61 protein-coding genes and 1 tRNA gene (2 of these 62 running past the window's edge) are annotated in these 57671 nt (G+C 37.1%); 39 read left to right on the top strand and 23 right to left on the bottom strand.

Going from position 1 to position 57671, the window contains the following annotated elements:
• Positions 1-1763, top strand: partial view of a hypothetical protein gene (locus AAHH40_RS07465; RefSeq protein ID WP_342220043.1) — the 3' portion only. Its footprint begins 307 nt before the window's first position; only the last 1763 of its 2070 coding nucleotides appear in the window; its start codon lies off the left edge, out of view; it ends in the stop codon at positions 1761-1763.
• A gap of 4 nt (positions 1764-1767) precedes the next feature.
• Here the strand turns inward: AAHH40_RS07465 and AAHH40_RS07460 are convergent, their stop codons facing one another.
• Positions 1768-2319, bottom strand: coding sequence for a thioredoxin family protein (locus tag AAHH40_RS07460; protein ID WP_342220042.1), 552 nt, complete (start codon positions 2317-2319; stop codon positions 1768-1770).
• A 66-nt stretch (positions 2320-2385) separates the two neighbouring features.
• On the opposite strand from AAHH40_RS07460, the gene AAHH40_RS07455 reads away from it, so the two are divergent.
• The 6 genes from AAHH40_RS07455 to ahcY all read left to right on the top strand — a co-directional run bounded on the left by AAHH40_RS07455 (position 2386) and on the right by ahcY (position 9239).
• Positions 2386-2970, top strand: coding sequence for a thymidine kinase (locus AAHH40_RS07455; RefSeq protein ID WP_342220041.1), 585 nt, complete (start codon positions 2386-2388; stop codon positions 2968-2970).
• A 243-nt stretch (positions 2971-3213) separates the two neighbouring features.
• Positions 3214-3687: a hypothetical protein gene (locus AAHH40_RS07450; RefSeq protein WP_342220040.1), complete on the top strand. Its 474-nt coding sequence runs from the start codon at positions 3214-3216 to the stop codon at positions 3685-3687.
• Positions 3688-3935: 248 nt separating this feature from the next.
• Positions 3936-5144 (top strand): MFS transporter, encoded by a 1209-nt coding sequence (locus AAHH40_RS07445; protein ID WP_342220038.1) that lies wholly within the window; start codon positions 3936-3938, stop codon positions 5142-5144.
• Positions 5138-6421 carry an MFS transporter gene (locus AAHH40_RS07440; protein ID WP_342220037.1) on the top strand — a complete coding sequence of 428 codons (1284 nt, stop codon included), beginning with the start codon at positions 5138-5140 and terminating at the stop codon, positions 6419-6421. The genes AAHH40_RS07445 and AAHH40_RS07440 overlap by 7 nt, the downstream gene beginning before the upstream one ends.
• Before the next feature lie 135 nt (positions 6422-6556).
• Positions 6557-7744 carry a methionine adenosyltransferase gene (metK, locus tag AAHH40_RS07435; RefSeq protein WP_342220036.1) on the top strand — a complete coding sequence of 396 codons (1188 nt, stop codon included), beginning with the start codon at positions 6557-6559 and terminating at the stop codon, positions 7742-7744.
• A gap of 178 nt (positions 7745-7922) precedes the next feature.
• On the top strand, positions 7923-9239 hold the full coding sequence (gene ahcY, locus AAHH40_RS07430; protein ID WP_342220035.1) for an adenosylhomocysteinase: 1317 nt from the start codon (positions 7923-7925) through the stop codon (positions 9237-9239).
• A gap of 6 nt (positions 9240-9245) precedes the next feature.
• Here ahcY and rpiA read toward each other — a convergent pair whose 3' ends face one another.
• Both rpiA and AAHH40_RS07420 read right to left on the bottom strand, forming a co-directional pair.
• Positions 9246-9914, bottom strand: a complete 669-nt coding sequence (gene rpiA, locus AAHH40_RS07425; RefSeq protein ID WP_342220034.1) for a ribose-5-phosphate isomerase RpiA — start codon at positions 9912-9914, stop codon at positions 9246-9248.
• A gap of 89 nt (positions 9915-10003) precedes the next feature.
• Positions 10004-10210, bottom strand: coding sequence for a hypothetical protein (locus AAHH40_RS07420; RefSeq protein WP_342220033.1), 207 nt, complete (start codon positions 10208-10210; stop codon positions 10004-10006).
• Positions 10211-10615: 405 nt separating this feature from the next.
• On the opposite strand from AAHH40_RS07420, the gene AAHH40_RS07415 reads away from it, so the two are divergent.
• The 8 genes from AAHH40_RS07415 (at position 10616) to murA (ending at position 15918) form a co-directional block, all read left to right on the top strand.
• A complete protein-coding gene (locus AAHH40_RS07415; protein ID WP_342220032.1) occupies positions 10616-10762 on the top strand; it encodes a hypothetical protein in 147 nt (48 codons plus the stop codon).
• Positions 10763-10835: 73 nt separating this feature from the next.
• On the top strand, positions 10836-11516 hold the full coding sequence (locus AAHH40_RS07410; RefSeq protein WP_342220031.1) for a thiol:disulfide interchange protein DsbA/DsbL: 681 nt from the start codon (positions 10836-10838) through the stop codon (positions 11514-11516).
• Between the two features lies 1 nt (position 11517).
• Positions 11518-12309 carry an ATP-binding cassette domain-containing protein gene (locus tag AAHH40_RS07405; protein ID WP_342220030.1) on the top strand — a complete coding sequence of 264 codons (792 nt, stop codon included), beginning with the start codon at positions 11518-11520 and terminating at the stop codon, positions 12307-12309.
• A 4-nt stretch (positions 12310-12313) separates the two neighbouring features.
• Positions 12314-13102 carry a lipid asymmetry maintenance ABC transporter permease subunit MlaE gene (gene mlaE, locus AAHH40_RS07400; protein ID WP_425287961.1) on the top strand — a complete coding sequence of 263 codons (789 nt, stop codon included), beginning with the start codon at positions 12314-12316 and terminating at the stop codon, positions 13100-13102.
• On the top strand, positions 13103-13573 hold the full coding sequence (gene mlaD / locus AAHH40_RS07395; protein ID WP_342220029.1) for an outer membrane lipid asymmetry maintenance protein MlaD: 471 nt from the start codon (positions 13103-13105) through the stop codon (positions 13571-13573). It abuts the gene before it with no gap.
• Positions 13570-14172, top strand: a complete 603-nt coding sequence (locus AAHH40_RS07390) for an ABC transporter substrate-binding protein (protein ID WP_342220028.1) — start codon at positions 13570-13572, stop codon at positions 14170-14172. The genes mlaD and AAHH40_RS07390 overlap by 4 nt, the downstream gene beginning before the upstream one ends.
• 5 nt (positions 14173-14177) lie before the next feature.
• Positions 14178-14486, top strand: coding sequence for an STAS domain-containing protein (locus tag AAHH40_RS07385; RefSeq protein WP_342220027.1), 309 nt, complete (start codon positions 14178-14180; stop codon positions 14484-14486).
• 157 nt (positions 14487-14643) lie between these two features.
• A complete protein-coding gene (gene murA, locus AAHH40_RS07380) occupies positions 14644-15918 on the top strand; it encodes a UDP-N-acetylglucosamine 1-carboxyvinyltransferase (RefSeq protein WP_342220818.1) in 1275 nt (424 codons plus the stop codon).
• Positions 15919-16053: 135 nt separating this feature from the next.
• On the opposite strand, the gene AAHH40_RS07375 is transcribed toward murA, so the two are convergent.
• Complete coding sequence (locus AAHH40_RS07375; protein WP_342220026.1) at positions 16054-16785, bottom strand: CADD family putative folate metabolism protein; 732 nt, start codon at positions 16783-16785, stop codon at positions 16054-16056.
• A gap of 432 nt (positions 16786-17217) precedes the next feature.
• Between AAHH40_RS07375 and AAHH40_RS07370 the strand changes: the two genes are divergently transcribed.
• Positions 17218-17685, top strand: a complete 468-nt coding sequence (locus AAHH40_RS07370; RefSeq protein ID WP_342220025.1) for a hypothetical protein — start codon at positions 17218-17220, stop codon at positions 17683-17685.
• Positions 17686-17790: 105 nt separating this feature from the next.
• On the opposite strand, the gene AAHH40_RS07365 is transcribed toward AAHH40_RS07370, so the two are convergent.
• Positions 17791-19560, bottom strand: coding sequence for a ShlB/FhaC/HecB family hemolysin secretion/activation protein (locus AAHH40_RS07365; protein ID WP_342220024.1), 1770 nt, complete (start codon positions 19558-19560; stop codon positions 17791-17793).
• 79 nt (positions 19561-19639) lie between these two features.
• Positions 19640-20275, bottom strand: a complete 636-nt coding sequence (eda, locus tag AAHH40_RS07360; RefSeq protein WP_342220023.1) for a bifunctional 4-hydroxy-2-oxoglutarate aldolase/2-dehydro-3-deoxy-phosphogluconate aldolase — start codon at positions 20273-20275, stop codon at positions 19640-19642.
• A 72-nt stretch (positions 20276-20347) separates the two neighbouring features.
• On the opposite strand from eda, the gene AAHH40_RS07355 reads away from it, so the two are divergent.
• The 7 genes from AAHH40_RS07355 to manD all read left to right on the top strand — a co-directional run bounded on the left by AAHH40_RS07355 (position 20348) and on the right by manD (position 26824).
• Positions 20348-21283, top strand: a complete 936-nt coding sequence (locus tag AAHH40_RS07355; protein ID WP_342220022.1) for a sugar kinase — start codon at positions 20348-20350, stop codon at positions 21281-21283.
• 7 nt (positions 21284-21290) lie between these two features.
• On the top strand, positions 21291-22343 hold the full coding sequence (locus AAHH40_RS07350) for an aldose epimerase family protein (RefSeq protein ID WP_342220021.1): 1053 nt from the start codon (positions 21291-21293) through the stop codon (positions 22341-22343).
• A gap of 5 nt (positions 22344-22348) precedes the next feature.
• Positions 22349-22645, top strand: coding sequence for an SMP-30/gluconolactonase/LRE family protein (locus AAHH40_RS07345; protein ID WP_342220020.1), 297 nt, complete (start codon positions 22349-22351; stop codon positions 22643-22645).
• The gene (locus AAHH40_RS07340; RefSeq protein ID WP_342220019.1) at positions 22638-23213 is read left to right on the top strand and encodes an SMP-30/gluconolactonase/LRE family protein; all 576 of its coding nucleotides are present in this window, start codon (positions 22638-22640) and stop codon (positions 23211-23213) included. The genes AAHH40_RS07345 and AAHH40_RS07340 overlap by 8 nt, the downstream gene beginning before the upstream one ends.
• A gap of 143 nt (positions 23214-23356) precedes the next feature.
• On the top strand, positions 23357-24784 hold the full coding sequence (locus AAHH40_RS07335; RefSeq protein ID WP_342220018.1) for a sugar porter family MFS transporter: 1428 nt from the start codon (positions 23357-23359) through the stop codon (positions 24782-24784).
• 25 nt (positions 24785-24809) lie between these two features.
• Positions 24810-25598 (top strand): SDR family oxidoreductase, encoded by a 789-nt coding sequence (locus tag AAHH40_RS07330; protein ID WP_342220017.1) that lies wholly within the window; start codon positions 24810-24812, stop codon positions 25596-25598.
• A gap of 20 nt (positions 25599-25618) precedes the next feature.
• Positions 25619-26824 carry a D-mannonate dehydratase ManD gene (gene manD, locus AAHH40_RS07325; protein ID WP_342220016.1) on the top strand — a complete coding sequence of 402 codons (1206 nt, stop codon included), beginning with the start codon at positions 25619-25621 and terminating at the stop codon, positions 26822-26824.
• A gap of 152 nt (positions 26825-26976) precedes the next feature.
• Here manD and AAHH40_RS07675 read toward each other — a convergent pair whose 3' ends face one another.
• From AAHH40_RS07675 to AAHH40_RS07300, 6 genes are all read right to left on the bottom strand, one after another.
• A complete protein-coding gene (locus AAHH40_RS07675) occupies positions 26977-27132 on the bottom strand; it encodes a hypothetical protein (protein ID WP_425287983.1) in 156 nt (51 codons plus the stop codon).
• A gap of 242 nt (positions 27133-27374) precedes the next feature.
• Positions 27375-29321: a molecular chaperone HtpG gene (gene htpG / locus AAHH40_RS07320; RefSeq protein WP_342220015.1), complete on the bottom strand. Its 1947-nt coding sequence runs from the start codon at positions 29319-29321 to the stop codon at positions 27375-27377.
• A gap of 142 nt (positions 29322-29463) precedes the next feature.
• Positions 29464-30003, bottom strand: a complete 540-nt coding sequence (locus AAHH40_RS07315) for a hypothetical protein (RefSeq protein ID WP_342220014.1) — start codon at positions 30001-30003, stop codon at positions 29464-29466.
• Positions 30004-30033: 30 nt separating this feature from the next.
• Positions 30034-30759 (bottom strand): cupin domain-containing protein, encoded by a 726-nt coding sequence (locus tag AAHH40_RS07310; protein ID WP_342220013.1) that lies wholly within the window; start codon positions 30757-30759, stop codon positions 30034-30036.
• A 28-nt stretch (positions 30760-30787) separates the two neighbouring features.
• Positions 30788-31471 carry a queuosine precursor transporter gene (locus AAHH40_RS07305; RefSeq protein WP_342220012.1) on the bottom strand — a complete coding sequence of 228 codons (684 nt, stop codon included), beginning with the start codon at positions 31469-31471 and terminating at the stop codon, positions 30788-30790.
• Positions 31440-32117, bottom strand: a complete 678-nt coding sequence (locus AAHH40_RS07300) for a helix-turn-helix transcriptional regulator (protein WP_342220011.1) — start codon at positions 32115-32117, stop codon at positions 31440-31442. Before AAHH40_RS07300 ends, AAHH40_RS07305 begins: the two co-directional genes overlap by 32 nt.
• A 350-nt stretch (positions 32118-32467) precedes the next feature.
• On the opposite strand from AAHH40_RS07300, the gene AAHH40_RS07295 reads away from it, so the two are divergent.
• Positions 32468-32797 (top strand): response regulator, encoded by a 330-nt coding sequence (locus AAHH40_RS07295; protein ID WP_342220010.1) that lies wholly within the window; start codon positions 32468-32470, stop codon positions 32795-32797.
• 116 nt (positions 32798-32913) lie between these two features.
• Here AAHH40_RS07295 and AAHH40_RS07290 read toward each other — a convergent pair whose 3' ends face one another.
• Both AAHH40_RS07290 and AAHH40_RS07285 read right to left on the bottom strand, forming a co-directional pair.
• Positions 32914-33084 carry a hypothetical protein gene (locus tag AAHH40_RS07290; protein WP_342220009.1) on the bottom strand — a complete coding sequence of 57 codons (171 nt, stop codon included), beginning with the start codon at positions 33082-33084 and terminating at the stop codon, positions 32914-32916.
• A 278-nt stretch (positions 33085-33362) separates the two neighbouring features.
• The gene (locus AAHH40_RS07285) at positions 33363-34574 is read right to left on the bottom strand and encodes an amino acid permease (RefSeq protein ID WP_342220008.1); all 1212 of its coding nucleotides are present in this window, start codon (positions 34572-34574) and stop codon (positions 33363-33365) included.
• A gap of 504 nt (positions 34575-35078) precedes the next feature.
• Here AAHH40_RS07285 and AAHH40_RS07280 point away from each other — a divergent pair.
• From AAHH40_RS07280 to AAHH40_RS07270, 3 genes are all read left to right on the top strand, one after another.
• Positions 35079-35468: an iron-sulfur cluster assembly accessory protein gene (locus AAHH40_RS07280; RefSeq protein WP_342220007.1), complete on the top strand. Its 390-nt coding sequence runs from the start codon at positions 35079-35081 to the stop codon at positions 35466-35468.
• 77 nt (positions 35469-35545) lie between these two features.
• The gene (locus AAHH40_RS07275; RefSeq protein ID WP_245756787.1) at positions 35546-35758 is read left to right on the top strand and encodes an HPr family phosphocarrier protein; all 213 of its coding nucleotides are present in this window, start codon (positions 35546-35548) and stop codon (positions 35756-35758) included.
• 85 nt (positions 35759-35843) lie between these two features.
• A complete protein-coding gene (locus tag AAHH40_RS07270; RefSeq protein ID WP_342220006.1) occupies positions 35844-36794 on the top strand; it encodes an N-acetylmuramoyl-L-alanine amidase-like domain-containing protein in 951 nt (316 codons plus the stop codon).
• Position 36795: 1 nt separating this feature from the next.
• Here the strand turns inward: AAHH40_RS07270 and pmbA are convergent, their stop codons facing one another.
• Positions 36796-38160, bottom strand: a complete 1365-nt coding sequence (gene pmbA / locus AAHH40_RS07265; RefSeq protein WP_342220005.1) for a metalloprotease PmbA — start codon at positions 38158-38160, stop codon at positions 36796-36798.
• A gap of 110 nt (positions 38161-38270) precedes the next feature.
• On the opposite strand from pmbA, the gene AAHH40_RS07260 reads away from it, so the two are divergent.
• The 5 genes from AAHH40_RS07260 (at position 38271) to AAHH40_RS07240 (ending at position 42474) form a co-directional block, all read left to right on the top strand.
• Positions 38271-38696, top strand: a complete 426-nt coding sequence (locus AAHH40_RS07260; protein ID WP_342220004.1) for a rhodanese-like domain-containing protein — start codon at positions 38271-38273, stop codon at positions 38694-38696.
• Between the two features lie 30 nt (positions 38697-38726).
• Positions 38727-38984 (top strand): glutaredoxin 3, encoded by a 258-nt coding sequence (gene grxC, locus AAHH40_RS07255; protein ID WP_342220003.1) that lies wholly within the window; start codon positions 38727-38729, stop codon positions 38982-38984.
• A gap of 3 nt (positions 38985-38987) precedes the next feature.
• Entirely contained in the window at positions 38988-39485 is a 498-nt protein-coding gene (gene secB / locus AAHH40_RS07250; RefSeq protein WP_342220002.1) for a protein-export chaperone SecB, read from the top strand.
• A gap of 9 nt (positions 39486-39494) precedes the next feature.
• A complete protein-coding gene (gene coaE, locus AAHH40_RS07245; RefSeq protein ID WP_342220001.1) occupies positions 39495-40181 on the top strand; it encodes a dephospho-CoA kinase in 687 nt (228 codons plus the stop codon).
• A 145-nt stretch (positions 40182-40326) separates the two neighbouring features.
• A complete protein-coding gene (locus tag AAHH40_RS07240) occupies positions 40327-42474 on the top strand; it encodes a hypothetical protein (RefSeq protein ID WP_342220000.1) in 2148 nt (715 codons plus the stop codon).
• On the opposite strand, the gene AAHH40_RS07235 is transcribed toward AAHH40_RS07240, so the two are convergent.
• Positions 42471-43838, bottom strand: a complete 1368-nt coding sequence (locus AAHH40_RS07235; protein WP_342219999.1) for a TolC family outer membrane protein — start codon at positions 43836-43838, stop codon at positions 42471-42473. The two genes, AAHH40_RS07240 and AAHH40_RS07235, sit on opposite strands and share 4 nt — an antisense overlap.
• 90 nt (positions 43839-43928) lie before the next feature.
• Here AAHH40_RS07235 and AAHH40_RS07230 point away from each other — a divergent pair, with 90 nt between their 5' ends.
• A complete protein-coding gene (locus AAHH40_RS07230; RefSeq protein WP_342219998.1) occupies positions 43929-44552 on the top strand; it encodes an NUDIX domain-containing protein in 624 nt (207 codons plus the stop codon).
• Positions 44553-44562: 10 nt separating this feature from the next.
• The gene (gene parE, locus AAHH40_RS07225; RefSeq protein WP_342219997.1) at positions 44563-46467 is read left to right on the top strand and encodes a DNA topoisomerase IV subunit B; all 1905 of its coding nucleotides are present in this window, start codon (positions 44563-44565) and stop codon (positions 46465-46467) included.
• 20 nt (positions 46468-46487) lie between these two features.
• On the opposite strand, the gene AAHH40_RS07220 is transcribed toward parE, so the two are convergent.
• Positions 46488-47150 carry a class I SAM-dependent methyltransferase gene (locus tag AAHH40_RS07220; protein WP_342219996.1) on the bottom strand — a complete coding sequence of 221 codons (663 nt, stop codon included), beginning with the start codon at positions 47148-47150 and terminating at the stop codon, positions 46488-46490.
• A 263-nt stretch (positions 47151-47413) separates the two neighbouring features.
• Between AAHH40_RS07220 and AAHH40_RS07215 the strand changes: the two genes are divergently transcribed.
• Positions 47414-47489: transfer RNA gene (locus AAHH40_RS07215), tRNA-Glu, on the top strand.
• Between the two features lie 218 nt (positions 47490-47707).
• The gene (locus tag AAHH40_RS07210; RefSeq protein ID WP_342219995.1) at positions 47708-48316 is read left to right on the top strand and encodes a carbonic anhydrase; all 609 of its coding nucleotides are present in this window, start codon (positions 47708-47710) and stop codon (positions 48314-48316) included.
• Positions 48317-48331: 15 nt separating this feature from the next.
• Here the strand turns inward: AAHH40_RS07210 and AAHH40_RS07205 are convergent, their stop codons facing one another.
• Entirely contained in the window at positions 48332-48919 is a 588-nt protein-coding gene (locus AAHH40_RS07205) for an RnfABCDGE type electron transport complex subunit B (RefSeq protein ID WP_342219993.1), read from the bottom strand.
• A 93-nt stretch (positions 48920-49012) separates the two neighbouring features.
• Complete coding sequence (metG, locus tag AAHH40_RS07200) at positions 49013-50680, bottom strand: methionine--tRNA ligase (protein WP_342219992.1); 1668 nt, start codon at positions 50678-50680, stop codon at positions 49013-49015.
• 79 nt (positions 50681-50759) lie between these two features.
• Between metG and apbC the strand changes: the two genes are divergently transcribed.
• Both apbC and dcd read left to right on the top strand, forming a co-directional pair.
• Positions 50760-51581, top strand: a complete 822-nt coding sequence (gene apbC, locus AAHH40_RS07195) for an iron-sulfur cluster carrier protein ApbC (protein WP_342219991.1) — start codon at positions 50760-50762, stop codon at positions 51579-51581.
• Between the two features lie 20 nt (positions 51582-51601).
• Complete coding sequence (gene dcd / locus AAHH40_RS07190) at positions 51602-52168, top strand: dCTP deaminase (protein ID WP_342219990.1); 567 nt, start codon at positions 51602-51604, stop codon at positions 52166-52168.
• Positions 52169-52177: 9 nt separating this feature from the next.
• Here dcd and trpS read toward each other — a convergent pair whose 3' ends face one another.
• The gene (gene trpS / locus AAHH40_RS07185) at positions 52178-53272 is read right to left on the bottom strand and encodes a tryptophan--tRNA ligase (RefSeq protein ID WP_342219989.1); all 1095 of its coding nucleotides are present in this window, start codon (positions 53270-53272) and stop codon (positions 52178-52180) included.
• A 202-nt stretch (positions 53273-53474) separates the two neighbouring features.
• Here trpS and AAHH40_RS07180 point away from each other — a divergent pair, with 202 nt between their 5' ends.
• Positions 53475-55049 carry a phosphoenolpyruvate carboxykinase gene (locus AAHH40_RS07180; protein WP_342219988.1) on the top strand — a complete coding sequence of 525 codons (1575 nt, stop codon included), beginning with the start codon at positions 53475-53477 and terminating at the stop codon, positions 55047-55049.
• On the opposite strand, the gene AAHH40_RS07175 is transcribed toward AAHH40_RS07180, so the two are convergent.
• From AAHH40_RS07175 to murU, 3 genes are all read right to left on the bottom strand, one after another.
• Positions 55033-56094, bottom strand: a complete 1062-nt coding sequence (locus AAHH40_RS07175; RefSeq protein ID WP_342219987.1) for a protein kinase domain-containing protein — start codon at positions 56092-56094, stop codon at positions 55033-55035. The two genes, AAHH40_RS07180 and AAHH40_RS07175, sit on opposite strands and share 17 nt — an antisense overlap.
• Before the next feature lie 55 nt (positions 56095-56149).
• Positions 56150-56971, bottom strand: a complete 822-nt coding sequence (gene proC / locus AAHH40_RS07170) for a pyrroline-5-carboxylate reductase (protein WP_342219986.1) — start codon at positions 56969-56971, stop codon at positions 56150-56152.
• 123 nt (positions 56972-57094) lie between these two features.
• Positions 57095-57671 carry the 3' portion of an N-acetylmuramate alpha-1-phosphate uridylyltransferase MurU gene (murU, locus tag AAHH40_RS07165; RefSeq protein WP_342219985.1) on the bottom strand. The gene runs 101 nt beyond the window's last position, so the window shows 577 of its 678 coding nt (coding positions 102-678); its start codon lies off the right edge, out of view — the gene reads right to left on this strand; it ends in the stop codon at positions 57095-57097.

The following is a 57671-nucleotide window of genomic DNA, read 5'->3' as shown; positions in this document are numbered from 1 at the left end:
TAATACTTATCACTTCTCTTAATAAGTATATTCATGCTGATGATGTTGCTGAGTTAGAAAGACTTAATAGTGAGTTAACTCCATTTACAAATAAGTTTTCTTTAGAGCTTAAGTTGCGTAAAAAAATTAAACCAAGAATAATTGATTTTGATAATGAGGGAAAAGGTTTTGTTGTTGAGAAAACCAGAAAATTAGTCAAAGAAATTTGTACTAATGAAACTGTTAACCAAACAAATCCAGATATCAATCTTAATCAAATGCATTATAAAATATTTTCTTGTTATGAAAATGAGTCTCAACTAAGTAAGGACATACGTGAAGCGGTATTGCTCAGAAGTTTCTTGTCGAAGGAGAAAATTGGAATTAAATATGAGCGAAGCATAGAAATTATTTTTCAATCTATTGAATTAGAAGAGTTTAAAGAAATAATTCGTAAAAGGATTTATGAATTTAAGACTCAAGATCCTAATATAATTCTTTCTGAATATAAGAAGCCTAAAACTTTTCAACTTCCAAAGTTTTTGGATATACAAAATAAGTATTTAGACAATTTTTTACTGCTTATTAATTTCTCGAATTTGGAAAAGTTAATTAAAGAAGTTCAGATTATCTCAGATAATATTTACACGTTAATGCCCGTACTTGATGATATCAAAAATTTTTATTGTGAATGGGGTATAAATTATGATTTATTTAAAAATTTTTATGTAGAGGTAGAAAATTTTAATAGGACTTTTAATCAGAAATTCATTTCTAATTATGTTGAGATGATGATGCGATTAATTGAAGAAAAAAAATTGAAATTGGATGAAAATAATCTTGATGAATTTTATCAAATTTCAGATATCTGCTTAAAAAAATTATCTGAAAATTCTCTAATAGAAGAAATTAATAGTCTGAAGTTAACTTTGTCTATTGAAAATTTCTTAAACAATCAAAAAAAAGAAATAAAAAATTATTTTGATAAGCAGTTTCATGCACGTTTAGATGTATATTCCAATAAGCTAACTAATATTTCTTTATTTAAATCATTTTTAATTAAGATGAAGGAACTGATCTTAAATTTTTTTAGCGTTAGTTTTTTTATTAACAATATAAATAATTTAGGTCTTTTAGCACCAAAATTTGATATATCCAACCTAAATAATTTTTTCTTTGAAAGAATTCATAACGAATTTAATTTAAAAATAAAGTGGTGGCACTTCCTTGGCTATAGAATGAATCCTTTATTTTTACTTTCTTTATCATTTAAAAAAAATTTATCCGAACAACTTTTTTTATATATAGTAAATTATAAATTTACACAAATTATTGAATTTTTTGAGTTTTCCACTGCAAATAGAATGTCAACAGATACAAAAAAAAATATTGAATGTGTAGATACCTTATTTTTGATCCAATCTATATTGGAGAAAGCGGAAATCGGGAATACAAAAGGGTTGACTAATTTTTATGGAAATAAAACTAATATTTCTTCGCCAAAATCTAGAAAACAAGTAATTGAACTATTAGAGAAAGCTGAGACATTCATAGCTTTATCGAAAATGATATCCACATTAAATCAAAACATTAGATCCGTAGCGCAAAAACTTTCCAAGTTATTTAACATAACCCTGGAAAACATGAAGAAATTAGAAGAAAATCAAGAGAAAGATAATCTTTTACTAAGTCATGTTACTAATGGTAAATGCATATTTCAGCTATCAAAAAATACTAGGGTAGAAGAAGACATAGCGTCAAACACAATAACACTCAAAGCTTAAGTCTTTATTTCCATTTAATATTGCACCCCATACTAGGTATTTGCTGCGGATTAACTGGTTTTTCTCGGAGAATATTATCTAAAGCTGAACGAATATCTTTGCCCGTTACTAAAATTTTATTGCCTGGTCTTGATCCGTCTAATTGACCTCGATATACACACAGAAGATCTGTATCGAAAATAAAAAAATCAGGTGTACAAGTGGCTTGATAGGCCTTAGCAATCGATTGGGTTTCATCATAGAGATAGGGGAAGCTAAAGCCAAATTGTTTAGCCAGTTTTGTCATTTTCTCAGGCGCATCTTCTGGGTAGCCTGCTGGGTCATTCGCGCTGATAGCTATAAATGTGATGTCTTTAGCTTGATAATCCTTGGCGAGCTGAACGAGTTCTTGTATGACATGCTTGACGTAGGGACAATGATTGCAAATAAACATAATGACCGTAGCTTTCGACTTTTTGGCATTTAAACTATACGATTCTTTGGTAACTGTATCCATTAGCTTAAAATTAGTTGCTTTGGTGCCCAGAGCAAGCATGCTAGAAGACATTAGCGCCATAAAGATTCTCCATATTTGTATTAGTTACGGTATTATAACCCAAACCTTTATTCTTTAATTTCGATTATGGCCAAGCTTTATTTTTACTACTCCGCTATGAACGCAGGCAAAAGTACTGCTTTATTGCAGGCTAGTTATAATTATCAAGAACGTGGTATGCAAACATTATTGTTTGCACCAGCTATCGATGATCGTCATAAATTGGGTTGTATTAGCTCGCGGATAGGTTTAAACGCAAAGGCAAATTTATTTACCCCAAAAGACAATTTGTTGGAGCAAGTAGAAATCTTTCTAAAGCAAAAAAAAGAATTAAAATGTGTATTAATCGATGAAGCCCAATTTTTGACAAAAAACCAAGTATTACAATTGACAATGGTTGTTGATCGTTTAAATATTCCGGTTCTATGTTATGGGTTGCGTAGTGATTTTCGCGCTGACCCTTTCGAAGGTAGTTTATATTTATTGATATGGGCAGATGAGATCAACGAGATAAAGACCGTCTGTTATTGTGGCCGTAAGGCGATTATGAATATCAGATTCGATTCCGAGAATCACAAAGTCACAGAAGGTAAACAAATAGAAATTGGCGGGAACGAACGTTATATCTCAGTTTGTAGACAACACTTTAATCTTGTTGATTCAACTTCATAATATATTAATAGAAGTTTCACCAAAAACTCAATGCTTCCTAATCTGCCTTAGCAGGGATTTTAATGGTTGGCTTAGGGGTAGCGCTTAGTATTCTTATGTTTAAAGGCTTTGTTTGGTTATTACACAACTCTTTATTTGAATTAGCCAAACAAGCTTTTGAATATATGAGAAAATTATCTTTTGTCGGTTGGTTAGGTCTCGGCATTAAATTACTGATTTTTGGTCTTTCTGTAGTTGGCATATATGCATTATATTTTGCAGGGATTTCCAATTTTAATACCTTTTTTCGGATCCGTTGCTGTTCTTATAGGTTGGGCTTCGTTTATAGGAGAAATTCCTTTTACCATCATGATGGTAAACGAGCTTTGTGATCTAGCAGGTAACTTTTTAGCTAATATCGTAATAAAAGCATTTAATTTTTGTTTTGCTAGAAAAGCGGCTGGGGAAATGATCGGCGACATTTCGCCCCAAGAAAAAATTAGCTTTAAATTAGTTATAGGACTTATTTTCGTTACTATAGATGCGCTTCTAAACGCGCTATTAGTTATAGGTACATCGACCATTTCTTTGGTCGCTACCGGTGCATGCTTTATTAATTCTTCGTCTTTATTTACTCTCCCCAAGAATGAAGCGCAAGAAATGAACGACTATCATGCTAACAATAAGGCAACTCCCCAAGCGATTGGTTTCTATTCGCCTCGCTATACTGGTTTATAAAAATTTCAGCAAAACCATTTCAGCGCTACCGATTTCGTTTGGACAATAGACTTGGCTTGCTATACACTACGCTTCCCAAATAGTCCCTAAAAATAAAAGACGGAAGTTTATAAGTCTACTCTCTATTTGAGGCATTAATGGCCATAACTAGCTTAAAACGAACATGTGACTATCTAAGTTTTTCTAAAATGCAACCCTGGTTGGTTTGTCTTTCGGCCGCGCTCTTCTTCTTTTACGAATTCATCCAAATGGGTATGTTTAACTCGATTAGTCAAGAGTTAATGCATGATTTTTCCATCAATGCGGGCCAACTGGGCTTCTTATCTGCGACCTATTTCTATGCAGATGTCATCTTTTTATTATTCGCTGGAATCCTAGTCGATCGTTTTTCTATACGTATTATTATACTCAGTGCGATGGTTATGGTCGTCTTCTCCACTATTCTGTTTGCTTTCAGCCGATCCTTTGAAATAGCGGCTTTTAGTCATTTCGTAGCCGGTATCGGTAATGCTTTTTGTTTTTTGAGTTGTATTAAATTGGCAACGCGTTGGTTCCCCACACAGCGTTTAGCTTTGGTCATCGGTATTATCATTACCATTGCCATGGCTGGGGGCATAGTGGCGCAGACTCCTTTTGCACTGGTAGTCCATGCGCTAGGATGGCGAAGCGCCGTGATGATAAATGCAGTATTGGGGATGTTCATCACCGGATTGATTTACTGCTTTGTCCATGATTATCCGAAGCATCAGCTATCTCAAAAGAGGGAAGATTTAGTGGCTGCTAAGCCTATTTCAGTGATGAAAAGTATAAGTTTATCTTTGCGAAATAAGCAGAACGGCTTAGCTGGGGTTTATACTTGTCTTTTAAATTTACCGATTATTTTATTGGGTGCACTATGGGGTACCTTGTATTTAACCCAAGTACATCATCTTGAGAAAACTCAAGCTTCATTGGTCGCTACGATGATTTTTTTAGGGACTATTATAGGCTCACCTTTAGTAGGTTGGCTCTCTGACTTTATTAGCAGACGAAGATTATTGATGATTATTGGCGCAATGCTTTCTTTGCTGGTTTTACTGGCTATCATGTTTATACCCGTATTACATTTCTATACCCTGCTCACCTTATTTTTATTATTAGGCTTTTTTACGAGTACACAAATTATTAGTTATCCGTTGATTGCCGAAAGTAACCCTAGGCATTTGACTGGGACATCGACCAGTTTGGCTTCCATTTTAATTATGGGTGGTGGAGCTGTGTTCCAACCTTTATTTGGATGGTTAATTGATTTGCATTGGGATCAAACTTTCTTACAAGGCGTACCTTACTATTCAGCCAGTAATTATCGTTATGGCATGGCTATTATGCCAATAGCTTTTATAGTGAGTTTAATCGCTGCATGTTGCTTACGTGAAACCTATTGCCAACCTTTTATTCGCGAGAATAATCCATGCTGACTTCAGTTGTTCATGAGAATGTTTCTATAACAGATAAAAAATTGCCGTGGATAGTTTGCTTTTCTGCAGCACTGTTTTTTTTCTATGAATTTATTCAAATGAATATGTTCAATGCTATCAGTTCAGATCTGATGCATGCCTTTTCTCTTAATGCAACTGGGTTGGGTAAACTATCTGCTTATTACTTTTATGCCAATTTACTATTTTTACCAATTGCGGGGGCTTTGTTAGACCGGTTTTCGACACGTAAAATTATTCTTTCCTCCTTGTTTCTTTGCATTGTGGGCATTGCTGCTTTCGCCATGACAAGTTCATTTCTATGGGCATCTGTATTTCGTTTTATGAGTGGTATTGGCAGCGCTTTTTGTTTCCTAAGTAGTATTCGACTTGCATCGCGTTGGTTTCCCGCAAAAAATATGGCATTAGTCAGTGGCTTAATCGTCACGATGGCCATGATGGGCGGTATGGTAGCGCAAACGCCGCTGACTTTGTTGGTGGAACTAGTAAATTGGCGCCATGCTTTATTCTTTGATGCAAGTTTAGGCGTCATTATTTTCTTAATAATTTTTAGTTTTGTTCAAGATTACCCAGCTAATTTGCATCAGGAGCAAAAAAATTCGCATCAAGAACTCTCTAAACTAGGGCTTTTAAAAAGTTGGCGACTCGCTTATTTAAATCCCCAAAATAGTTTATGTGGGCTTTATGTCTCTTTGCTCAATTTACCCGTTGCCCTTTTAGGCGCCATTTGGGGAAGCTTATTTTTGCAGCAGGCGGATCATTTTTCTGCAACAGAAGCTTCATTTGCACCCAGTCTGCTTTTTATAGGGACGATCATTGGTGGCCCAATTGTGGGATGGGCTTCTGATAAAATTCAAAAGCGCGTACCACTCATGATGTTAGGCGTCATTATTTCCCAGTTATTAGTCATTACAATTATCTGTATACCAGGGTTTTCTATAGTAACCATCGCTTTATTGTTTTTTGCTTTAGGGTTTTTTACCAGTAGTCAGGTTTTGAGCTACCCCTTAGTTGCAGCCAGTAATCCAAAGAGCCTGACTGCAACTTCAGTAAGTGTCGTATCTTTTATGGCGATAGGGGGTTATGCGGTATTTCAACCTTTATTTGGCTGGCTGATGGATGCTAATTTTCAAGGGACGGTATTAAATCAAATTAGAATCTACTCTCCGAGTGATTATCATCGTGCCTTACTTATTATACCGGTAGGATTTTGTGTTGCTTTTATCGCTACATTTCTAATGCGGGAGCCACGTTCTTAGTGTTGAGCGGTGCTAAATTCATGCCATCGATATCTTAATTGGCTATTTTAAAAAAGATTCGCTAGTATATACTTCTTTTTAGCTTTAAAGCTCAGTTTTTAATCATATTTCTCTTTTTAAATTTGAGAATAAAAAATGGATAATTACACGACATTTACTTCGGAATCAGTATCAGAAGGACACCCAGATAAGATTGCCGATCAAATTTCAGACGCAGTTTTAGATGCAATTTTACTTCAGGATAAAAATGCTCGAGTTGCCTGTGAAACGCTAGTTAAGACTGGCATGGTGTTGGTAGCAGGTGAGGTAACAACCACAGCTTGGGTTGATGTAGAGCAAATTGTCAGAGAAACCGTAAAAGAGATTGGCTACAATGGCTCTTCGATGGGATTCGACTGGGAATCCTGTGCTGTTATGACCGCTATCGGTAAACAATCACCTGATATTGCTCAGGGAGTAGATAAGCTCAATAAACTTGAACAAGGTGCAGGCGATCAGGGTTTAATGTTTGGCTATGCTAGTAATGAAACCGAAGTGCTGATGCCCGCAGCAATTACTTATGCACATCGTTTGATGGAGCGCCAGGCGAAGCTACGTAAAAATAACAGTCTGAATTGGTTACGCCCTGACGCCAAAAGTCAAGTAAGCTTACGTTATCAAAATGATAAACCTGTCGCTGTGGAAGCGGTAGTGCTTTCTACTCAACATGCCCCTGATATTGCTTATGACGATCTTAAAGAAGCCGTCATGGAAGAAATTATCAAGCCTACTTTTCCAGCAGCATGGTTAACAAAAACCACAAAATATTATGTAAATCCCACCGGTCGTTTTGTCATTGGCGGACCTTTAGGTGATACCGGATTAACAGGACGTAAAATTATCGTGGATACTTATGGCGGTATGGCACGTCATGGCGGAGGTTGTTTTTCCGGCAAGGATCCCAGCAAAGTTGATCGTTCAGCTGCGTATGCTGCGCGTTATGTTGCAAAAAATATTGTTGCTGCAGGTTTAGCTGAGCGCTGCGAAATACAAGTCTCTTATGCTATCGGTATTGCAGAGCCCACGTCTATAAATATCAATACATTTGGCACAGCTAAATTACCTGACCAGCGTATCATTGAGTTAATACAACAGCATTTTGATTTAAGACCGCGAGGTTTAATTGAAATGCTTGATTTATTAAGACCTATTTATAAACCCACTGCAGCCTATGGCCATTTTGGCCGTGAAAACGAAGATTTTCCCTGGGAGAAAACCGATAAAAAGGAATTATTACGTGCAGACTTATTGAACCATGAAATCAAACAAGTAACGGAATTCTAAATATACTCTTCGCACTTGAATTTTTGACTGTGTTGCCGCTCAATTCGCAATCCTTATGTATCTTCAATACATTCCGGTTGCTTCATTCTCGCGGCGCCTTGCCTAAAATCCAATTGCTGTGAGTGTAAGAACAGTATTAAAAAGTTGCTATTTATATAAGTTATTGAGAAAGGTATTTATGATCATAGAAAAGTTAAAGGCTAATGTTGCTGACTATAAAGTTGCTGATTTGAGTTTAGCAGAATGGGGACGACGAGAAATCACCATTGCTGAGACAGAAATGCCTGGTTTAATGGCTTTACGCAAAAAATACGGTCACGAAAAACCTTTAAAGGGTGCGCGCATTGCCGGTTGTTTACATATGACCATACAAACAGCCGTGTTAATTGAAACTCTGCTTGATTTGGGCGCAGAAGTGCGTTGGTCGTCTTGTAATATTTTTTCCACTCAAGACCACGCGGCAGCGGCTATGGCGGCTCGAAATATTCCAGTTTTTGCTTGGAAAGGAGAAACCGAAGAAGAATTTTGGTGGTGTATTGAGCAAACTTTAACAGGGCCCGATGGTTGGACACCAAATTTATTATTAGATGACGGTGGCGACCTTACTTTATTACTGCATGAAAAACATCCTAAACTTTTGCAAGCTATTAAAGGCGTATCCGAAGAAACTACGACCGGTGTGCATAGGCTTTATCAAATGCAGAAAGAAAAAACATTATTAGTTCCAGCGATAAATGTAAATGATTCGGTAACGAAATCTAAATTTGATAATCTCTATGGCTGCAGAGAATCTTTAATTGATGCATTGAAGCGCGCGACCGACGTTATGATCGCAGGGAAAATTGCTGTGGTGTGTGGTTATGGTGATGTAGGAAAAGGATGTGCTCAGAGTCTGCGCTCCTATGGCGCGACTGTTTGGATTACCGAAATCGATCCTATTTGTGCTTTACAAGCTGCCATGGAAGGTTATCGTGTCGTAACCATGGATGATGTAGCAAATCTAGGGGACATATTTGTAACTGCCACCGGAAACAAAGATGTTATTACCTTATCTCATATGCAACAGATGAAAGATCTGGCTATTGTTTGTAATATAGGTCATTTTGATTCTGAGATAGATGTGGCCGGATTACGTCAATTCAATTGGTTAAATATTAAGCCACAAGTTGATCAGATAAATTTTCCCAATAAAAAACGTTTACTACTATTAGCTGAGGGTCGTTTAGTTAATCTAGGTTGTGCGACAGGACATCCAAGTTTTGTGATGTCTAATTCATTTACCAATCAAGTTTTAGCGCAGATTGAATTATGGCGATATAATGATCGTTATGAAAAAGGTAAAGTTTATATGCTGCCTAAAGCGTTGGATGAGCAAGTGGCTCGTTTACATTTAGAGAAAGTGGGCGCTAAATTAACAGAACTGACTTCCGAACAAGCCGATTACATTGGCGTAAAACCTCAAGGCCCCTTTAAATCTGATTATTACCGTTATTGATGCGAATTATTTTTCAATGATTTTAATTCCATCTTTGCTACCCATAAGTAATACATTTGCAGGACGCTGAGCGAATAACCCATTACAAACGACCCCAGGAATATTATTAAGTAATCGCTCGAGCTTAATGGGGTCAGTAAAATCCCAATGCTGAGTATCTAATATAATATTACCGTTGTCGGTAATAAATTTTTCTCTATAGATAGGGAAGCCTCCCAATTTTACCAATTCTCTAGCAACATAACTGCGCCCCATTGGAATGACTTCCACTGGCAGGCTTTTTTGTCCTAATACACCCACATATTTGCTTTCATCAACGATACAAATAAAATTTTTGCTTGCAGCAGCAATAATTTTCTCACGTGTTAGCGCTCCCCCGCCCCCTTTTATAAGTTGCAGTTGGGGATTGACTTCATCGGCTCCGTCTATATAGAGTGCTAACTCTCCTGCGCTGTTAAGATCTAATACGGGGATATTAAATTGCTTTAAACGTTTTTCAGTTTCGACAGAAGCTGCCACTACCCCCTCAATTTTATGTTTAATATCAGCTAATGCGGTAATAAGATAATTGATAGTGCTACCGCTTCCTATACCCAGAACAGATCCAGCTTTTATATAATCTAATGCGGCCTGAGCTACTTTACTTTTTAGTAGTTCCTGATTTTGCGTTATCACTATGAGTTCCTCTGGTCTAAGTTCGTAGAGCTACTTTGACATAAGGTAAAACAGCATGCAATTTCTACTTCGAAAGCAACTGACATCCTTTAGACTTTATTATTTTCTGAACCTACTATATAGCCTATTAACGCCGCCTCTTCTTGTGAGAATCCATTTATAAGAGTAGGGACAGTAAAAATTTGATGGGCGGTGCGCATAAAATATAAGCCCTGCCCAAGAATATTGACCAAGATGGTATTATCTCGATATTGGGCAATTATTTGGTAACGTATTTGTTCGGATATATTCCACATAGCGTATCTCCATAAAAAAATAGTTACATAAGAACCATTTTTGTTGTTTAAAATCCTTATCGTATTCTATGAAGAAAATATTTGTCATCGGACTTTTTGATTCGACTGATTATCTAAAAAATGACAAAATACTATCTTTTTAAGACTATACTATGTGTCTACCTTCTAATTCAATGTGCAAAAAACTTTAAAATTGATTAGAAAAGCGAGTTTTTTACCTATCAGGTAAACTGAGTTAAATTTTAACCCCCAAAACTGGACATTCTTTTACTAAGTGCTGGTTTTTCCTGCTTAACGTTTTTTGATAAGCTGTGTTATGCTTGGCCAATTTCGTAAGACCTACTACAAAATCTACGCAGTTTGTTTAGTTACCGTCTAGATGGCCCTTAAGAAAAAGGAATTTGCATGCTATACCTTAAAGGCCGCTTAACTGGAAAAAGACAAAATGATAGTTTTGGAAGAGGTTACGTTGCTTTAGTATACTCACAGCAATCGGATTTTTGGCAAGGCGCCGCGAGAATGAAGCAACCGGAGTGTATTCAAGATACATGAGGATTGCGAGTTGAGCGGCAACGCAGACAAAAATTCAAGTGCGAAGAGTATATTTTATTAAAAGAGGGGCTGTATGTTTAGATTGGTATTACGTAGCCTATTGTTTTTAGCTTTATCTATTATTTTAACCTCTTGTGGAAAAATGAACAATAATTCTAAAACTTCCCAGCCGATGAGTTTTAAAGCCGGGAAAGATTATGAAGTTATTTCTACTTCGGAGATTATTCCTAAAGCAACCCCAAAAGCACAAGTGCGTGTGGTTGAGTTTTTTAGTTATGCTTGCCCTGCTTGCTATCATTTTGAGCCAACATTGGACAAATGGCTTGCAACACAGCCAAATTATGTAAAATTTGAGCGGGTACCGATAGTATTTCAGCCAAGTTGGCGCAGCTTGGCTCGAGCCTATTATATTGCGCAGATGTTGGGAGTCGAAAAGGAATTGACGCCTGCTATATTTAAAGCTATCCATGTTGAAGGACAAGACTTATCAAATCCTAAGCTTCAAGAAGAGTTCTTTATAAAGCACGGCGTTAAACAGCATGAGTTTGAAAGTATTGCTAGTTTTTCGCCAGGTATTGATGCGCAGCTATTGAGAAGTGATACGTTGATGCAAGAAGATAAAATTCTTGCCGCACCTACATTAGTTATTGATAATCGATATAAAGTTGATCCTAGCATGATAGGTGGAGATCCCGCGCGCTTTCTACAAGTTACTGATTATCTGATAGAAAAAGTGAGAAAAGGGGACGAATAACTTGAGTGATTTCGTCAGCATCCGAGGCTTATATTTTAATCGTAACGGACGTACGGTTTTTTCCGATATTGAGCTAAATATCCCGCGGGGTAAAATAACCGCCATCATGGGTCCTAGTGGGTGTGGGAAGACTACGTTATTGCGTTTAATAGGCGGTCAATTAAAACCGGAACGTGGCAATATCCATGTAGATGGTAAGTTAATAAATAAACTATCTCGGGCTCAACTTTATGAATTACGTCGTAAGATGGGTATTTTATTTCAGAGTGGAGCGTTATTTACTAATCTAAATGTTTTCGAAAATGTTGCTTTTCCCTTAAGAGAACACACCGAGCTACCTGCTTTTATGATTCGTGATATTGTATTGATGAAATTACAATCCGTCGGCTTACGGGGCGCTAAAAATCTTATGCCCAATCAACTTTCAGGTGGCATGGCACGGCGTGTTGCTTTAGCGCGTGCAATTGCTTTAGACCCGGAACTCATTATGTATGATGAACCTTTTACGGGTTTGGATCCCATCGCTCTTGGCGTGATCGTTAAACTTATTTCGGATCTAAATAAAGCCTTAGGTATCACTACAATTCTGGTTTCTCATGATGTAGAAGAAGCGTTGAGTATAGCGGACTATATTTATGTGATTGCTAGTGGGAAAATTATTGGTCATGGTACTCCCGAAAAAGTACATATTGATAAAGATCCAGAGGTTCAACAATTTTTACAAGGTTTACCTGATGGTGTGGTCCCGTTTCATTATCCGGCCATCGATTATAACCAAGATTTGATGCATTAATGCTATGTTGATATTAGAGAAATTACGATTATTGGGCCATTTTGGTTTACAGCTATTAATGAGCTTTGGCCGTTCGGGGATTTTTTTAGCGCATTTATTAATACGCAAACCACGCTTTAAAAAAAGTTTTCCTTTATTGATCGAACAACTATATTTTATTGGCGTACTATCTTTAGTTATTATTGTCTTGTCAGGGTTATTCATTGGTTTGGTAGTGGGATTACAAGGTTATAATACTTTAAATAAATTTGGTGCGAGTCAACAATTAGGTCAATTAGTTGCTTTAAGTGTAGTGCGAGAATTAGGACCAGTGGTTACGGCATTATTGTTTGCAGGACGAGCTGGTTCGGCATTGACCGCAGAGATTGGTTTAATGAAATCAACGGAACAACTTGCTAGCATGGAAATGATGGGAGTCGATCCATTATGGCGTGTAATTTCACCGCGTTTTTGGGGCGGTTTCATCAGTATGCCGATATTAATGATCATTTTTAGTGCGGTTGCAGTTTGGGGGGGATATTTAGTTGGTGTCGTTTGGTTAGGCGTTGATAGTGGAACGTTCTGGAGCGCAATGCAATCGGCTGTTAATTTTCATGATGATATTGTGAATGGAATTATAAAAAGTATTGTTTTTGGCGGTGTTGTTACATGGATAGCTGTGTATCAGGGATATGATACGGTTCCTACTGCTCAAGGAATTGGACGAGCGACAACGCGTACCGTTGTGTATTCTTCCCTGGCTGTACTAGGCCTGGATTTTGTATTAACCGCAATGATGATGGGAGGTTGGTAAGTGCGTGAGAGAATAATAGAAATTTGGGTTGGCTTTTTTATGTTATTTGGGATACTTGCCTTATTAGTGTTGGCTTTTAAGGTAAGCGGATTAAGTAGCTCCATAGGCGAAAATGGATATAACATAACGGCTGCTTTTGATAATGTGGGTGGATTAAAAGTGCGCTCACCAGTGTCTTTAGCAGGTGTTCATATTGGGGAAGTAATCGCAATAAAGCTTGATAACGTTCAATTTAAAGCTATCGTGACGATGAAAATTGATCCCAAATACAAACAATTGCCAGTAGATACTTCAGCAAGTATTCTAACTCAAGGCTTATTAGGGGCAAATTATATTAGTTTAACACCGGGTTTTGCTCAGACGTTTTTAAATAATAATGCTATCGTACAAGATACGCATCCGGCATTAATTTTAGAAGATCTTATCGGCCAATTAATATTTAGCTTAAAGAATTCAGGGGGAAAGAAGTGAAAAAAGTTATAGTCGCATTGTTTGGGTTATTAATATGTACAATGGCATGGGCGATTTCTTCGCCTGTAGATATACTACAAAATACTTCCAATCAATTAATTTCAGCGCTGCAACGAAATCAAGCCACACTTAAAACAAAACCTCAGATTGTTTATGGAATAGTCAATCAAATTTTGTTGCCACATGTCGATGTTGTGAGTATGTCGAGTAAAGCTTTAGGCCGTGAGGCTTGGTTAAGGGCCACACCGACGCAAAGACAAGCTTTTTCTCAGCAATTTGTTACCTTGCTTATCCGCACTTATTCGAGTGCATTGGCACAATATACCAATGAAAGAGTAAATTTTTTACCGCTGCGAGGCGATTATAATAGTCAATCGCGCGTACAGGTTAATAGTGTCATTGTGCGAGAATCCGGTCCCTCCATTAACCTTAGTTATCGCATGATGCGAGTAGGCGGGCAATGGATGCTTTATGATTTTAGCGTGGATGGTGTGAGTATCATAGAAAGCTTTCGTTCGCAATTTGTTGAAGAGTTGCAACACAACGGTATCGATGGCCTTATTAGTAAACTGGCTGAACATAATAACCAAAGTTATTAACCCAGATGAATAAGCCATCCTTGCAGTTTAAGAAAGACCATTATGTGTTATCGGGCTCTTTAAATACCTATACCGTCCCGGGGCTATGGGAGCTCAGTCAGGATATCTTAAAAAAGGATAAAGCTTTGATACTCACTTTTAATTTAGAGTATGTCACTCAAAGTGATAGTAGCGGTGTGGCATTATTGATTGCTTGGATGCGACTGTTAAAACAACGTGATCAAAAAATTCGTTTTGTAGCTTTACCTATACAAATGCTGGCCATTATTCGAGTATCAGATTTAGAAAAAATATTGCCTATAAATCGCTCCTAATGATGGGCAGCCTAAAGCAAAGAAAGCTTAGATTTTAGCACCCAAGATAAGTTTCTTACTTATCTTGGAAATTTCTACTGCAAATGCAAAAAATTATATATTTAAAGAATTGCTGGTAGCAATAACTGTAATTGGCATAAAAATAGAGAGATAAATGGTGGATAAACTAATTATTAGAGGCGGCATCCCGTTACAGGGCGAAGTTCGAATTTCTGGTGCAAAGAATGCAACCTTGCCTATTTTAGCGGCCTGCCTTTTATCTGAGGAGCCTATTACCTTATTTAATGTTCCTCACTTACAAGACGTTACCACCATGGTTGAGCTTTTAAGTGGCATGGGTGCACAATTTACCATAGGCGAGCGCATGAGTTTAGAAGTGCGTTCACGTGAGCTGATTGATTCTTATGCGCCTTATTCATTAGTACGAAAAATGCGGGCTTCTATTTTAGTTCTTGGCGCATTACTTGCTCGTTGTGGTGAAGCGATAGTCTCGCTTCCTGGTGGGTGCGCGATTGGTACACGTCCAGTCAATTTACACATCCAAGGACTTGAGGCCATGGGCGCAAAAATTGAAATAGAAAATGGCTATATCAAAGCTAAAACTAAAGGTCGTTTGCAGGGTGCATTTATTGAATTAGATACTATCACTGTCACCGGGACTGAAAATTTAATGATGGCCGCGACATTAGCTAAGGGCAAAACCATTATAAAAAATGCCGCGCGTGAGCCTGAAGTGGTTGATTTAGCTAATTTTTTAAACAGCATTGGCGCGAACATTAGTGACGCGGGAACAGATACCATTACCATCGAAGGCGTTGACCAATTAACAGGCGGATATTATCGAATTTTACCGGATCGAATTGAAGCGGCGACTTATTTAATTGCAGTCGCATGTACGCGAGGTTTTATTCGCCTAAAAGATATTCAGGCAAACACTTTGGATGCGGTTATTTATACATTGCGTCAAGCAGGTGCAGAAATTGCTATCGGTGATCACTGGATCGAACTAGATATGCGGAATAAACGCGCAAAAGCAGTTACTGTCAGCACGGCGCCCTATCCTGCTTTTCCCACCGATGCACAAGCACAAATTATGGCGCTTAATATTACCGCTGAAGGAACCGGAATTATTACCGAAACGGTGTTTGAAAACCGTTTTATGCATGTCCAAGAAATGCGTCGGATGGGTGCCGACATTACCTTGAAAGGTAATGTTGCTATCTGCAAAGGCGTTGATAAGTTAACAGGCGCAGAAGTGATGGCCACCGATTTACGCGCTTCGGCGAGCTTGGTATTAGCAGGGTTAACTGCTGAAGGTGAAACGACCGTGAATAGAATTTATCACATCGATCGCGGTTATGAATGCATAGAAGAAAAACTATCGCAATTGGGAGGAAAAATTCGCCGTGTGTCGGTATCAGATGCGGCTTAGATAATTAAAAAAAAGCCGTCATGGCGAGGCCGAAACGTCAGTGAGGCCGTGGCCATCCATGGATTGCCACGCACCTACGGTGCTCGCAATGACGAAAAATGCTTTACTACTAATTAAATTTTATACCATTGATTATTAAACTAAAATAGCTTCGCAAACATTAGTCATCGTTCGTGCTTGTATCCCGCTTAGCATGTCCCAAATGGATTTGGCTATTTTTTTAGCGGCTTTTTCTGCAGCTATTTTTTCTTCCATGGGTAAATTTTTTATTAGTGTTTTAGTGGCCTCGGCATGTTCTACATCTGCTTCTAGATGGACTAAGAAAAATTTTAAAGTAGTTTCATCGACAATATCATAAAATTGTTTTAATCCGGTGATTTTACTGGCGGCGGTTTGCGGAATCTGACGTTCGTAAGCATATAAGGCACCCAAACCTTCTGCATAAGATGAACGTGATAAAGCCAAAAATTCATCAATAAATTGTTTAGTTTCTGGAAAAAGCTCACAGCTCATGACAGTTGCATCTGATAAACCGAGACCTTTAGTGAATTGTAACCATAAAACCGGATGACTATCCAGACCGTTCATTCCTTCTTCGTCATTTAAGTTGTCTAATAATACTTTCCGTGCCTCAGAGTCCTGACAATTACTATGTGTAGCACTGACATAGCGTGGGAAAGCATCCACATGGTGATAATACTGGCAAGCATAATCTCGAAGATTATCGATTGACAACTTCCCAGCAGACCAGGCTTGATAAAGCGGATGTTTCAATAAATGGTTTTCATTAAGCTGTCTATCAAGTTGCTGCATATAATTACTCTGCAAAATATCATTGAGCGTATTATCCACGGTTTGCATAGTCATAGTGCCTTTCTCCTTATTTGGTTTAGAGTGAAACATTATACCGAATTTAGTCTCAGATCTAAAACCAAGAATATGCCTTCAATATTACCAACTTTTAAACACTTATTGTTTTAAAGCTTAATTTAATAGAATGTATTCTTCAAAAACGCAAATTTTATTTAAAAGTGTCTTCAATTGCACGATGCTGGCCAAAAATCACTGTTTATTTGCGTTTCGTTACTCACATACTACGTGTATGCTCCGTTACGATACTCAATAAACAGTGATTTTTGTCTCAGCCTAGCACAATTGAAAACACTTTCTAAACCTAATAATTCTTATTTATTTTTGAATATAAAATTTACAACATTACCTTAATTTGACACTATTCTGTTTAACTTCTACGATAAAGTGCATTATTTTAATCTTTAATAGCTATTAAAGGGAGATATTATGAAGAAATCAGAAACAACTGTTTACTTAATTGCCGGGGTGTTGGCTACCTCTATTTTATTAACGGGTTGTGGCGGTGGTAGTGGCGGCGGCATGAGTGGTCTCGGCGCTACCGGAGCTGCAGGAGCTGGAGGGGCTGGGGGTGGCGCAGGAACGCCCGGAGGTTTAAATCTACTCGACCTTTTGGGTAGTGGTGGAGGGCTTACTTTCGGTGCAAATGCGTTTGGGGCAGAAGGCATAGTTGGTCGAGCCTTGAATTCTCAAGAATTAGCCGCGTTAGATGCTGCCGGAATATTGGGAACCCAAGGTGTTCAAGTCTTGGAAAGAGGTGGTCAGATCATAGGACTTGAGTCTCCAACAGGATCGGTATTTGGTGTGCCTGGTGTTGGTGGAGTATTACCTTCAATAGGAGGTATACAACTACCCGCTTTACCTGCCGGTATCCCTCTGAATATCCTTGGGCTTTAATAAAAATAGAATATATTATTTACTTACGTCACGAGTTTTATGCGATAAATAATAATTTTAAATTTTTCGACATTAAACTCGTGTTTTTTTATTTATAACATTAAGCTAAAAAGGCGTGTAGCTAAAAGTGAAAAAGAAACGCAAGCTTTTACCATTATGGCCACTTTCTACTTGCGCCTGAACCGGATTGGTCATCGGCCTTGCGACACTCAACTGTAGACGAAAATCTTTATTTAAAAGTAATCTGAGGCCAGCCGATAAAGAAGCATCGCTATAAGCGCTGTTTAAAAAGAAAGTCGGCGCGACATTTTTATTCCAGACTTTACCAATGTCATAACGCGTAAAGTATTGTATCGCACTAATCGATTTGGGAAAGCTATTATAGCGTAATTCTATGCCGCCCATGAGTCCTTGGTCGCCAATAATTTCACCGGGATCATAGGCCGTCCCATAGGGCTGACCACCACCATAAGGTATCTTTTCCACTGAGGCTAAAGGATTAAAAGCATACTGCCCCATAGAATCTAACAGCACCGAAAAGGATTTGGTTATGTTTTGCACATGCGTGACATAATAATAAAATTTGGTATAGCCAACATAAGGATTAGGAATGCCAGGGGGTGGGGGCGGTGCGGTATTAGCGCCGAATACATGTATCCCTTGGCTTAGTTCAGCTTCTATTTTGTCAAAATATTTGGTTCTGGTACGCTCATAGATTGCTTTAGCGCGCAATGAAGGAAGTCGTACGATAGCATCAGGACTGTTAACCACACCAGTATAAGAAGAGGTTTTGCTTCGATAATATCCGAATGCTAAACGACCATCTAATTTATCATTGGTCTGTAAAATAAATGGATGGTAAAAATAAGCGCCTAAATCTCCCGCTTTACCTGAAACACTAGAAGGTGGAAGATTGATACTAGGTTTGATTTGCGTGTAATCCGCGTAAATATCCAGGTGGTTTCCATTAACTCCAATCGGGAAGTTATGTAGTAAGTAATAATATTGTAAAACCTTGGGATCAAACGGGGCAGTCGCTGCAGTGACTATGGTCGAATCTCCCCCTTGCAATAGCGAGTACATATTCGCCGTCAGAAACAAATTTTGACCACCCAAATAGCGGTTTTGATTGTTATTGAGTAGAGCATTGGGGACAAAACGACGTTGCTTAACAACAAAAGTAAGTGTTTGTGCGCCCGAATTAACCAAGCCCGGATTCCTTTTTAAACTAGCTGTAACACCAGGTAATCGATTTAATAATAAAATATAATGTTGTAAGACTTTTAATCGTAATGGACGCGATCTTTTTAATTGTTGAGCATAAGCATCGATGTAGTTTTCTAAACCGTGTGTTTTGCCGAGAACGTTAACCTTAACGACATAAGCTTCTAATATTTCAATGCGGACATAGCCCGAAGATAGATTTTGTACCGGCAAATAGGCCTTAGTAAGAACATAACCATCCTTTAAATATTTAAAAGCGATTTGTTCATTTGCTTTTTCTAATTCTTTATAAGTAATCCGTTTATTCAAGTAAGGCTGAAAAAAAGCTAATAAACTTTCTTGAGAATAAACAGTTGATCCAGTAATGCATACAGAACGCAACACAAAAGGTCTACGCATGCTTGGTGGTACTGAAATGACTGGACGAATGGGTGCTGCTGCTAAGGGGGATATTATTGGTCCACGGGCACTGATTGCTTGCTGAATATTGACCGTATTTCTTAATTGTCGTTCTACTTGTCCTGGGGATAAGGAACTAATTACATCTGTTAGTGCGCAAGTTGGAAAAATAAACAGTAGAAAATAAGCACAATAGCTAAGAAGTTTTGCATACTGTGTTTTTACTGGTTTGAATCGTTTGAGGTCCGTCATCGATTTGCTTATCCATAAGAAAAATCTAAGAAAAGTTTAGTAGACCTTACTGATTAATCAAGCTATGAAATTTTATTTTTTAATCGGAAATTGTTTTTAAAATTTTCTGAGCTTGATTGACAAGGGATGTTATTTCAGCAAACGAACCTTTGGCAATTAATTTACGCGGTGCAATCCAGCTTCCACCTACACACGACACATAAGGCAAGCTAAAATAGCTAAGCAAATTATCCGCATTAATGCCGCCCGTCGGACAAAAATGTAACGGCAAAACCTCTGACAATGCTCGTAGTGTTTTAATGCCACCCATACTCTCGGCTGGGTAAAATTTAAGAGTTTTTAATTTGAGTTGATGAGCGAGCAATGCTTCGCTAGGCGTAGCAATACCTGGTAAATAAGGAATATTGTGTTTTTCAGCTTCAAGCACTAAAGTCTTATTTAAGCCGGGACTAACAGCAAATTTAGCTCCTGCGGATTTTATCTGAGAAAATTGTTTAGTATCAACAACGGTACCCGCGCCGACTAGTGCTTCTGGAAATACGGTATTTATTTTCTCGATGGCGGCTAAAGCACAAGCAGTGCGTAAGGTAATTTCTAAAACCTTAAAGCCAGATTTTAGCAGTATTTCAGCTAAAGGAATTGCATGTTCTAGTTTATCGATTACAATAATCGGTATAACGCGAGCTTGGCCTAAGATATCAATTAACGTAAGCATCGATGTCCTATAAAGTTATAATACATGATACGCTCGTCTTTTTTGCTAGGCAAATGTTAGCGAAACTTGCTTATGTCTAAAATTAAGCAAATTGGTGTGATTGGTGAAGCGATGTTGGAATTATCACATCAAACTCCTACGTCACTCTCCCTTTCCTTTGCAGGCGATACCTTAAATTTCGCGATTTATTTGCGTCGATTGTTGCAAAATCAAGCTTTTGATATTCATTATGTCACCGCCCTAGGCCAAGATGCTTATAGCGATCAGATGTTATTGAATTGGCAAACTGAAGGTATTAAAACTGATTTAGTTCATCGCTTAGAGAATAAATTGCCCGGTCTTTATTTAATTCGGACTGATGATAAAGGAGAAAGAACCTTCTATTTCTATCGATCCGATTCTGCCGCGCGAGAATTATTTAAAGGAGATAATCGAATTGATTTATCTCAGCAATTAACAGAGATGGATTATCTCTATTTCTCAGGCATTAGTTTAGCGATACTCGATGTAGCGAGTCGAGAATATTTTGCAGATATTTTGAAAAAAGCTAAGCAAGCAGGCGCACAAATTATTTTTGACACTAACTATCGAGCTTCATTATGGCCTAATGCTGATTCTGCAAGAGAGGTTATACAAGCATTTTTAAAATATGTGGATATTGCTTTACCTACTTTTATAGACGATCAATTAGTCTTTGGCGATGCTACGCCAGAAGCTACTGCACAACGATTATTAGAAAATGGAGTCACCGAAATAGTGGTTAAATGTGGTGCCGAGCCAGCTTTAGTCGCCACGCTTAATCATCAACAGCGAGTTCCTAGCTGTTTGGTTGATAAAGTTATTGATACCACTGCGGCTGGAGATTCATTTAATAGTGCCTATTTAGCAGCGCGCTTATTAGGTTTTGATCCTGTAAAGGCATGCCTGTGTGGTCATGAGCTGGCTGCAAAGGTTATTACACAATCAGGTGCTATTATTCCCCGAACAATAATGCCAAATTTATTTTGAGGGCAATATGTCGAAAATTATTTGTCAGTCATCTGAGTTTGGTGAATTAGCTGATGGCCAACTCATCACGAAATATACATTAAGCAATCCAAATGGGATGTCTATTGGCATCATTAATTATGGTGCCACATTAACCTCAGTACAAGTTCCCGATTTAGACGGTACATTGCGAGAACTTACGCTAGGATTTGATCATCTTGATGAATATTTAGCACATGATTTTTATTTTGGCGCCACGATAGGACGTGTCGCCAATCGTATTGCTAACGCACATTTTAATTATCAAAAAAAAGATTATTTTTTAAGTAAAAATAAAAATTTTGCTCATCATTTACACGGCGGAGAAAAAGGCTTGGATAAAGCGGTTTGGCAAGCTGAAGTTTCAATTCAGCAAGATCAGGCAAGCGTAAGTTTTTTTTATACTAGCCCTGATGGTGATCAAGGTTATCCTGGAAATCTCGCAATAAAAACCGTTTATACTTTAACTTTAGCCAATGAATTAAAGATTAGCTTTCAGGCTAAAACTGATAAAGCTACACCGGTGGATTTAACTAACCATGCCTACTGGAATTTAGCAGGAGTAGGAAATGGGACCGTCTTGGATCATATATTGCAAATTTTTTCCGATCGCTATGTTGTCACTGATAAAGACCTACTGCCTACCGGTAAAATAGCGGAAATTAAAGGGACCCCATTCGATTTCCGGGAAGCTCATCCTATTGGCGAGCGAATAAACGAAATCGATACAGGTGGTTATGATCTTTGTTATATATTACCCCCGATAATAAATCATCAGCCGCAACTCGCTGCAAAAATTAAAGAACCTATCAGTGGACGCGCATTAGAAGTGTGTACTACACAACCAGGTTTACAATTTTACATAGGCAATAGTTTGAGGGATTATCCGATTAGTTCCGGTTTACACACAAAACGGCATGGTGCTTTTTGTATGGAAACACAAAATCTTCCAGGTGCGGTTAAATTTCCACAGTTTCCATCGCCTTTTTTATTACCGGGTGATAAATATCAACACGAAACTATCTATCGATTAACTTGGTAAAAATTATGCAGCCTGAAGTAATATGCAAACAGATTATGGTATTAGGCGAAGGGCCACTTTGGCATCCTATGGAAAAATGTTTGTACTGGGTGGATATCGTAGCGGCAACCTTGTATCGTTTAAATAATGATGGAAAAATCGATAAATTTACCATGCCGAATGAGATTTGCTCAATCGCTAGCAGCGCTAAAGGAGGTTTAATAGCCGCACTAAGTGATCGCTTTGTTACTATCGATACAATAACCGGTACAACACAAAACATTGCTTTCCCGCTACAAGGAGAAAAAAAATGTCATGTTTAATGATGGTAAATGTGATAGGCAGGGCCGATTTTGGGCAGGAACAAAAGATAGAGCAGAACAAAATCCTATTGGCGCTTTATATTGTTTGAATAAGGAAAATGTGTCAAAGATGCTCAATGGTTTTACCGTGAGCAATGGTATTGCTTGGAGTTTAGACAATAGTTTAATGTATATCTGCGATTCTCCTGCTCGGCAAATTTATCAATATGAATTTGACTCCCAACACGGAACTTTGGGTCAAATGCGCGTCTTTGCACAAATTTCTAAAGAAGAAGGTTTTCCTGACGGGCTTACCGTCGATAGCCAAGGTTATATTTGGAGCTGTCATTGGGATGGTTGGCAAATTACGCGCTATACTCCTAGCGGCGAGATCGATAGCGTCATTCCTATGCCCATACCCAGACCAACAAGCTGTTGTTTTGGTGGTCCCGATTTAACAACTTTATATATTACATCTGCTTCGATAGGTTTAAGCGCAGCTCAGCTAGTTGACGCTCCTCAATCAGGAATGCTTTTTGCCATGGAAACAAATATTAAAGGATTGTCTGAGCCCGCTTATTTAGCCTAATTAGATAAATACACTGAAAAAAACTGCCATAAAAGCACTGACAATTTCTCTGGTTAATGGTTGGTTTTTTAGCTTTGACTTGCTTTTAGTGGTGATAGAGGTAAAGTAATGATTAATAAATGCCATAAAAGAGATTATTTTTTATGATAAAAGTATCAAACCCAAATTGGTTGGTTTATACCATTTCGGGATTTGCAGCTTTAGCAGGATTGTTGTTTGGTTATGATACAGGGATTATTTCTGGCGCTATTTTATACATTGAAAAAGACTTTGCTTTAACTAATTTTCAAATTGAAATGGTTGTCAGTGCCGTTTTATTGGGCGCATTGATAGGCTCAGGTTTAAGTGGCAGAGTCAGTGATATATTTGGGCGACGTAAGGTACTGGTTTTTACTGCACTTACCTTTATTGTCGGTTCTTTAGCTACCGCATTTTCACCTAATTTATTCTTCTTAATTGTAGGTCGAATAATACTGGGTGTGGCGATAGGTATTGGTTCTTTTACTGCACCACTCTATCTTGCAGAGATTGCCCCAAAGCGTATTCGGGGTATGCTGGTTTCCCTGAATCAACTAGCGATTACGATAGGTATCGTTATTTCTTATTTAATTAATTATTACTTCTCTGTCACTGGACAATGGCCTTGGATGCTAGGTTTGGGCGTTGTTCCAGCGATTATTTTATTGATAGGGACCATTTATTTGCCAGAAAGTCCTCGATGGATGATTTTAAAAGGCTGGGATCAAAAGGCCCGCGCAGTTTTACAGCGTATACGTCATGGTGAAAACATCAATAATGAATTTGACGAAATTCGTCAAACAGTAGCAATTGAAAAAGGAACGCATCGTCTATTGTTAGCGAAATGGTTGCGTCCTATTCTCTTTATTAGTTTAGGTTTAAGTTTTTTCCAGCAAGTAACCGGAATCAATGCCATTATTTATTATGCACCGACCATTTTACAATTGGCTGGCTTTAAATATGCTAGTAACGCTATTTTAGCAACCCTAGGTATCGGAATTATAAATGTATTATTTACTATTATTGCTTTACCGCTTATTGATCGTTGGGGTCGCCGGCCTTTATTACTTTTTGGTCTTTTTGGTATGTTCATTAGCCTAGTAATTTTGGGGACCGCTTTTTATTTTCCCGCATTTTCCGCATTACGTTGGGTAGCAGTAGCAAGTATGGTTATTTACATTGCTAGTTTTGCAATGAGCTTAGGTCCTATAATGTGGTTAATTATTTCGGAAATTTTTCCATTAAATATTCGAGGTGTAGGTGCCAGCTTAGCAATTTCTGCGAGTTGGGGTTTTAATATGATGGTGTCATTGACATTTTTGACCTTAATCCAGTTTATAGGTACAAGTCACACATTTTGGCTCTATGCTGCTTTATGTGTGTTAGGTTGGATTTTTGTTTACTTTATCGTTCCAGAAACAAAAAATTGCTCCTTGGAACACATTGAAAGTAATTTGCGCTTGGGTCGACCAAGTCGTGAACTGGGCGCGACTCTCCGTATTTCTAGTGTATTTGCATGGCTAAAAAGACCTTTTGTTTTTTTTCTTAATTAAAATAAAGTACAGGCAGAGAATTTAAATGATGTTAAAAGATAAAGTGATTTTGATTACGGGATCAACTAATGGTATTGGCGCTGCAACCGCTCGGCGGTGTGTTGCGCAAGGTGCTAAAGTGATGATCCATGGTCGTAAGGAAGATTGCGCCAAAAAAATAGTCCAGGAATTAGGTGAAGCAAGCAGTTATTTACTGGCTGATTTGATGGATGAAAAATCCTATAGTTATTTAATAACCGAAACAGTAAAAAAATTTGGCCGCTTAGACGGCTTAGTCAATAATGCCGGTATTTATCCACGAAACAATATTGATTCGGCCAGTTTGGAAGCCTGTGAAAAGATTATGCGAGTTAATTTCTATGCTCCTTTATTGTTATGTAAAGCATCAGTAGAAATCTTTCGAAAGCAGAAAGCGGGTGGTTCTATTGTTAATATCGGTTCTATGAATGCTTACACAGGCCAACCCGATCTCTTGATTTATTCTGCTTCAAAAGGCGCATTGATGACGATGACACGCAATTTGGCAGATAGCTTAGGTTCAGAACTTATTCGAGTTAACCAATTAAATGTTGGATGGACACCTACTGAGAATGAGATTTGTTTAAAATTATCCGAAGGTCTTCCAGAAAATTGGCAAGAAAGAATTCCCAAAAAGTATGCTCCCAGCGGTCGTTTACTATCGCCAGAGAATGTGGCGGCACATGTGGTATTTTGGCTTGCTGATCAATCCGCCCCCGTCAGTGGTGCTGTGTATGAAGTCGAACAATATCCAATTATTGGACGTAATCGTTTGAATGAATTAGTCATTCAATAATTTTAAAATTTGAACTACTTATGAAAATCCAAGATGCGAAAGTGTTTGTGACTTGCCCTGATCGTAATTTTGTCACGCTAAAAATAATTACCGATGAGGGTTTGTATGGTTTAGGTGACGCCACCTTAAATGGACGAGAATTGGCGGTTAAAGCATATTTAGAAGATCTTATTCCCTGTTTGATTGGCCGAGATCCGGCACAAATCGAAGATATTTGGCAGTTTTTTTATCGCGGTGCCTATTGGCGTCGTGGACCGGTGACCATGGCAGCGATTGCTGCGATTGATATGGCTTTATGGGATATCAAAGGAAAAGTTTTAAATACACCCGTTTATAATTTGTTGGGTGGTAAAAGTCGCAAAGGCGTTATGGTGTATGGACATGCCAATGGCAAAGATATTCCTGATACCATCGATCAAGTTGGAAAATATATCGATATGGGTTATTTAGCGATACGTGCCCAGACTGGTGTGCCAGGCTTACCCAATAGTTACGGCGTTTCTAGCGATAAAATGTATTACGAACCCGCTACTAAAGGTTTACCGCAAGAGTGTGTTTGGTCTACCGAAAAATATCTTAATTACGTTCCTAAATTATTTAAAGAATTACGTAAAACTTATGGTGACGATCATCATTTTCTGCATGATGCTCACCACCGTTTAACACCCATCGAAGCAGCTCGTTTAGGCAAAGAATTAGAACCCTATCATTTGTTTTGGTTAGAAGATACCGTGCCTGCAGAGCTACAAGAAGGTTTTCGAATTATACGTCAACATACAACGACTCCTCTCGCCGTAGGAGAAGTGTTTAACACAATATGGGATACACACATTTTATTTACTGAACAGTTGATTGATTATATCCGCATGTCCGTTGTGCATGGCGGAGGAATATCACACATGAAAAAAATCGCAGCGATGGCAGAAGTTTATCATGTGAAAACAGGATGCCATGGCCCAACCGACGTATCTCCTATCACTATGGCCGCTGCTTTGCATTTTGATATTTCTATCAATAATTTTGGGATACAGGAATATATGCATCATACCCAGAAGACTAACGAAGTATTTCCACATCACTATACTTTTGATAAGGGTTATTTATACCCTAGTGAACAGCCAGGTTTAGGTGTAGATTTTAATGAGAAGCTGGCGGAAAAGTACCCTTATGAACGCGCTTATCTTCCCATTAATAGGAAAATAGATGGCACCCTATTTAATTGGTAAGCAATACTCTTCGCATTTGAATTTTTGACTGTGTTGCCGTTCAATTCGCAATCCTCATGTATATTACATACACTCCGGTTGCTCATTTTCTCGGCGCCTTGTCAAAAATCCGATTGCTTTGAGTATACTCTTCGCACTTGAATTTTTGTCAGTTACTTAAAACTTTTGTAAAGCCTTATTATGCTGATAAAAGTCCATAGCGTAGCAAAAATGAAAAGATCGATTTGCATAGGCTGAAAGCTAATATAAACAAGTAATCCAGCTCCCAGCATATTGCTAAAATTGTAAAGAAAACCCTTTATTTTCATCCAGTTAGTTTGTTGAAAAAGGAAGGCGACTAGAATAAGTGATAAACCAGTGATGAAGAAAAGATGCTTAGATAAAACAATAGAAGTCATAAAGAGCCTAAATGTTGTTATTTTTATATGCGAGAAAACGCGCATATTCTATGATAGTTTAGGATAAAGTGTCTATGGGTTATTGAATGTCCAGTTTAGATAAGCATAAGTCTCTCATATAAGAGAGACTTATCTTATTTTCAAAGTTAATTTTACTGTTTACTTGCCAAGAGATTAGTTAATGTTTTTACAAATCCAGCAGGATCATCTAGTTGTTCACCCTCAGCAAGTATGGATTGCCCTAGGAGTAAATGTGACCATTCCGCTAGACGAATATCATCTTGTTCAGCTTTCAAATCTTGTATAAATTTATGCTTGGTGTTTAGTTCAAGTATCGGCTTACTTTCCGGTATTTTTTGTCCAGTAGCTTCCAGCATACGTTTTATTTGACTATTTAAAGCATTTTGTTCTTTTACTATACAGGCAGGAGAACTGGTTAAACGTTGCGAAATGCGAACTTCTTTAACTTTGTCCTTAAGTATTTCATGGATCTGCTTTAATAAAGGACCAAATTCATCTTCGTTTTGTTTTAATAACTCTTCACTTTTTTCTTCTGCTATGCCGGAAATATCCGAGTCCTTGGCAACTGACTGTAAGGTTTTTCCGTCGAATTCAGTTAAATGAGCGACCAACCATTCGTCGATACGATCATGCAGGAGTAATACCTCTATTTCTTTTTCGCGAAAAATTTCTAAATTAGGACTGTTACTTGCCGCTGCAAAATTTTCTGCGGTGATATAGTATATTTTGTCTTGTTGAGGCTTCATGCGTGCCACATAATCTTCTAAGCTTACTGTTTGCTCGCTATTATTTAATTGAGTGGAACTAAATCTTATAAGTTTAGCGAGCGCATCGCGATTTGAAAAATCTTCTGCTAAACCTTCTTTTAAAATATTGCCAAATTCTTTCCAAAATTGTGAATATTTTTCAGTTTGTTCTTTAGAAAGATAATTTAATGTTTCAAGCGTACGTTTGGTTATAGCCGAGCGTATTGTATCAATTTGCTTATTATTTTGTAAAACCTCTCGAGAAATATTTAATGGAAGATCATTACTATCCACAATTCCTTTTACAAAACGTAAATAACGCGGCAAAAACTGCTCGGCATCATCCATAATGAAAACACGTTTAACATAAAGCTTTAAACCGCGAGGTTTTTCGTGGTTCCAGAAATCAAATGGGCCTGCCTGTAAAGGTATATAGAGTAAAGTCGTATATTCCTGACTTCCTTCAATTCTATTATGAATCCACGTAAAAGGATCATTTTGGTCATGTGTAAGATGTTTGTAAAACTTTTTATATTCCTCATCATTAATTTGGTCTTTAGATAACGTCCATAACGCCGTGGCATTATTTACAGTTTCCCAAGTAGCTTCAGTTTCCTTTTCAACAACTTGCTTCTCTGTTGTAGTCGTTGCATCGGATGTGGTCTCGTTTGCTATAACGCTCTTTTTCATACTAATAGGCAAAGTAATATGATCAGAATATTTAGTAATGATCCCTCGTAAGCGCCAATCGTCTAAAAATTCTTCTTCGTCTTTCTTTAAATGCAAGATGATTTCAGTGCCTCGTTCTGGCTTAGTGATGCTTTCGATGGTATATCCATCTTTGGATTCACGGTTATATTCCCAACAGACAGCGTTTTCTTGAGATTCACTGGCAGCACGAGTCTTAACCGTTACTTTGTTGGCGACCATGAAGGCAGCATAAAATCCAACACCAAATTGACCAATAAGCTGAGTGTCTTTGCTAGCATCTCCGGTCAAAGAATCTAAAAATTCTTTGGTGCCTGATTTTGCAATAGTACCAAGATTTGCTATAACTTCATCCAAGGTCATACCTATTCCATTGTCAATTAATGTAATGGTATGCTTGTCTTTATCAATGACTAAAGCAATTTTTGGCTCAGTGTCATCCTCATAAATTTGAGGGTTTGATAGGGCTTTAAATCTCAACTTTTCTATGGCATCGTGGGCATTGGAAATAAGTTCACGTAAAAAAATTTCTTTGTTTTTATAAATTTTATCAATCATTAGGTCTAATAACTGCGCACTTTCCGTTTTAAAGCCTAATGTCTGTTTTTCTGCCACGGTCGTCATAAATCCAATACCTCTTATGATAGTAAATAAGCTAATAGAGACAATATGAGGGCAAAATTTTTAATTTCAAGTTGAAATTACACCCTAAAACAAGCATTTTTTGGTTTAGCTTGTTTTAGAATAAATATATTTTGTAATTTTTTTAAAGACTAGCTAAATAAAGTATTTCTCTAAGTATGGTTTCTGAACCTACTGTATAGCCCAAATCATAAATCTCTTGAGGCGTAAGTTTTTCTAAAATTAGGGGGTTATTTGCAATTTCTAGGGCGGTTAATTTTTTTTGCCTAATCTTGTTAGCACGAGTAATCTCTAAGGTAAAAATGGTTTGTTGAAGAATATGATTGTAGTTTTTAGCCGTCAGTTTGTAATAAGCTTGGCATGGAAAAAGAATAATATTCTCTCGTTTATGTAAGAATTTTTTGTTCGAAGCGTTTAAAATTTTTAACAAGTCTATCGGTGACAAAGATTTTAATAATTTCTTGTCATTAGAAATATCACTAGCATACAATTTAGATATAAGATTTTTACCAATCAACTGCAAAGTAAATAGTGTTTCTCCATTTTCTGTACACACTTCCTCATCAATGATACGTAATGAAAAAGGACAGGCATTAGCTTTCTGTAGGGACTTATATTTTTCTTTAATGGTTGAAATATAATTTTCTACATATTTAAAATCCAAGCTAATACCCTCCAATCATTAATCAAACTATCAATTATTTCGCGGCGGATTAATTAAAGGTGTTTGTTCATGTTCTTCAATTTTTTTTATACCAATACAGCTGAAGCAGCAAGTAAAAAAATGAATTATCGAACGCCTAATATTATTATTCTTGGAATTTTCAGGTGTAAGCTCTTTAATAACTTGTTTATAGTTAGGATAAGTTTCAAAAAGATATTCTAAATCTTCTGGAGATGGGTTTTTATAAAGTTCTGGAACAAAACCAGGAATACACTTACAGGTTATCCAAGAAAGATTTTCACTATCATTGGAAAAAAGTTTTGCGCCAAATATAGTATTTGCTGGTATAGTGTACTTAGGCATGTCAGCATTTAAACGGATTTCAGAAACATTATTTTTATTAAAAATAAAAATCAAAACATCTTCGCCCCCAAGCCAATGCCATGTTTCAAAAGTGTTTAAAGCATGTAAACAAGATACCTGTTTACTTTTTAGCATATAAAATATTTCAGTTTGACTTTCTTGATCCTCATTATCAATTGTATTTACAAATTCTCGATAATAACCATCTTCATCAGTAACTCCTTTAATAGTTTCTAAGCCCAATTTTTCAATCAAGATATTAGCGGATATATATTCGGGAAGTAGATCGCTATGTTTTATAACACGTTCCAACCTTTCTTTTTCTTTCTCGACTAAGTTTTCATTTAAAAGCATTTGATTCAATTTTTCTAAAAAATTTATTTTTGATAACATTTTTATTTCCTATTTTATATTAAAAAAACTATCTAAATGGATTAAAATCAGTTTCAGTATCATAGACATCGAGTTGTTCTTCCATTTTTAGGAAGCCTGTAATTAACGAGGCAGGCCATACTCCCAGCAAAGAATATAATATTTCGATGGAATAAACTGATAAAATCATATAACCCAATTGGGAAAAATGTACATGACCACTAAATCCAAATAATATAGTGATTAAAACTAAAATAAAACCACCAATAGCGGACGACCCTAAACTGCGCAACCAAAAGTGTCTACCTTTCATTAATATTTTCCATTTCGAGATTATATAAATATTAATGAAACTACTACTAATTACAGCCAAAATTCCGGCGAGTACAAATCTTAAAATAGGGTCTACCACTTGATTGTAAGAAGGTTGATCATGCCAAAAATTTGGAGAAGGTAAATGAATAATCAATTTGATAGCAATTGAAAAAAATAATTCGCAAGCAAGTGTAATCCATATGATTTTTTTGGCAGCATTATATCCATATACTTCTGCGACTATATCCCCAATAATATACGTTAAAGGGAAAATGAGTGGCGCGCCAGGCACTAACGCGGGACCAAGAAATACTAATTTATATGCTACGACGTCCGCTGCTAAACTAATCGTAATGTTTATCATCCCTAAAATAAGGATATATTGATTAATATTTTGTGGCGCCGTTGCTTTTTTCATCCTCGAAATTAACATAAAATTTACTTTTTTTGTAATTCATTCTTATTTGTATAACTACACCTAAAATTTTGTACAAATCAGAAAATTTAATAATTTCCGAGTTATTATTTAAATTTTTAAGGTAGGCTTTATTTTCATAAATAATTTTTTGCATGAGTTTCGGTTTAGACATTCCTTTTTTATGAACAATGATAAAATCCCGATTGCGTCCTTTTAAGCTAGGATCAATGACTAACAAAGATCCCGCTAAAAAATTATTGGTATTTTTGTCTTTAATCACTAAGCCATAACTATTTTCATTCAAACTTATATCTCTTATTAATAATGAAGAGAAAGCAAGATAGTATCTATTTTTTGGAGTATCAAGAATATCTTTCCAATGTATCAAAGGAAGTGTCAATCCACTGAGTTTTTTATTGTTTTTTTTGGGTAAAGCTTCTCTTCCGATTAACTGATCGAGTGATACGGAAAAATAGTTTGCAATAGGAGCCAATGATGCTAGCGTGGGATTATTTTCTTTGTTTAGTCTTAATCGCTTGAGCGTTGAAAGAGGAATACCAGTATGTTTGTGGAGTTGATTAATATTTACTCCCCACTTTTTTATTAGATATTCTAAAGTATTGTTTAATGTGTGCTTAAAGGACAATTGAAATAAACCTCTGCAAGGTCACTTTTTGCAATTTACTTTGCTAGAACCATTATTTCTTGTTATTAAAAACAATGTAGAGCGAATAAATTAAACAAGATCCTTGCTAAATTATTTTTTAAAACCTGAAAATTATGCCAGCAATATAATTTTAAATCAAATTTATTTATTGATTAAAATATTTTTTATATTGTTGCAAGGTAGTCCATAAATGGACTATCATAAATTATGAAAATTTACGATTAGCATTTTTAAGCAAGGAGAAATAGAAAAGTGGATAAAAAAAAAGAATTTTATTAGTCGAAGATCAGCTGATAATTCAACGGGTGCATAGTATTTTTTTACGGAAAATGGGTTACCAAGTTGATATTGCCGCAAATGGAAAACAAACATTGGAAATGTGTTTAAATAGCACTTATCATCTTATTATTCTTGATGCCGGTTTGCCTGATATGCAAGGCGTTGAAGTGGGAAAAAGAATTCGACTATTAGAAAAAAATCATAAAGCTAATCGAAAGCCGATAATATTATTAAGCGCATATCCAGCTAATAATTTAAAAACATGGTGCCAGGAAGCAGAAATAGATAATTTCTCAACTAAGCCTATTCCATATAAAGATCTACATATTATGCTAGAAAATATTTTTAATCAGCAAGCAGTCAATAATGACATTATTTAGCTCAAATGAAAAAACCCCTGAAAACTATTATGTGTTCCCAGAGGTTTTTTGTTTTTTTACAGATTTTTTAGCTTAAAATTTTAAATATAGTAAACAGAGCGATAAGCGCTTAAACTTTATTTTAAATTACCTAGATTAGCGAAATTTGCTGAAAACGTCAGAGGAGGTTCTTGTTCCTCCTTCTTTTCAGATGATGGCTCGTGATTAATTACACAGGCCAATATCCAAGCTATACCTAATTCTAGTCCTGCTAATACAACTCCGACTAATACACCATCTATTATCATATTTGTCCCCCATTCAATTGTTGAAATTTCTTAGTTAATTTTAGGAAATTTTAGTTATTTTTTTCTACTATAACGAATTAAAAAATATTAAAAATTGTCCTGTTTTTTAAAAATAAAAAACAATTTTTCTAAATTCCTATTAATTGATTCCCTATTAATATTGGACTTTTACTTGGAAAAGGGGTAGTGGGACGAGATGAAAGGGTTGTAAGTGGTTGGATAAGAAAGATGCAATTCAATGACTATAGCAATTAGCCTGCACATTTGTAGGCCAAATCTTAGGTAAAAGCTATTTGAACTCCGTTACCAATAAATAAAACGCCTGCGATACCGAGTACTAACAATAAGGGCCTTCCTCCTTTGACTCTAAATCCTGTGGCCAAAGAGTTTTTTCTATAGCGTCCACGCCAAGCCATTAAAGATGGGAGTAAAATAAAAAGTATTGCACAATAAATTCCGGCATAACTTAATGCGCCAATAAAAGCGCCAGGATAAAAAAGTACTACTGTCATAGGAGGTAGAAACGTAGCCAAATAAACAATAACTCCACCTTTTCCTCGTTTAGTAGTCCTTAAACCATCAGCCAAAAAATCAGATAAACTTAGCCCACTCGCAAGAAAAGAGGTGGCTAGGCAAATAGAAGTAAAAATTCTGGCCATAAAGGTAATTAATGAATTATTTAACGTATTGCTTAATTGCATAACAAACTCACTGGTTGAGTGTTTGGAATGTAGCATATTAATTAATCCATAATTTCCTTCACGAGGCAGTACTCCCATGATACATAGATCCCAAAATAAATAACAAAATAAGGGAATTAAGCTACCTATTAAAATTGCTTTTCGTAATTTTGGAATATCATCTTTAAAATAAGTACGCAGGCTAGGTATGATATTAGCAAAAGTAAATGAGGTAATCATTACGGTTGCTCCGCTCGTTAAGTAAAGCATGTTTCCATCTGTTAACTTAGAGCTCGAGATAGAAGGTATAATAAATAAAATAAGTAAAATATAAATGCTAAACTTACTAAACATTAAACCGCGATTCACATAATCGACATAATGAATGCCTCGGTATACTACATAACTTAAAATCGCTACAAATAGAAGGATAGATAACCAGTTGGGTATTTTAAAACCTAAATTAAGCAATAAGCCGCTAAGAAAATCGCCTCCCCCAGCCATATAAGCGGCAAGGACCGAATAAAACAATAAAAGATAACTTATCCAGGCAATGGACTCACCCCAACGCCCTAATAAAATGCGTGACATGGAAATAATGTTAGTATTGGCAGGGAGCCACAGATTAACTTCAAGCACCAAAAAAGCGCTGGCAGTCATTATGAACCAGCATAGTAATAAAAGAATCAGGGAGTTTGTAAACCCTGCTTCTGCTGTTGCAATAGGTAATGCTAACATTCCACCCCCTATTGCTGTGCCCACTATGAGTAAAATACCCCCAAGAAGCTTAGTATCTAAGTTGTTAAACATATTAAAGAGTTAAAAAAATGCAAATTGAGTATATTTTAATATCTAAAGTTAACCGTACAACAAACACTTTTGTGACACAAGTAAAAATTTCTCATTAAAAAATTAAGTACTACTTTTAATGATTCGATCATTAAGAATCGTTGTGATGATTGGAATTTTCGTTTGAGAATTTTCTGTTGAGGAAAAGGCTGAATTAAGAGTTTTTTATTCTCATTGTAAATGCTATAGCAACGTATTTTTTTACTGGATATTTTTACTATGCCTATAGTTCCTTTTTGACAGACTCTCGAAGAGTCTGAGCTATTGAGAGCATCATTTTGGCTTTTAGATTTAATTAAGATCCCTACAGGCAGACCAAGCTTTATCTTTTTTTGAGTAAAAAAAGCCATTTTAGCCTGTTTTGTAGGCATAATAACTACAAAAATTAGGAATATTACTCCAAATGGAAAAGAGTCTTAGAGCACTACTTTGTTACCTAACTTATTAAGTGGTAATATGGGATTTATGACACAAGTTAATGTCCCTATCTACGACCCTGCTGAAAGTAAAAGCAAGGGTGATCAGCTTTGTTTAACTCCTTCAGCGATTCAGCATATTAAAAAGATCCTCGCTAAGCAGGCGGGAGAAAAGTGTTTTCGTTTGAGTGTTAAGCGTTCTGGTTGTTCAGGTTTTGCTTATGTAGTGGATTATGCAGATAGCTTCCATTCTGAAGATTTAAAATTTTCTATTGATAATGATTTAGTTGTTTTTGTTGATCGAGCAAGCTTTCCTATCCTACAGGGGATTTGTATTGATTATGTACAAAACGGACTTAATGGGACGCTGAAATTCATTAATCCAAATCAAACGGCCGCCTGTGGATGTGGCGAAAGTTTTAGTATAGAGGAAAAATAGAGGATTAATTTCCTCACTATATGATATGTAAAATTATTACGATAAATAACAAATTGGGATTACATGCACGCGCTTCTATGAAGTGGGTCAAAATCGCAAGATGTTTTATTAGCCAAATTACGCTCAAATGTAATGGTAAACAAGTAGATGGAAAGAGTATTTTAGAAGTTATGGGGCTTACCGCTCGACAAGGAAGTCCTGTTGAAGTCATCGTCCAGGGAGAAGATGAGGCTGCAGCTTTAACAGTACTAGAAAAATTAGTTACAGATAGGTTTGGTGAAGAGGGTTGATATATGCTCACAGCATGGGTTTTTGGCGAGGCGCCGCGAGACTGAAGTACCCGGAGCTTATTTTACTATATATGAGGATTCCGGATTGAGCGGCAATACAGACAAAAATTTAACTGCGAAGAGTATTCTGTGCCGACTTTTCTGCATTCTAGTCGCGTTCTGTTTTTCATTTATCTCTTTAAGTTATGCAGACACACAAACCGATGAGTCCGTAGAACAATTAGTCTCTCTAAACCAGAGTTATCCCATTCAGCATCGAATTGAAATTCAAAGCGCCGCATTACTGAATACACCTTATATGGATGGAGCGCTAGGTGAAGGTATTAATGGTAGATATGATCAAAATCCCTTGTATCGAGTTGATTATTTTGATTGTGAGACCTATGTTGATACCGTGATGGCTCTGGCACTGGCTAAGAATCTTCAAGATTTTAAAAACAAAATAAATCAAATTCGTTATAAACAGGGTAATGTGAGTTTTACTCAACGTAATCATTTTCCTAGTGCTGATTGGATTCCTAATAATAAAAGGAATGGATATATTCGTGAGTTAAATTATTTAATAGCTGGTCAAGAAACCAGCATGACTAGAACCCAGATTAATCTGCGAAATTGGTATCACAATTTAACTATAGATAGAATCCAAATTCCTTATTTAACTCCCCAAGAAAAACAAGCGCGATTATTTCAATTAAAAAAAGAAGGTGGGGCATTATATGGAAGTAGAAATGTCAGTATATCTTATATTCCGGTCTTTGAATTGTTACAAAATCCTGGCTTAAGACAAAAAATTCCTACTGGAAGTCTAATTTTTTTTGTCGGCCATGATTCTTATCTAAGTTCTCGGATAGGAACTCCTATGAATGTATTACATATGAGTTTTGCGATATGGAACAATGGTCAGCTTTATTGTCGCATGGCTTCGTCGAAAGCGGGAAGAGTATTAGATGTTCTTTTTCCGGATTATTTAAAAACCTATTTATCACTGGGCACTTTGGATGGTATAAGCGTGTGGTCTATCACAGACCAAACTTAGATTATTCTGTTCCTGCTATCATCATCTTTTCTAAAAAGATTGAGCCCGTTTGAATAGAGCTCTTGTTATTAATATCATTGCCAACAGCTATGATATTTTGATACATATCTTTTAAATTGCCTGCAATGGTAATTTCTTCCACAGGATATAGTACCTCTCCATTTTCAACCCAGAAGCCAGCTGCCCCTCGAGAGTAATCACCAGTTACTAAATTAATACCTTGTCCCATAACTTCAGTGACCAGTAAGCCTTTGCCCATCTGCTTTATGAGATCATTAAGATTAAATTGACTCGTTTCCAGCAAAATATTATGAAATCCACCCGCATTTCCTGTTGTTTGCAAGCCTAGTTTTCTGGCTGAATAACTATTTAGCAAATATCCGCGTAAAATCCCCCTTTCAACTAACATTCGATCGCTGGTGCGAACACCTTCGTCATCAAAAGGAACACTTCCTAAAGCGCGTAGTAAATGAGGTTTTTCATAAATAGAAATTTTTTTGGTAAAAACGGATTTTCCGATATGATTGACTAAGAAAGAGGCATTACGATAAAGATTTCCGCCCGATATAGCCTCAAGAAAAGTTCTAATTAAGCGGTCGGCTATTTCTGAATGAAAAATCACTGGCACCTGACAAGTGGAAACACGTCTTGCGCTAAGGCGTTTGACAGTATTATCAACGGCCTCTTTGGCTAATGCTTCAATAGATTGTAATTGATGAGGATTACGATTTATGGTGTAGCTGCCATCACGCTGCATACCCGATTTATCTTTCGCTATTAAACTACAAGAGATGTTGTGCATGGAGCTAGGATATCCGGCCAAGAATCCATTGCTGTTAGCATAAACATAAATAGCTTCTTGTGTAGATAAGCTGACTCCTTCTGAAAATGTTAATCGCTTATCCTTAGCGAGTGCATGCGCTTCACAGTCTTTACCCAACGCAATAGCGTTTTGTGGATCGATCAGCCAAGGATGATAAAGGTCCAAATCAGGGGGTGTCTTTTCTAAAAGTTTGGGTTCTGCTAGGCCACTAAAGGGATCTTCGGTAGTAAAACGCGCTATATGACTCGCCGCTTCTAAGGTGCTTTTAATGGCTTGGGGACTAAAATCCGAAGTGCTTGCTGAACCTTTTTTTCGGCCAAAATAGACATTTATTCCCAAACTTTTGTTGCGGTTATGTTCGATTGTTTCAACTTCTTGATTACGAACAGTTACTGAAAAGCCAGTATCATGACTGATACTGGCTTCAGTTTGAGTAGCCCCTTGTTTTTTTGCCATATTCATCAGTTCAGTTAGCAAACTTTTATAATCTGCTTGCTTATTTACTAGCTCTAATGGATGCTGATGTTTTATTTGTGTAGGCATAAAACCAATTTCTCGATGTTAAAATGTAAGAGAGTATAGCGATGGGTAGTAAATTTCGCTAGACTAGCGTATCTAAGATGAGACAAATACCAAAATAAAGGTTAAACAAAATGCATCAGTTTATCGAATTTAGTTTACGACATTGGGAGCTGTGGCTAGCTTTTTTTGTTATATTAATTTTATTACTGACCTTTGAATTGCATGCTAAGCTAACGGGCACACTGCCTCTTAGTGTCCAGGAAGCTATTTTTAAAGTTAACCGAGAAGATGCGGTTTTTTTAGATGTTCGTGATGCCCTTAGTTTTAAAAAAGGACATATTGCTGAATCTATTAATATACCGCTTTCTGAGCTTAAAGCCAGGTTAAGCGAGCTTGACTCATATCGGGAAAGGCCTATTATCATTAACTATAGCCAAGGACAATCACACCATAAAATTGGTAGACTATTAAAAAATGCTGGATTTACAAGATGTTACCATCTTAAAGGTGGAATTGTGAGCTGGCAGAATGCGGCGCTGCCTATCATCAAAAGCTAATTCTTCGATTATTATAAAGGGGTATTTTTTATGCAAAAAGTAGTGATTTATACCACACAGGGTTGTCCTTATTGTGCCGATGCCAAAGAGTTACTGAACAAAAAAGGAGTTAAGTACGAAGAAATTCAAGTTGATAAAGATGCTAATAAATTAGCAGAAATGATAAAATTAAGTAACCGACGTTCAGTGCCGCAAATATTTATTAATAATAAACCTATCGGAGGATTTGATGATTTATCAAAATTAGCTACCTCTGGTGAATTAGATACTTTACTAAAAGGCGAGTAATTTATGAATCAATCAAGCAAACCTACCCAACAACCCGAATTTATTATTCAACGAGTTTATGTTAAAGATTTATCACTAGAGACTCCTCATTCTCCTCAAGCTTTTCAAGAAGAATGGCAACCGGAGTTAAACTTGCAGTTTACTATGAATACCAGCGACATAGGCGCTGACAATCATGAGGTGGTTTTACAGATCACGGTGACAGCGAAGTCGAAAGATAAAACCTTATTTTTGGTTGAGGTAAAACAAGCAGGTCTTTTTACGTTAAAAGGATTCACCGAAGAACAAAACCATCAGGTGATGAGTATAACCTGCCCTACTATTTTATTTCCCTATGCCAGAGAGGCTGTTTCAGATTTAGTTGGCCGAGCTGGGTTTCCACCCCTCTACTTAGCACCAGTTAATTTTGAGGCATTGTATGCTCAGCAAATGCAAGAACAGGATGATAAAGATGGTAGTGGGAAAAAAGAAAACTCTTCGAATTCTATTATTACGCATTAATTTGCTAGCGTGTTTACCGTAGCGTTAACAGGCGGTATTGCAAGTGGTAAGTCTACTGTTGCCCGTTATTTTGCTGAATTGGGAGTAAGTATTATCGATGCTGACCAAATTGGTCGTGAGCTTGTTGATAATTCCCCAGAAATCCGCAAGCAGTTAGTTGCCCGTTTTGGTGTTAGCCTATTAAAGAAAAATGAAACTATCGATCGAGATAGATTACGAGCCATTATTTTTGCTCATCCCAAAGATCGCGAATGGCTAGAAAACTTATTGCACCCTTTGATTTATCAAGAAATAAAGCGTGCTATTCAGAAAGCTACGGGTTTATATTGCCTTGTTGTCATCCCTTTATTATTAGAGGGTAGAACTTCCCAATTATTTAAAAAAAAACCTTCTTCAGATAATTATATTCAGTTAGATCGGATTTTGCTGGTCACGGCTCCTAGGGAGTTGCAAATTCAACGTGCAGAAGAACGCGATCGTTTGGAAAAAAATCAGATCGATGCGATTTTAGCTGCGCAAATCTCTCCAGTGGCAAGCATTAAGCAAGCAGACGATATTATTCACAATGAATCTCATCTGCAAAGCTTACATAAATCTACTCAGGCAATGCACGAAAAATATTTGTCATTATTAGCCCCATCAAAAAATTCTCTTGAAGATTCAGTTTTTCTTGGTTATTATCTCGCTTTCAAATAGGAATGATTCTTAATATCATTTAATAGATCCTTAAGCTAATGAGACTAAGATATCCTTGGAATTTATTTAGAAATAATCCCAATTTACTAATTTTACTAAAATATCCGAGAAATTGGATGTATATCGTTGTGAATGAGAGGTTGATATGCGTATAAAAAAAACTAAAGCCTTACGTTATGTAGTTGCTACATTGTTGACAATGGGTACGGTTTTATCGGTAGGCTTTTTAAGCTTTTCAGGATTATGGATTATTTATCCATATATTATTCCGGCTATATTAGCTTTTTTTCTTTCCGGAGTGATCGAAGGAAAAGTTTTTGGAACCGGTATCTTTAAAGGATTGGCAAGATTAAAACTACTTGGCTCTAAAGCACAACAACATTTGCTTATTTTGGAGTTAAATCAGCTCATAATCCATAAAATGAAGGCTGATTTTAATTGGTTGGATCGACAATGCCCATTTTTAAAGGATTATTGGCAGCAAAAAGAATATTATAAATCATTGAAGAAAGATCCTCATGTACAAGAAGTCAAATTACAAGAAGCTAAAGAGAGATTAGACGAACTAAAAAATTATTTTTATCAGAAAGTAAGTAAGTCAAATTTTAGAGGTAATGATTATCTTGATGAAAATTTAAAAGAAGCAGGCAGGCATTTACTTCAATCAGCGAAACGCAGTGTATGGTTCCTACGTTTTTTCTGGATAGTTAGTATTTCAACAGGTGTTGTGTCTGGGTTTGTCACAGCTTTTGCTGTACAAGAAGCCATAACCGTTGGTTTGGCATTGTCACTCTCAGTCACAGCTATTAGTGCCATAGTATGGCCAGTTGCCATATTTGCAGCTATAGGGGCAACGTTTTTACTATACTATGCGATTACCGATATTGTAAAAAATGATGCTATTAGCAAGGCTTGTAGTAAAACCCTTGAGCTATTTAAACGGAACGCCCAAGAATCTATAAGTGCTTATATATTGCGTTTATTGGCCTTATCGATAGCGGTAGCTGGCGTTATTAGTTTAACAGTGTTCGCAACGGCTGCTTCTGGCGGCACTTGTTGGATAGTCATGCAAAAGGGTATAAAATTATTAGCTCCTAAATTGCCAGTTTTTGTTGCTTACTGTGCGAGTACTATTTTAATACCTATAAATTTTGCTACAGATTTAATTTATGGATTGAGTACCACTTTACAAACTACTGATAATTGTAAAAACATATTCATTGCAATATTTGAGGGAATAAAACATCCTATTAGGGCAATTAAAAGTTTTTGTTTCAACATTGAAAATAAATTAGATAAATTAAAGGAGAAAGAAAGTTGGGGACAATTTTTTAATCCTTTTCGTATTCTCGCTAAGCTTATCATTTCACCCTTGCAATCAGTGGTTTTTATAGGCCATTTAATTAGTATTGGATTGACTACGGATCGTTTTTTAAATGTGCCACCTCCTTTGGTAGCGGGACTCTGCGCAACATCAGAAGGACTACAGGATCTTAGTTTTATCACCAAAGAGGACGGTCATAGCCATGATGATGGGCAACATGATCATGAAGAAGACGATGGTCACGATCATGGAAATCTATTACAACTCCCTTTGCAAGTTATGCTTTCACCTATACTTATAATCGTTGGAATTTTATATTGGGGCGTTAAGAAATGCGGCGATGATGAAGTTAGTTTTTTTGATGCGATAGCTCGAACTTTTGAACTGCCTTTGTTGAATATAGTTTTTTTCCCTTTACTATTGCCGAGCGCTATTTGGCATTGGACTTTTAAAAAATCCGAAAGTGATTTAACTTTTATTGAATCGATTAAGAAAAGTTTCGATATACATAGCCATGATCATGGAGAAAAAACCCCATTGACTACGCCAGAATTATCTCCTAACTGGCGAGAAAAAGAACGTCCTCAATGGATGTTAAACACGGCTAGAAATCGCTTAAATTCTGCAAAAATCGATAAAAAAACAGCAGTTGAAAAACAAAAGTGTTTAGCAGAGTTATCTTCGGAAGAAGGTTTAAACTATGTTGCTGAGAAACTAAATAATGGAAAAACAATCGATGAGGTTTTATCTCAATATGAAGTAGGAATGGCAAAAAAACCAGAAGAATCTAGGCCGTTAATTAATGGAAATAGTAATGGATACAGTAATGCTTATGCTTCAGAAGCGCAAACAGTGTTTTTTAACAGTATTTTGAATAAACAGAGGACATTTTTTAAACCTGAATCTAAAGAAACAACAACGGCAAGAAGTGTTAGAGATGCATTTCGTTTAGTGAGAAGTACTGGCTAAAGCAACTGATTGATTTGCACCAAATCATCAGGCTTTAAGCTACCTGCGGCTTGCTTCAGTAATAATGTATCTAACAGATAATTATATTGATCGCTAGCCGTAGCACGTTTTGCATCATAAAGATTTTGCTGTGCAATAAGGACATCGACAACAGTCCGTGTTCCTGCTTTATAACTTTCTTCGGTACTATCCAATGAAAGTTGTGCTGATTTGATTGCTTGCTGTTCAGCCTTGATTTTGCTGATATCGGCAAGTACATCATTATACTTTTGTCGTGTATTAATGATAAGCAGACGATAGGTATTATCTAAATTAGCACTGGCGGTTTGAAAGTCATATTGAGCTTGACGAGTTTTAGAAGACACTGAACCTCCTGCAAAGAGGGGAATATCTAATTGCAAGCCCAGTGTTCCGCCATTTTTATTTAGTGAGCTAGGAACATTATTAAATGTAGCCGTCTTTCCGTAATTACCAATTAAGCTTAAACTGGGTAAATGTCCAGAAGCTTGCATCTTTATTTTCTCTCGAGTGACTTCTACACCATAGCGAGCGGCCATCAGTTTAAGATTATTGCGAGTAGCCGCGTTAATCCAAGCTTCGATATTTTCTGGTTGCGGGCTTTGTAATGGTATTTTCTTTGTAAAAGCTTTTATGGAGGAATAAGTTTGCCCTGTTAATTGACGCAATGCCTCTTGATTATTGCGTAAAGTATTCTCAGCACTTATTTCCGTAGCAAGTGACTTGTCGTATGCCGCCTTAGCTTCATAAACACTAGTCAATGCGTCTAAACCGACTTGGACCCGTTTCTGAGCTTGATTCAATTGTTTACTATCGGCAGCTTTTTCTGCTTGAGCGAGTCTTAGAGTGTCTTGTGCGGATAAAACATTAAAATAGGCTGTTGCGACACGAAAAATCAGATCTTGTGCTGCGGCTGCCAAGCTTAGATCAGCTTGCTTGCCTGCATTATTGGCTTGCTTTACCGCTAGCCAAGCATTGATATTAATTAATGGTTGTCTAACTGAAATATTATACCCTTGAGATTGCAGGTTGCTGATTCCATTCGGTTGCCCAGCGGTCGGAGGCTGTGTAATGTTTTGGTAATTATTAGAGACGTTAGCTTGGGCTGAGATATTAGGTAAAAGGGCAGCTACACTCTGAGGTATCGCTTCCCGTTGAGATAACCGAGTGGATACAGCAGCCTGATAGGCAGGATCGCTATTTAAGGCGGCTTTATAAATATCGATTAAATCTGCAGCAAAAGTAGGTGTAAGGGGTGCAAAACACAAATTAACAACTAATACTAATCTAGAATAAATAGTTAGTCGTCTGGCAGATTTATAGATAAAAAAGTCGAGTAGTGTCATTATTGTTTTTATACTAAAAGAGCAAAAACCTAGACTTTTCTAAGTAAAAGCCGCTTATTATGACAGATTTCATAATCGAGATATAGCCCTATGAATTCCCAATTCGACCGTTCAGATGTCAAAATTTTGCAGCAGCAAATCGTCTATCAGGGGCATTTTCAGCTAGAGCAATGGAAGGTCCAATTTCGTCTATTTAATGGCGGCTGGAATTCGCCACGGCTCAGAGAAGTGTTTGAACGGGGTGAAGCGGTGGGCGTGCTACTGTTTGATTCGAATAAGGATCAGCTGGTTTTAATCGAACAGTTTCGGGTAGGAATTGCTAAAAAAGCCAAAAATCCTTGGTTAATTGAAATAGTGGCTGGTGTCATTGATAAGGGTGAAAGTTTAGAGCAAGTTGCACGACGAGAGACGCAAGAAGAAACCGGCCTAGAAATAACGAATTTATTTCCCATTTGCCAATATTGGGTGAGCCCAGGAGCAAGTTCAGAACGTATGTATCTTTTTTGTGGACAAGTTGATGCCGAATTAGCACAAGGAATTCATGGTGTGGTTGAGGAAGGTGAAGATATTCGTTTGCATGTTTTAAGCCTAACAGCTGCCTATAATTTACTCAATCAAGGAAAAATTAATAATGGTTCGACTATTATTGCTTTACAATGGCTGCAACATAACGAGCTCATTGTGCGAGACGCATTTTTGAAAAAAAGCGGGTAACTACTATTTTATGAAATCTAAATCTTCTTCTTCAAAAAAATACACCGCTGAAGCGATCGAAGTCCTAAGCGGCCTTGACCCCGTAAAACGACGACCCGGTATGTATACCGACACCTCTCGGCCTAATCATTTGGCACAAGAAGTTATTGATAACAGTGTTGATGAGGCTATGGCCGGCTACGCAAAACATATTGATGTGGTGCTATATGCCGATAATTCTTTAGAAGTCAGTGACGATGGTCGTGGTATGCCAGTAGATATCCATCCTGAAGAAAAAGTGACGGGTGTAGAACTTATTCTGACCAGACTTCATGCGGGTGGTAAATTTAATCATAAAAATTATCGCTATTCGGGTGGCTTGCATGGAGTCGGTGTGTCCGTGGTGAATGCTTTATCGCGTCACTTAGAAGTGACTATTAAGCGTGATGGATTTATTTATCAAATACAATTTGAACACGGTAATAAAAAATCCAACTTAAAAAAACTAGGCAAAGCTGATCAAGCAATAACAGGGACTTCTTTACGCTTTTGGCCTGATAAACATTATTTTGATACGGAAAAATTTTCGGTCAATCGTTTAAAACATAGTTTGCGCGCTAAGGCTGTCCTTTGCCCAGGGCTACACGTTAGTTTTACTGATAAGCAAAACAATAAAAAAGAGAAATGGTTTTATGAAGATGGTGTTGTTAGCTATCTAAAAGATAGTCTAAGTCAATATACCTGTTTACCTACCGAGCCTTTTTACGGCCATTTTGCTGGAGAAACAGAGGAAGTTGATTGGGCATTATGCTGGTTACTAGAAGGTGGCGAAGGATTGATGGAAAGTTACGTTAATTTAATTCCAACCATCCAGGGTGGAACTCATGTCAATGGTTTACGTACCGGCTTACTCGAAGCAATGCGAGATTTTTGTGAGTTACGTGACTTATTGCCCCGAGGTTTAAAATTAGCTCCGGAAGATGTATGGGAAGGATGTCACTATGTATTGTCAGTAAAATTGTTAGAGCCCCAATTTTCTGGTCAAACTAAAGAAAGACTTACTTCGCGTCAATCTGCAGCATTCGTTTCAGGCGTAATCAAGGATGCTTTTAGCTTATGGTTAAATCAGCATATTTCCGAAGCAGAAAGCCTAGCGGAGTTAATGATAGCCAACGCACAAAAACGTTTACGTGTAAGTAAGCAAATCGCGCGTAAGAAAATTTTAAGTGGCGCAGTATTGCCAGGAAAATTAGCTGATTGTACACAAACAGATTTAAGTCGTACCGAATTATTTTTAGTAGAAGGTGATTCCGCAGGCGGATCGGCAAAGCAAGCGCGAGATAGAGAGTTTCAGGCAATTATGCCATTACGAGGTAAAATATTAAATTCTTGGGAGGTGGCGAGTAATCAAGTATTAGGTTCACAAGAAATTCACGATATCGCCGTGGCTATAGGTGTTGATCCCGGGTCTGGTGATTTATCGGGTTTACGTTATGGTAAAATCTGTGTTTTAGCCGATGCGGATTCTGATGGTCTGCATATTGCTACGCTACTATGCGGTTTATTTTTAAAACATTTTACACCCTTAGTTGAAGCAGGACATATTTATATTGCTATGCCTCCACTTTATCGTATTGATATTGGCAAAGAAGTTTTTTATGCCTTGGATGATGATGAAAAGCAAGGTATTTTAGACAGATTAAGCGCAGAAAATAAAAAAGGAAAAATAAGCATACAGCGATTTAAAGGCCTAGGCGAAATGAATCCTATGCAATTGCGCGAAACAACCATGGCGCCCGATACACGAAGGCTTGTTCAACTTACCATAGATGATGAACAAAAAACGCTTTCTTTAATGGATATGTTGTTAGCGAAAAAACGATCAGGCGATCGAAAAACATGGTTAGAACAAAAGGGAGATATCGCCACACTCTAAATTTTATTAAAGAAAAGTAATTAATGTTTCCTTACTATAGTCAGACCATCACCTATTGGGATTAAACACATACTGATGCTCTTATCTTGATAAATAGCTTGATTAAACGCGCGAATAGCTAAAGTTTGTTTGTCGTGAGCGTGAGTGTCAGCGACTCGGCCGCTCCAAAGTACATTATCAACCAGCATTAGGCCGCCCGGTCGGAGTAAGGTTAATGAACGCTCATAATAATTTAAGTAATTCTGTTTATCTGCATCAATAAAAATAAAGTCGAAACTATTCGAGTGCTTTTGTTTAATTAAACTATCGAGGGTTTCTAATGCTGGTGCTAATTGCAGATCAATTTTATGCGCTATGCCGGCTTTTTGCCAAAAATCTTGCGCTATAGCGCTTGTTTCAGTATTGATATCACAGGCAATAATTTTTCCCGTTTCTGGCAGAGCTAAAGCGACCACTAAAGAGCTATAGCCTGTATAAACCCCTATCTCCAATGTTTTTTTTGCTCCAATTAACTCAATTAGGAACGCCATTAATTGCCCTTGTTCAGGTGAAATTTGCATACCATGAGATGATAATTGTTGAGTTGTTTCTCTTAATGACTTTAAAATAGCCGGTTCACGCAAGGAAACGGATAACATATATTGATAAAGCGTATCGCTTAGATTTATGGTTTGGTTCGACATGGCTATCCTGAGTAAGTAGGCTTAAGTTTAAATATACAGGGTTAAAATAGATTTTGTATAATTTGATTTTATGAAGTTACACTCACAGCAATTGGGCCTTTGCCAAGGCGCCCGCGAAAACGAAGCAACCTTCGTTTCTTCAAGATACATGAGGATTACGAGTTGAGTGGCAACACAGAGAAAAAATTCAAGCGCGAAGAGTAAATTTTAGACATTGACATTCTGGCTCAGCGCGGCCAAAATAGCGGACCTTAAACCGCCAGGTCCCCATCGTCTAGAGGCCTAGGACACCGCCCTTTCACGGCGGTAACAGGGGTTCGACTCCCCTTGGGGACGCCATTTCTTTAAAAAAAACGCGTCGTTTGCGTTGCTAGATTATACTAGAGGATCACCAATCCCCCTTTACATTGGTTTTTAAGATTTAGAGTCTAAGAGAATATAACCTAATCGTTAACAATATGGCTCGTAAAATAAGAATTTTGTAGTAATATTTTTATAATAATAAATCTGTCTTAAATTAAATATTTACTTAAGTAAATATTGATGTGGAGAAAAACATGAGCCATATTTTTAGTAAAATATTACATGGTTACAGTGTATTTAGAAAAAAATATGCTGTGGGTGATAATGCTGTCATGCGATATTTAGCCGACTCCGGTCAAAAACCTCAAATAATGGTCGTTTCATGTTGTGACTCACGTGTCGATCCAGCATTAATACTGCAGTGTAATCCAGGCGATTTATTTGTAGTACGTAATGTCGCGAATATAGTGCCGCCTTACCAAAAGGATGAAGCATTGCATGGGACGAGTGCCGCCTTAGAATTCGGAATTTGTCTGTTGGGCATTAAGCATCTTATTTTACTGGGACATAGTCAGTGCGGAGGGATAGATGCTTTATTAAATAGTCAAAATTTATCACAAAACGATTTTATTACTAAATGGGTTTCTTCAATAAAAATACCTGGCAGTCAGGTAAAAAATCCAGATGAATATGCAAAATTAGCTTTAAATCGTTCTTATGAAAATTGTATGACATTTCCTTGGATAAAAGAAAAAACAGAAGCTCAAGCATTAACTATCCATCGATGGTTTTTTGATATTAAAACTGGCAAAATTTTCACTTATTCAGAAAGATATAAAATCTATCAAGAATTAGATATTTAATTGTATGATTAGTTTTTAGTTTTTGATTTGTAAGCGTCGTTTTTTTTCTTTTGCCCGTTTAATTGCAGCTTGTATATAAGCGGTTTGTGCGTTTGGGAGTGAAATATTTTTAGTTAGATTATTCTGATCTTGTTTTAATTCAAGTCGCTGCTTTTTTGCATAATAACGCTGCCGTGCCTGTTGCGGTTTATAGTTAGGCGGACTTAAAGACAACATATCAATACAATCAACTGGGCAAGGTGCAAGACACAACCCACAACCGGTACACTCTTGTGTTAGTACCACGTGTAATTGCTTGGCAGCACCTATAATAGCATCAACCGGACAAGCTTGGATGCACTTCGTGCAGCCTATGCATTCGGACTCGCGTATATACGCTGTCAAAGCAGGCTTTTCCTGCTTCTGCATTTCTTCTATAAATGGTTCAGGATTCTTTTCTAGCAATTTGGCTAAAGCCTGTAGCGTTTTTACACCGCCCGGCGGACAACGATTTATCTCAGCCTTTTCTTCTGAAATGGCCCGAGCGTAAGGCAAACAACCCGAATAACTACACTGTCCACATTGAGTTTGCGGTAGTAAAGCATCAATTTCGTTAACCGGCATTTTTAAATCTCTAGTTTGGAGAGATAATTTTTTTGATTTCATTTTTTAGATTATATTATGCCGCATCTATAGCGCCTTCTGGTCTAATATATATTAATCATTAACCTGCGCTATAGAATCTGTTTTTTGGATATTCTGGATAGTTTCTTCAGGAATGCGCTGCAATAAAGGCGTAAAAGTGTTAATCGTATGATCAAGTAAGATTTTTTGTCGTTGATCCCAAGTCATTACAGGAATATTTAGAAAGTGTTCCACTTTTTCAGCAGTGATGGGCAATACCGGCTTTAAATAGATCATTAAAATTCTAAACAGATTTAAACCTAAACTACATACATCCTGAGCTCGCTGAATGCAGTCAGAATTTTTTATCAAGAGCCAAGGTTTCTCCGCATCGATCATTTGATTTGCTTGATCGGCTAATTCCATAATACTTTTCATTGCTCGATTGTAGTCGCGGTTTTCATAGAAATCGGCAATCTCATCACCTTTTTGGATAAATTCTTGAATGAGTTCGGGGATTAATGAAGTTGCGGACAATTTATTAGCAAATTTTTTATTTATAAAACTTGCACAGCGACTTGCAATATTGACCAGTTTACCTATCAAATCCGAATTAATTTTCTGGGCAAAATCTCCAAAATTAAAGTCAATATCTTCCGCTTTCTGAGTGAGTTTTGTGGCGTAGTAATAGCGTAAATATTCAGGATCCAAGTAATTTAGATAATGACGTGCGGTGATAAATGTACCGCGCGATTTTGACATTTTTTTACCATTAACGGTTACATAACCATGTACAAAAATAGCGGTGGGTCTGCGAAAGTCTGCACTTTTTAGTATGGCAGGCCAGAAAATAGCGTGGAAATTAATGATATCCTTGCCAACGAAATGATAAAGTTCAGTTTTTGCTAGGTCTGACCAATAATCATCAAAGTTAAGATTGTCACGATGTTCACACAGATTTTTGAAGATTGCCATATAGCCAATAGGCGCATCGATCCATACATAAAAAAATTTGTTATCCGTTCCTGGAATTTTAAACCCAAAGTAAGGTGAGTCTCTCGAGATATCGAGATCGTGCAAACCTTCCTTAAACCACTCTAAGAGTTTATTACTAATTTCTTCAGCAAGATGATTGTTCGTAGTGATCCATTCGCGTAGAAAATCTGAATAATTCGAAAGTTTAAAAAAGTAATGTTCAGATTCTTTTGCAATCGGTGTTGCACCCGAAAGTGTAGATTTAGGATCAATGAGATCCAGCGGGGAGTAGGTAGATCCACAGACTTCACAGTTATCACCATATTGATCAGGGCTTTTACAACATGGGCATGTTCCTTTGACGTAACGATCCGGTAAAAACATTTGCGTTTTTGGATCGTAAGCTTGTTGGATAAGCTTACTATAGATATCTCCTTTATCTTTCATACGCTGATAAATAAGCGTTATTAATGCTTCATTTTCTGGGGAATGCGTGGTATAAAAATTATCAAAATCGATATAAAATGCGGAGAGATCACGCTTGTGGTCTTCCGCAACATGAGTCACTAATCTCTCTGGACTGATATCACGTTGTTGTGCTGCTAACATTACAGGCGTACCATGCGCATCTTCACCGGATATAAAAATGCAATCACGTCCAAGCATTTTTTGAAAACGCACCCAAATATCTGCCTGAATGTGTTCTAATAGATGGCCGATATGCAAAGGGCCATTGGCATAAGGCAAAGCGCTTGTGACTAATAGTTTGCGATGTGTTTGCTGCATACTCATCTTTTGCGTATTATTGATTCCCAGATTCTGCCTTTTTGCTAGGAGTGACGTCAAGTTATAATTCTAAAATGCCATGTTAAAAATTACTGATAGGGTTAAACATATTATTGCTGTTGCCTCTGGAAAAGGGGGTGTTGGGAAGTCAACGACTGCTGTTAATTTGGCATTGGCGCTCGCAGAAAAAAAAGGTGTTAGAGTTGGTATATTGGACGCGGATATCTATGGTCCCAATCAACCGCAGATGTTAGGTGTTAGTGAGAAGCCAACCAGCAAGGATGGTAAAACTTTAGAGCCTGTATATGCTCATGGCCTACAGTCTATGTCCATAGGCTATTTAATCGATGTGAATACCCCAATGATATGGCGTGGCCCTATGGCTACGGGCGCTTTACAGCAATTATTAAACGATACTCACTGGGATAACTTGGACTATTTGATTGTGGATTTGCCACCGGGTACGGGTGATATCCAATTAACCTTAACTCAAAAAATTCCTCTCGCTGGGGCAGTGATAGTAACGACACCTCAAGATATTGCTTTGCTAGATGTACGCAAAGCCATTGGTATGTTTAATAAGGTAAAAGTGCCCTTATTGGGCGTAGTCGAGAATATGTGTACGCATGTGTGTAAGAAATGCGGTCATGGGGAATCTATCTTTGGTGATGGTGGGGGTGAGCGAATTGCCAAAGAATGTAACATTACCCTATTAGGCGTTCTACCGTTAGATAGTAGGATTCGCAAGCAAGCTGATTCAGGTAAGCCTATTTTTCTTGCGGAACCACAGAGTGCTATCGCTGATATTTATCGAGGCATAGCCAATAAAATAGCTGATCAGTTAAGAAACTCAAAAACTAAAGCTTTTCGATTTCCAAAAATTGTTATAGAGAAGCAATAGTATTTAGGAAAAAAATTATTATGTCTATAAAATCAGATGCGTGGATTTGCCGCATGGCAAAAGAATACAATATGATAGAGCCATTTGAAGCTAAACAGGTGCGTCAAACCGCGGGTGGGCGGATCATTTCTTATGGCGTTTCTAGCTACGGATACGATGTGCGTTGTGCCAATGAATTTCGTGTGTTTACCAATATCAATTCTGCTATTGTCGACCCTAAAAGTTTTTCCGAGGGCAGTTTTGTCGATGTAAAAAATGACGTCTGTATTATTCCCCCTAATTCCTTTGCCTTAGCACACACGATTGAATATTTTCGAATTCCAAGAAATATCCTTACTATTTGTGTCGGCAAGTCCACCTATGCACGCTGTGGAATTATTGTCAATGTGACGCCTTTAGAACCAGAATGGGAAGGCCAAGTCACACTCGAATTTTCCAATACCACGCCCTTACCTGCTAAAATATACGCGAATGAAGGTGTGGCACAGATGTTATTTTTAGAATCAGATGAGGTTTGCCAAGTTTCCTATCGCGATCGTCAAGGCAAATATCAAGGCCAGCGAGGAGTTACCTTACCTGTCACTTAATTCTTACCATTATTCTGTGTTGAGTTTAACAATACGTTTAAAATAATCTTGTTTCATAAAGGTTTTAGCTTTGATTAGAGTATCTTCAGCAATTTTATTGGCTTGCTCCGTACCTTGCTTTAAAATCCGTAAAACTTCACTCAGGTCTTTTTCATATATTTTTCGACGTTCACGTATGGGTTGAGTTATTTCAACCAATATATCGATTAGCTTATGTTTGCATTCCACGTCTTTGATTTGGCCCTTACGATATTTATCTTTCGCTTCAATAACCCATTCTTTATCGGGATTGAATACGTCATGGAATATCCATATAGGATTATTTTCAACAGTCCCCGGATCTGTCGCTCGTAATCGATGTGGATCGGTATACATGCCCATTACTTTTTTCTTGATTGTGTCAGCGTCATCACTAAGATAAATGGCATTATTTAAGGATTTGCTCATTTTGGGTAGTACCCCATCAGCATTAGGGGGGCCGGTTCCGATTAATCGCCGCACCGGACTGAGTTTTGCTTGGATGATAGGGAATAATCCGCCATTCGCGACATAATCTTCGTCTTTTGTTTGTGGATCAACACCGCAATAAATTTGGTTAAAGCGACGCGCACATTCGCGCGCTAACTCTAAATGAGCGATTTGATCTTCGCCTACGGGTACAATTTCAGGGCGAAAACTAAGTATATCGGCCACCTGTCCGACAGGATACAATAAAAAGCCAAAGGGATAATTATCACCCAGATTTTTTTGGCGGATTTCATCTTTAATAGTCGGGTTGCGCATGACTCTAGGAAAAGAAATCAGCATACTGAAAAAACAGGTAAGTTCAGCGATGGCGGGAATTTCAGACTGAATAAAAATATTACTTTGCTTAGGGTCGATGCCCGCAGCCAGGTAATCTAACGCAATCTCTAAGGTATTTTGGCGAATTTCTTCGGGAAATTCCGCGCGCGTAGTAAACGCATGGACATTAGCAATAATGAAGTAACAGTCGTAGCTTTTTTGCAAAGCCACGCGTAAAGCTAGAGAACCTACCCAATGACCAAGATGGAGTTTTCCCGTGGGCGTATCGCCAGTGAGTAAACGTGGTTTTGATAGAGTCATAATCATACTTAATTTTAACTTATTGTTATTCTGCTAATTTAATACATTTAATTCAAGTTTTTTATTTTTTTGTTCTGAATACTAGAAATTTTATGAAAGGACCCTAGTCTGCAGTGCTTAATATATAAGTCCTTAGCAGAATGTTATTGCTATTTTATCTGTGTTAACATGCCGGCTTCTGTTAAGTTAAGGAGTGTAGGCTATGTCAGCCGTCCAATCCAAAAATTCGTCGAAAATCTTTGTTGATTTATCTGCAGAAGAGCTGATCAACTATGCTGTAGAAAGAAAAGAAGGCGTTATTGCAGCTAATGGCGCGCTAGCAGTCTCTACAGGTAAACGAACTGGGCGTTCTCCCAAAGATAAATTTATTGTTGCAGAACCAAATAGCGAGAAGGACATCGATTGGGATTCCATTAATCAAGCTTTTTCAGAAGATCGTTTTCATGCCTTATGGCAGCGTGCTGAGCAATATGCCAAAGAAGTCGATCTGTTTATTTCTAATCTACAAGTTGGAGCTGACCCAACTTATTATCTACCTGTTAAGGTCATCACTGAATTTGCTTGGCATAATTTATTTGCTAGGCAACTTTTTATTCGGCCTGATGATTTTTATGGAAAAATCGCTAAGCCAGAATGGACGATTCTAAGTGTTCCAGGTTTAAAGACCGATCCACAACGCGATGGAGTTAATAGTGATGCAACTTTAGTTATCCATCTAACCGAGCGTAAGGTTTTGTTATGTGGACATAGATATGCTGGTGAAATTAAAAAAGCCATGTTTTCGGTAATGAATTATTTGCTGCCCGCAGTCGATGTTTTGCCTATGCATTGTTCAGCCAATGTAGGAAAAGAGGGTGATGTCGCTTTATTTTTTGGGTTGTCTGGTACTGGTAAAACGACTTTATCCGCTGATCCCGATCGTTTTTTGATTGGCGACGATGAGCATGGTTGGAGCGAAACAGGTGTGTTTAATTTTGAAGGGGGTTGTTACGCTAAGTGCATTGATTTATCTAAAGAACGCGAGCCTTTAATCTGGAATGCTATCCGTCATGGTGCTGTGATGGAAAATGTAGTGTTAGATCCTAACTCTTTGAAGCCAGATTACAAAGATGCAACTCTGACTCAAAATACCCGAGTAGCCTATCCGTTGGATTTTATTGAATCTCGTTTTCGTGCAAACCGCGTTGATCGTTTGCCGGATGCGGTCATTTTTCTTTGTTGCGATTTATATGGTGTTTTACCACCGGTTGCTTGTTTGAACCATGAACAAGCGGCTTATTATTTTTTAAGTGGTTATACCGCATTAGTAGGTAGCACGGAAGTGGGTCAAACAGAACCCATTAAAACCACATTTAGCACATGCTTTGGCGCACCATTTTTCCCGAGACCGGCAAAAGTCTATGCTGAATTACTAATTAAGCGCTTAAAAACCAGTCATGCCAAAGTATATCTGGTTAATACTGGCTGGACGGGCGGTGCCTATGGAGATGGAGGACAGCGCTTTTCTATTCCGGTAACGCGCGCCATTATTAAAGCTATTTTGAATGATGAAGTAGATAAAGCTGAATCAGAATCATTACCGGGTTTTAATTTTTCTATTCCTAAACAGTTATCTGGTTTGGAGAGTCATTTATTAAATCCAAAAAAGACATGGAAAAATGCTAAAGAATATGATGTTAAGGCACACGAACTCATCAATAAATTCATTAATAATTTTAAACAGTTTGATGTGAGCCCTGCCATTCGAGATGCCGGACCAGTTATCTACAAAAGGTAGGATTTCTGGATATGTAACTTGCAGAATTTATATCCATTGTGTTTTGTTTGTCTCGTTTAAAAAACCCGACTGCAATATTTTTATGATTATTGCATTCATTAGTGTGTTTAAATGTTTGTTCGGGGTACTGAAAAGTAAGAGCAAATAATCTATCTAGGATTTGGCGTATAAAAAAAATTATTTTTTTGTAAAAAATAAACTGCTTAGAAAAAACACTATTATTTTCGTCAAATCTCGGATTAAACTTATTATTCATAATCGTATCATCTATTTTTCTGGAAAAATCTGCAAAGGCTGCATTACGATCTAGTCCTTCCGTATGCAGCACTTCATCCGCTAGATAAGAATATTCTGGAATTAAAAATCTGAATAGCTGTGCTATCGAATAATAATCGGATCGAAATCCAATAGTAGATCCATTATAATAATGCTTTTTGAAATATTCTGGTGCTGTGTAAGGTTGAAAAACTCTTCTTATATTGGATGGTCTAGTTCCTTGGCCGGGTAATTGTAATGCAGGTATATCGGCTGTTGCTTTTTCAAGGAGTTCTTCTTTTTCTTCATTCATTTTAGTAGATAGAAAAACATTAACGCTTCTACCAAAATCAATAATATTTACTTTATTTCCTAACGTCTTATTAATAATTATATTATTACATTTTAAGTCCCTATGAATAAGCCCTTTGCGGTGAATATCAGCCGTAGCTTTAATTAAATTCTGAATGATTTGAAATCTTGATCTAAGGGAATATTGACTTGCATAATGAAATAACTCCCCCTTAAAATAAGGAATGGTAAAATAAAAATATTGATTATCTTCATAAGATTTAAAATGAAAATCTAAATCTTCATAAGCCAATTTCCAACCATTACTATCTTGCAGCTTAGAATGGTGATTTTTTGTTAAAATTTTAACACAAAGGATTTCTCCATTATTTAGTGTAACTGTATAAACACTACCCATTTTCCCGCTGTCTAAATGGCTGATTTTATCAACTGACTGCTCGGGGAAAAGTTGGTTGCAGACTTGAGGAGATAATTTCATGCTTCATAAAAATGAATGATCAATATTTATAATAATACAAATATTAATAATAAATTTATTTAAGACCCTTAGCTAATTCTTCTGCGCGATTTTTAGCTATTTTAAGAGAATTTTTTACAATATCGGAAAAATCAGAGTTTTTTAAAAATTCTAACGCTCGTTCAGTCGTGCCACCCGGTGAAGTTACCTGTCGTCTTAACTCAGCCATCGAATTTTTACTTTCCATAGCCATTCGAACGGATCCTAATGCAGTTTGTAAGGTGAGTAAATTAGCATTTTCTTTTGATAGACCTAATTCAATGCCTGCTTGTTCTAGGGCTTCCATAAATAGAAAAAAATAAGCCGGACCACTTCCTGATAAAGTAGCAACCATATCGATTTGTTCTTCCGTAGGTAACCAAACGACAGTTCCTACACTGCGGAAGATAGATTCGGCCGCATTTTTTTGAGCATCCGAACAATATTGATTTGCAAATAATCCGGTTGTTCCACAACCAATTAAAGCAGGTGTGTTGGGCATGCAACGTATCAGTGCTAATTTTTGACGAGATAGGTACCGTTCTAAGCTATTTAAATCGATACCCACTGCAATCGAAATAATTAAAGGTTTTTTCTCTTGGATAAGCTCAGCGATTTCAATAGCAACGCTTTTTAATATTTGAGGTTTTACAGCTAAAACGACAATGTCTGCCACTTGTACAGCATGGCGATTGTCAGTAGTCAGGTTGATATTTAAATTTTTTAATTTATTTAGCTGCTCTAGACTATTATTCGTTGCCCATATGTTTTTGGCAGGATAGTTTTCTTTCAATAAGCCCTGGATTAGGCTAGTTGCCATGTTGCCTGCACCAATGAAACTGATAATAGAATTTTGCATATACTCTTCGCACTTGAATAAATGGCCGCTCAACTTACATCCTCATGGTTGTTAGAATATACCATGATTACTGCATGGGCGCGGCACTTGCCAAAAACTCAATTGCTGTGATTATATTTCTGCTTACTTTTTTTGGTTCAGATAATCATTGAGACGTTCCAATTCGGTAGGTGTTCCTATGTTAAACCATAAGCCTTTATAATATTCCCCAGTTATTTTCTTTTCAGCTATATACTCATATAACAGCGATGATAGCGGAAATGCCCCTGATTTACTTTGAAATATATCGGGGTGATAAACTCCAAGGCTAGCAAAGGTAAATTTATTTGAAGTGTCATCTAAGTTTAATAAACCAGTTTGGGTAAGATTAAAATCACCTTGGGGATGAAAACTTGGATTGTCCACTAAGATAAGATGGGCTAGGGCAAACGAATTTAATGCGTGCGATAATAAACATTCCAATGAAAAATCTGTCCAGATATCAGCACTTATGACAATAAATGGATTGGATCCCAAAATGCTTAGTGCTTGACAAATTCCTCCTCCTGTTTCGAGCGCGGTTGGTTCAAAAGAATATTCAATTCTAACGCCGTAAGCTCGGCCATCGCCTAGCGCGTCTATAATTTGTTTAGCTTGATAAGAAACATTAATGACTATTTCTTTAATGCCTATTTTTGCTAATTTTAATACTTGGTGCACA

It is taken from the genome of Rickettsiella endosymbiont of Miltochrista miniata (assembly GCF_964031245.1).
In the GTDB taxonomy this organism is placed as follows: Bacteria; Pseudomonadota; Gammaproteobacteria; order Diplorickettsiales; family Diplorickettsiaceae; genus Aquirickettsiella.
The sequence above is the reverse complement of the archived record's forward strand: the minus strand, read 5'-3'. Positions and strand labels throughout refer to the sequence as shown.

Bases quoted from the DNA above. Each gene is read 5' to 3' on its own strand.
- AAHH40_RS07460 (WP_342220042.1), bottom strand. From the start codon at position 2,319: ATGGCGCTAATGTCTTCTAGCATGCTTGCTCTGGGCACCAAAGCAACT.
- AAHH40_RS07455 (WP_342220041.1), top strand. From the start codon at position 2,386: ATGGCCAAGCTTTATTTTTACTACTCCGCTATGAACGCAGGCAAAAGT.
- AAHH40_RS07450 (WP_342220040.1), top strand. From the start codon at position 3,214: ATGCATTATATTTTGCAGGGATTTCCAATTTTAATACCTTTTTTCGGA.
- AAHH40_RS07445 (WP_342220038.1), top strand. From the start codon at position 3,936: ATGGGTATGTTTAACTCGATTAGTCAAGAGTTAATGCATGATTTTTCC.
- AAHH40_RS07440 (WP_342220037.1), top strand. From the start codon at position 5,138: ATGCTGACTTCAGTTGTTCATGAGAATGTTTCTATAACAGATAAAAAA.
- metK (WP_342220036.1), top strand. From the start codon at position 6,557: ATGGATAATTACACGACATTTACTTCGGAATCAGTATCAGAAGGACAC.
- ahcY (WP_342220035.1), top strand. From the start codon at position 7,923: ATGATCATAGAAAAGTTAAAGGCTAATGTTGCTGACTATAAAGTTGCT.
- AAHH40_RS07420 (WP_342220033.1), bottom strand. From the start codon at position 10,210: ATGTGGAATATATCCGAACAAATACGTTACCAAATAATTGCCCAATAT.
- AAHH40_RS07415 (WP_342220032.1), top strand. From the start codon at position 10,616: ATGCTATACCTTAAAGGCCGCTTAACTGGAAAAAGACAAAATGATAGT.
- AAHH40_RS07410 (WP_342220031.1), top strand. From the start codon at position 10,836: ATGTTTAGATTGGTATTACGTAGCCTATTGTTTTTAGCTTTATCTATT.
- mlaE (WP_425287961.1), top strand. From the start codon at position 12,314: ATGTTGATATTAGAGAAATTACGATTATTGGGCCATTTTGGTTTACAG.
- AAHH40_RS07385 (WP_342220027.1), top strand. From the start codon at position 14,178: ATGAATAAGCCATCCTTGCAGTTTAAGAAAGACCATTATGTGTTATCG.
- AAHH40_RS07375 (WP_342220026.1), bottom strand. From the start codon at position 16,785: ATGACTATGCAAACCGTGGATAATACGCTCAATGATATTTTGCAGAGT.
- AAHH40_RS07370 (WP_342220025.1), top strand. From the start codon at position 17,218: ATGAAGAAATCAGAAACAACTGTTTACTTAATTGCCGGGGTGTTGGCT.
- AAHH40_RS07365 (WP_342220024.1), bottom strand. From the start codon at position 19,560: ATGACGGACCTCAAACGATTCAAACCAGTAAAAACACAGTATGCAAAA.
- eda (WP_342220023.1), bottom strand. From the start codon at position 20,275: ATGCTTACGTTAATTGATATCTTAGGCCAAGCTCGCGTTATACCGATT.
- AAHH40_RS07355 (WP_342220022.1), top strand. From the start codon at position 20,348: ATGTCTAAAATTAAGCAAATTGGTGTGATTGGTGAAGCGATGTTGGAA.
- AAHH40_RS07350 (WP_342220021.1), top strand. From the start codon at position 21,291: ATGTCGAAAATTATTTGTCAGTCATCTGAGTTTGGTGAATTAGCTGAT.
- AAHH40_RS07345 (WP_342220020.1), top strand. From the start codon at position 22,349: ATGCAGCCTGAAGTAATATGCAAACAGATTATGGTATTAGGCGAAGGG.
- AAHH40_RS07340 (WP_342220019.1), top strand. From the start codon at position 22,638: ATGTTTAATGATGGTAAATGTGATAGGCAGGGCCGATTTTGGGCAGGA.
- AAHH40_RS07335 (WP_342220018.1), top strand. From the start codon at position 23,357: ATGATAAAAGTATCAAACCCAAATTGGTTGGTTTATACCATTTCGGGA.
- AAHH40_RS07330 (WP_342220017.1), top strand. From the start codon at position 24,810: ATGATGTTAAAAGATAAAGTGATTTTGATTACGGGATCAACTAATGGT.
- manD (WP_342220016.1), top strand. From the start codon at position 25,619: ATGAAAATCCAAGATGCGAAAGTGTTTGTGACTTGCCCTGATCGTAAT.
- AAHH40_RS07675 (WP_425287983.1), bottom strand. From the start codon at position 27,132: ATGAAAATAAAGGGTTTTCTTTACAATTTTAGCAATATGCTGGGAGCT.
- htpG (WP_342220015.1), bottom strand. From the start codon at position 29,321: ATGACGACCGTGGCAGAAAAACAGACATTAGGCTTTAAAACGGAAAGT.
- AAHH40_RS07310 (WP_342220013.1), bottom strand. From the start codon at position 30,759: ATGTTATCAAAAATAAATTTTTTAGAAAAATTGAATCAAATGCTTTTA.
- AAHH40_RS07305 (WP_342220012.1), bottom strand. From the start codon at position 31,471: ATGAAAAAAGCAACGGCGCCACAAAATATTAATCAATATATCCTTATT.
- AAHH40_RS07295 (WP_342220010.1), top strand. From the start codon at position 32,468: ATGGGTTACCAAGTTGATATTGCCGCAAATGGAAAACAAACATTGGAA.
- AAHH40_RS07290 (WP_342220009.1), bottom strand. From the start codon at position 33,084: ATGATAATAGATGGTGTATTAGTCGGAGTTGTATTAGCAGGACTAGAA.
- AAHH40_RS07285 (WP_342220008.1), bottom strand. From the start codon at position 34,574: ATGTTTAACAACTTAGATACTAAGCTTCTTGGGGGTATTTTACTCATA.
- AAHH40_RS07280 (WP_342220007.1), top strand. From the start codon at position 35,079: ATGACACAAGTTAATGTCCCTATCTACGACCCTGCTGAAAGTAAAAGC.
- AAHH40_RS07275 (WP_245756787.1), top strand. From the start codon at position 35,546: ATGAAGTGGGTCAAAATCGCAAGATGTTTTATTAGCCAAATTACGCTC.
- pmbA (WP_342220005.1), bottom strand. From the start codon at position 38,160: ATGCCTACACAAATAAAACATCAGCATCCATTAGAGCTAGTAAATAAG.
- AAHH40_RS07260 (WP_342220004.1), top strand. From the start codon at position 38,271: ATGCATCAGTTTATCGAATTTAGTTTACGACATTGGGAGCTGTGGCTA.
- grxC (WP_342220003.1), top strand. From the start codon at position 38,727: ATGCAAAAAGTAGTGATTTATACCACACAGGGTTGTCCTTATTGTGCC.
- secB (WP_342220002.1), top strand. From the start codon at position 38,988: ATGAATCAATCAAGCAAACCTACCCAACAACCCGAATTTATTATTCAA.
- AAHH40_RS07240 (WP_342220000.1), top strand. From the start codon at position 40,327: ATGCGTATAAAAAAAACTAAAGCCTTACGTTATGTAGTTGCTACATTG.
- AAHH40_RS07235 (WP_342219999.1), bottom strand. From the start codon at position 43,838: ATGACACTACTCGACTTTTTTATCTATAAATCTGCCAGACGACTAACT.
- AAHH40_RS07230 (WP_342219998.1), top strand. From the start codon at position 43,929: ATGAATTCCCAATTCGACCGTTCAGATGTCAAAATTTTGCAGCAGCAA.
- parE (WP_342219997.1), top strand. From the start codon at position 44,563: ATGAAATCTAAATCTTCTTCTTCAAAAAAATACACCGCTGAAGCGATC.
- AAHH40_RS07220 (WP_342219996.1), bottom strand. From the start codon at position 47,150: ATGTCGAACCAAACCATAAATCTAAGCGATACGCTTTATCAATATATG.
- AAHH40_RS07210 (WP_342219995.1), top strand. From the start codon at position 47,708: ATGAGCCATATTTTTAGTAAAATATTACATGGTTACAGTGTATTTAGA.
- AAHH40_RS07205 (WP_342219993.1), bottom strand. From the start codon at position 48,919: ATGCCGGTTAACGAAATTGATGCTTTACTACCGCAAACTCAATGTGGA.
- metG (WP_342219992.1), bottom strand. From the start codon at position 50,680: ATGCAGCAAACACATCGCAAACTATTAGTCACAAGCGCTTTGCCTTAT.
- apbC (WP_342219991.1), top strand. From the start codon at position 50,760: ATGTTAAAAATTACTGATAGGGTTAAACATATTATTGCTGTTGCCTCT.
- dcd (WP_342219990.1), top strand. From the start codon at position 51,602: ATGTCTATAAAATCAGATGCGTGGATTTGCCGCATGGCAAAAGAATAC.
- trpS (WP_342219989.1), bottom strand. From the start codon at position 53,272: ATGACTCTATCAAAACCACGTTTACTCACTGGCGATACGCCCACGGGA.
- AAHH40_RS07180 (WP_342219988.1), top strand. From the start codon at position 53,475: ATGTCAGCCGTCCAATCCAAAAATTCGTCGAAAATCTTTGTTGATTTA.
- AAHH40_RS07175 (WP_342219987.1), bottom strand. From the start codon at position 56,094: ATGAAATTATCTCCTCAAGTCTGCAACCAACTTTTCCCCGAGCAGTCA.
- proC (WP_342219986.1), bottom strand. From the start codon at position 56,971: ATGCAAAATTCTATTATCAGTTTCATTGGTGCAGGCAACATGGCAACT.